General features: G+C 69.7%; 44 protein-coding genes and 1 riboswitch (2 of these 45 cut by a window edge). Of the genes, 13 read left to right on the top strand and 31 right to left on the bottom strand.

What is annotated here, in order from left to right:
- Positions 1-1,542: the 3' portion of a B12-binding domain-containing radical SAM protein gene (locus tag N7L95_RS17040; protein ID WP_301256455.1), read on the top strand. The gene continues 36 nt to the left of window position 1, outside the view; the window shows 1,542 of its 1,578 coding nt (coding positions 37-1,578); its start codon lies beyond the left edge, outside the window; the stop codon is at positions 1,540-1,542.
- 38 nt (positions 1,543-1,580) lie between these two features.
- Here the strand turns inward: N7L95_RS17040 and N7L95_RS17035 are convergent, their stop codons facing one another.
- From N7L95_RS17035 to N7L95_RS17020, 4 genes are all read right to left on the bottom strand, one after another.
- Positions 1,581-2,414 (bottom strand): PhzF family phenazine biosynthesis protein, encoded by an 834-nt coding sequence (locus N7L95_RS17035; protein WP_363324845.1) that lies wholly within the window; start codon positions 2,412-2,414, stop codon positions 1,581-1,583.
- A 91-nt stretch (positions 2,415-2,505) separates the two neighbouring features.
- Positions 2,506-3,717: an aminotransferase-like domain-containing protein gene (locus N7L95_RS17030; protein ID WP_301256453.1), complete on the bottom strand. Its 1,212-nt coding sequence runs from the start codon at positions 3,715-3,717 to the stop codon at positions 2,506-2,508.
- On the bottom strand, positions 3,714-4,037 hold the full coding sequence (locus N7L95_RS17025) for a cupin domain-containing protein (protein ID WP_301256452.1): 324 nt from the start codon (positions 4,035-4,037) through the stop codon (positions 3,714-3,716). Before N7L95_RS17025 ends, N7L95_RS17030 begins: the two co-directional genes overlap by 4 nt.
- Positions 4,034-4,969 (bottom strand): DMT family transporter, encoded by a 936-nt coding sequence (locus N7L95_RS17020; protein WP_301256451.1) that lies wholly within the window; start codon positions 4,967-4,969, stop codon positions 4,034-4,036. Before N7L95_RS17020 ends, N7L95_RS17025 begins: the two co-directional genes overlap by 4 nt.
- 337 nt (positions 4,970-5,306) lie before the next feature.
- On the opposite strand from N7L95_RS17020, the gene N7L95_RS17015 reads away from it, so the two are divergent.
- Both N7L95_RS17015 and N7L95_RS17010 read left to right on the top strand, forming a co-directional pair.
- Positions 5,307-6,755 carry an aminotransferase-like domain-containing protein gene (locus N7L95_RS17015; protein ID WP_301256450.1) on the top strand — a complete coding sequence of 483 codons (1,449 nt, stop codon included), beginning with the start codon at positions 5,307-5,309 and terminating at the stop codon, positions 6,753-6,755.
- A 161-nt stretch (positions 6,756-6,916) separates the two neighbouring features.
- Positions 6,917-7,711: a hypothetical protein gene (locus tag N7L95_RS17010; RefSeq protein WP_301256449.1), complete on the top strand. Its 795-nt coding sequence runs from the start codon at positions 6,917-6,919 to the stop codon at positions 7,709-7,711.
- 90 nt (positions 7,712-7,801) lie between these two features.
- Here N7L95_RS17010 and N7L95_RS17005 read toward each other — a convergent pair whose 3' ends face one another.
- The 8 genes from N7L95_RS17005 to N7L95_RS16970 form a co-directional block, all read right to left on the bottom strand.
- On the bottom strand, positions 7,802-9,682 hold the full coding sequence (locus N7L95_RS17005) for an ATP-binding cassette domain-containing protein (protein ID WP_301256448.1): 1,881 nt from the start codon (positions 9,680-9,682) through the stop codon (positions 7,802-7,804).
- Between the two features lie 112 nt (positions 9,683-9,794).
- Positions 9,795-10,625 carry an arylamine N-acetyltransferase family protein gene (locus N7L95_RS17000; protein ID WP_301256447.1) on the bottom strand — a complete coding sequence of 277 codons (831 nt, stop codon included), beginning with the start codon at positions 10,623-10,625 and terminating at the stop codon, positions 9,795-9,797.
- A gap of 27 nt (positions 10,626-10,652) precedes the next feature.
- Positions 10,653-11,606 carry a glutathione synthase gene (gene gshB, locus N7L95_RS16995; protein WP_301256446.1) on the bottom strand — a complete coding sequence of 318 codons (954 nt, stop codon included), beginning with the start codon at positions 11,604-11,606 and terminating at the stop codon, positions 10,653-10,655.
- Positions 11,603-12,790, bottom strand: a complete 1,188-nt coding sequence (locus N7L95_RS16990; RefSeq protein ID WP_301256445.1) for a benzoate/H(+) symporter BenE family transporter — start codon at positions 12,788-12,790, stop codon at positions 11,603-11,605. The genes gshB and N7L95_RS16990 overlap by 4 nt, the downstream gene beginning before the upstream one ends.
- 82 nt (positions 12,791-12,872) lie before the next feature.
- Entirely contained in the window at positions 12,873-14,723 is a 1,851-nt protein-coding gene (locus tag N7L95_RS16985) for a potassium transporter Kup (protein ID WP_494516329.1), read from the bottom strand.
- Positions 14,724-14,877: 154 nt separating this feature from the next.
- Positions 14,878-16,173, bottom strand: coding sequence for a glutamate--cysteine ligase (gene gshA / locus N7L95_RS16980; RefSeq protein WP_301256443.1), 1,296 nt, complete (start codon positions 16,171-16,173; stop codon positions 14,878-14,880).
- Positions 16,174-16,347: 174 nt separating this feature from the next.
- The gene (locus tag N7L95_RS16975) at positions 16,348-17,724 is read right to left on the bottom strand and encodes an ammonium transporter (RefSeq protein ID WP_301260172.1); all 1,377 of its coding nucleotides are present in this window, start codon (positions 17,722-17,724) and stop codon (positions 16,348-16,350) included.
- A 30-nt stretch (positions 17,725-17,754) separates the two neighbouring features.
- Positions 17,755-18,093 (bottom strand): P-II family nitrogen regulator, encoded by a 339-nt coding sequence (locus tag N7L95_RS16970; RefSeq protein WP_301256442.1) that lies wholly within the window; start codon positions 18,091-18,093, stop codon positions 17,755-17,757.
- A 431-nt stretch (positions 18,094-18,524) separates the two neighbouring features.
- Between N7L95_RS16970 and N7L95_RS16965 the strand changes: the two genes are divergently transcribed.
- From N7L95_RS16965 to N7L95_RS16950, 4 genes are all read left to right on the top strand, one after another.
- Positions 18,525-20,066, top strand: coding sequence for a YifB family Mg chelatase-like AAA ATPase (locus N7L95_RS16965; protein ID WP_301256441.1), 1,542 nt, complete (start codon positions 18,525-18,527; stop codon positions 20,064-20,066).
- Positions 20,067-20,470: 404 nt separating this feature from the next.
- Entirely contained in the window at positions 20,471-21,613 is a 1,143-nt protein-coding gene (locus tag N7L95_RS16960; RefSeq protein ID WP_301260171.1) for a serine hydrolase domain-containing protein, read from the top strand.
- Between the two features lie 290 nt (positions 21,614-21,903).
- Positions 21,904-22,428, top strand: a complete 525-nt coding sequence (locus tag N7L95_RS16955) for a hypothetical protein (RefSeq protein ID WP_301256440.1) — start codon at positions 21,904-21,906, stop codon at positions 22,426-22,428.
- A 21-nt stretch (positions 22,429-22,449) separates the two neighbouring features.
- Positions 22,450-22,917 carry a hypothetical protein gene (locus N7L95_RS16950; RefSeq protein ID WP_301256439.1) on the top strand — a complete coding sequence of 156 codons (468 nt, stop codon included), beginning with the start codon at positions 22,450-22,452 and terminating at the stop codon, positions 22,915-22,917.
- Positions 22,918-23,137: 220 nt separating this feature from the next.
- Here the strand turns inward: N7L95_RS16950 and N7L95_RS16945 are convergent, their stop codons facing one another.
- Positions 23,138-23,992, bottom strand: a complete 855-nt coding sequence (locus N7L95_RS16945; protein ID WP_301256438.1) for a sigma-70 family RNA polymerase sigma factor — start codon at positions 23,990-23,992, stop codon at positions 23,138-23,140.
- An 89-nt stretch (positions 23,993-24,081) separates the two neighbouring features.
- Between N7L95_RS16945 and N7L95_RS16940 the strand changes: the two genes are divergently transcribed.
- Complete coding sequence (locus N7L95_RS16940) at positions 24,082-24,678, top strand: ATP-dependent Clp protease proteolytic subunit (protein WP_301256437.1); 597 nt, start codon at positions 24,082-24,084, stop codon at positions 24,676-24,678.
- 27 nt (positions 24,679-24,705) lie between these two features.
- Here the strand turns inward: N7L95_RS16940 and N7L95_RS16935 are convergent, their stop codons facing one another.
- On the bottom strand, positions 24,706-26,355 hold the full coding sequence (locus N7L95_RS16935) for a hypothetical protein (RefSeq protein ID WP_301256436.1): 1,650 nt from the start codon (positions 26,353-26,355) through the stop codon (positions 24,706-24,708).
- A gap of 250 nt (positions 26,356-26,605) precedes the next feature.
- Here N7L95_RS16935 and N7L95_RS16930 point away from each other — a divergent pair, with 250 nt between their 5' ends.
- On the top strand, positions 26,606-27,862 hold the full coding sequence (locus N7L95_RS16930) for an ABC transporter substrate-binding protein (protein WP_301256435.1): 1,257 nt from the start codon (positions 26,606-26,608) through the stop codon (positions 27,860-27,862).
- A gap of 266 nt (positions 27,863-28,128) precedes the next feature.
- On the opposite strand, the gene N7L95_RS16925 is transcribed toward N7L95_RS16930, so the two are convergent.
- On the bottom strand, positions 28,129-30,672 hold the full coding sequence (locus tag N7L95_RS16925) for a cellulose binding domain-containing protein (RefSeq protein ID WP_301256434.1): 2,544 nt from the start codon (positions 30,670-30,672) through the stop codon (positions 28,129-28,131).
- Positions 30,673-30,970: 298 nt separating this feature from the next.
- On the opposite strand from N7L95_RS16925, the gene N7L95_RS16920 reads away from it, so the two are divergent.
- Positions 30,971-32,146 carry an MFS transporter gene (locus tag N7L95_RS16920; protein WP_301256433.1) on the top strand — a complete coding sequence of 392 codons (1,176 nt, stop codon included), beginning with the start codon at positions 30,971-30,973 and terminating at the stop codon, positions 32,144-32,146.
- 175 nt (positions 32,147-32,321) lie between these two features.
- Here the strand turns inward: N7L95_RS16920 and N7L95_RS16915 are convergent, their stop codons facing one another.
- From N7L95_RS16915 to N7L95_RS16890, 6 genes are all read right to left on the bottom strand, one after another.
- The gene (locus tag N7L95_RS16915; RefSeq protein WP_301256432.1) at positions 32,322-33,011 is read right to left on the bottom strand and encodes a hypothetical protein; all 690 of its coding nucleotides are present in this window, start codon (positions 33,009-33,011) and stop codon (positions 32,322-32,324) included.
- Positions 33,012-33,101: 90 nt separating this feature from the next.
- Positions 33,102-33,656, bottom strand: a complete 555-nt coding sequence (locus N7L95_RS16910; protein WP_301256431.1) for a GNAT family N-acetyltransferase — start codon at positions 33,654-33,656, stop codon at positions 33,102-33,104.
- Positions 33,657-33,856: 200 nt separating this feature from the next.
- The gene (locus N7L95_RS16905) at positions 33,857-34,750 is read right to left on the bottom strand and encodes a 2OG-Fe(II) oxygenase (RefSeq protein WP_301256430.1); all 894 of its coding nucleotides are present in this window, start codon (positions 34,748-34,750) and stop codon (positions 33,857-33,859) included.
- 378 nt (positions 34,751-35,128) lie between these two features.
- Positions 35,129-36,556, bottom strand: a complete 1,428-nt coding sequence (locus N7L95_RS16900) for an efflux transporter outer membrane subunit (RefSeq protein WP_301256429.1) — start codon at positions 36,554-36,556, stop codon at positions 35,129-35,131.
- Complete coding sequence (locus N7L95_RS16895) at positions 36,553-39,696, bottom strand: efflux RND transporter permease subunit (protein WP_301256428.1); 3,144 nt, start codon at positions 39,694-39,696, stop codon at positions 36,553-36,555. Before N7L95_RS16895 ends, N7L95_RS16900 begins: the two co-directional genes overlap by 4 nt.
- Positions 39,697-39,707: 11 nt before the next feature.
- Entirely contained in the window at positions 39,708-40,949 is a 1,242-nt protein-coding gene (locus tag N7L95_RS16890; RefSeq protein WP_301256427.1) for an efflux RND transporter periplasmic adaptor subunit, read from the bottom strand.
- 145 nt (positions 40,950-41,094) lie between these two features.
- On the opposite strand from N7L95_RS16890, the gene N7L95_RS16885 reads away from it, so the two are divergent.
- Positions 41,095-41,724, top strand: a complete 630-nt coding sequence (locus N7L95_RS16885) for a TetR family transcriptional regulator (RefSeq protein WP_301256426.1) — start codon at positions 41,095-41,097, stop codon at positions 41,722-41,724.
- Positions 41,725-41,893: 169 nt separating this feature from the next.
- Here the strand turns inward: N7L95_RS16885 and N7L95_RS16880 are convergent, their stop codons facing one another.
- From N7L95_RS16880 to metH, 3 genes are all read right to left on the bottom strand, one after another.
- Entirely contained in the window at positions 41,894-43,435 is a 1,542-nt protein-coding gene (locus N7L95_RS16880; protein ID WP_301256425.1) for a DUF1501 domain-containing protein, read from the bottom strand.
- A gap of 14 nt (positions 43,436-43,449) precedes the next feature.
- Positions 43,450-45,234, bottom strand: coding sequence for a DUF1800 domain-containing protein (locus N7L95_RS16875; RefSeq protein ID WP_301256424.1), 1,785 nt, complete (start codon positions 45,232-45,234; stop codon positions 43,450-43,452).
- Positions 45,235-45,508: 274 nt separating this feature from the next.
- Positions 45,509-48,262, bottom strand: a complete 2,754-nt coding sequence (gene metH, locus N7L95_RS16870; protein WP_301256423.1) for a methionine synthase — start codon at positions 48,260-48,262, stop codon at positions 45,509-45,511.
- 41 nt (positions 48,263-48,303) lie between these two features.
- A riboswitch (S-adenosyl-L-homocysteine riboswitch) is annotated at positions 48,304-48,383 on the bottom strand.
- Positions 48,384-48,673: 290 nt separating this feature from the next.
- On the opposite strand from metH, the gene N7L95_RS16865 reads away from it, so the two are divergent.
- Together N7L95_RS16865 and N7L95_RS16860 are read left to right on the top strand one after the other, a co-directional pair.
- On the top strand, positions 48,674-49,345 hold the full coding sequence (locus N7L95_RS16865; RefSeq protein WP_301256422.1) for a YiaD family glycine zipper/OmpA-like lipoprotein: 672 nt from the start codon (positions 48,674-48,676) through the stop codon (positions 49,343-49,345).
- Positions 49,346-49,509: 164 nt separating this feature from the next.
- Positions 49,510-50,106, top strand: a complete 597-nt coding sequence (locus N7L95_RS16860; RefSeq protein WP_301256421.1) for an OmpA family protein — start codon at positions 49,510-49,512, stop codon at positions 50,104-50,106.
- 66 nt (positions 50,107-50,172) lie between these two features.
- Here N7L95_RS16860 and N7L95_RS16855 read toward each other — a convergent pair whose 3' ends face one another.
- From N7L95_RS16855 to N7L95_RS16825, 7 genes are all read right to left on the bottom strand, one after another.
- On the bottom strand, positions 50,173-51,222 hold the full coding sequence (locus tag N7L95_RS16855) for a homocysteine S-methyltransferase family protein (RefSeq protein ID WP_301256420.1): 1,050 nt from the start codon (positions 51,220-51,222) through the stop codon (positions 50,173-50,175).
- A 133-nt stretch (positions 51,223-51,355) separates the two neighbouring features.
- Positions 51,356-51,694, bottom strand: coding sequence for a 2Fe-2S iron-sulfur cluster-binding protein (locus tag N7L95_RS16850; protein ID WP_301256419.1), 339 nt, complete (start codon positions 51,692-51,694; stop codon positions 51,356-51,358).
- The gene (locus N7L95_RS16845) at positions 51,691-52,434 is read right to left on the bottom strand and encodes an iron-containing redox enzyme family protein (RefSeq protein ID WP_301256418.1); all 744 of its coding nucleotides are present in this window, start codon (positions 52,432-52,434) and stop codon (positions 51,691-51,693) included. The genes N7L95_RS16850 and N7L95_RS16845 overlap by 4 nt, the downstream gene beginning before the upstream one ends.
- A gap of 37 nt (positions 52,435-52,471) precedes the next feature.
- Positions 52,472-53,797 (bottom strand): ATP-grasp domain-containing protein, encoded by a 1,326-nt coding sequence (locus tag N7L95_RS16840; RefSeq protein WP_301256417.1) that lies wholly within the window; start codon positions 53,795-53,797, stop codon positions 52,472-52,474.
- A 15-nt stretch (positions 53,798-53,812) separates the two neighbouring features.
- Positions 53,813-55,054 (bottom strand): ATP-grasp domain-containing protein, encoded by a 1,242-nt coding sequence (locus N7L95_RS16835; RefSeq protein ID WP_301256416.1) that lies wholly within the window; start codon positions 55,052-55,054, stop codon positions 53,813-53,815.
- Complete coding sequence (gene hisC / locus N7L95_RS16830) at positions 55,051-56,184, bottom strand: histidinol-phosphate transaminase (protein ID WP_301260170.1); 1,134 nt, start codon at positions 56,182-56,184, stop codon at positions 55,051-55,053. Before hisC ends, N7L95_RS16835 begins: the two co-directional genes overlap by 4 nt.
- A gap of 22 nt (positions 56,185-56,206) precedes the next feature.
- Positions 56,207-56,675, bottom strand: partial view of a phytanoyl-CoA dioxygenase family protein gene (locus N7L95_RS16825; protein WP_301256415.1) — the 3' portion only. It continues 389 nt past the right edge of the window; 469 of the gene's 858 nt are visible here — the last part of the coding sequence; the start codon falls outside the window, past its right edge; the stop codon is at positions 56,207-56,209.

Below are 56,675 nucleotides of genomic sequence, written 5' to 3'. Positions count from 1 at the left end.
TACATCCATGCCTCGCTGGGCTTGCGCTGCCTGCGCGCCAACATGGGCGAGCTGCGCGAGCGCACCCGGCTGTGCGAATTCACGATCGCGCAGAAGCCGGTCGATATCGTCGAGCGGCTGCTGGCGCTGCAGCCCCGCATCGTCGGCTTCGGCGTGTACATCTGGAACGTCGTCGAGACGACCCAGGTAGTGCGCCTGCTGAAGGCGCTGCGGCCGCAGCTGGTGGTGGTGCTCGGCGGCCCGGAGGTCAGCCACGAGACGGACGGGCAGGAGATCTGCCGCCTGGCCGACCATGTCGTCACCGGCTGGGGCGATGTCAGCTTTCCGGAGCTGTGCCGGGCGCTGCTGCACGGGCCGCGGCCGCTGATGAAGGTGATCGCCGGCCGGCAGCCGCCGCTGCAGGACCTGGCCCTGCCCTACGACGAGTACACCGACGAGGACCTGGCGCACCGGCTGCTGTATGTCGAGGCCTCGCGGGGCTGCCCGTTCAAGTGCGAGTTCTGCCTCAGCTCGCTCGACAAGACCGCCTGGGCCTTCGAGCTGGATCGTTTCCTGGCCGCGATGGCGCGGCTGCACGAGCGCGGGGCGCGCAACTTCAAGTTCGTCGACCGCACCTTCAACCTGAAGATCGAGGCTTCGGCCCGCATCCTGGAGTTCTTCCTGGCGCGCCTGGACGAGCGCCTGTTCGTGCACTTCGAGGTGGTGCCCGACCACCTGCCGGAGCGGCTGAAGCAGCTGATCGCCCGCTTTCCGGCCGGCACGCTGCAGTTCGAGGTCGGTATCCAGAGCTTCGATGCCGAGGTGCAGGCCCGCATCTCGCGCCGGCAGGACAACGCGCGCACCGCCGAGAACCTGCAGTGGCTCGTGCAGCGCAGCCAGGCGCATGTGCATGCCGACCTGATCTTCGGCCTGCCGGGCGAGACGCTGGAGAGCTTCGCCGCCGGCTTCGACCGGCTGGCCGCGCTGGCACCACACGAGATCCAGGTGGGCGTGCTCAAGCGGCTGCGCGGCACCCCGATCGTGCGCCACACCGAGGCGCACGGCATGGTCTACGACCCCGTGCCGCCCTACGCCATCCTGCAGACCGGCACGGCCGATTTCGCCACCGTGCAACGGGTCTCGCGCTTTGCACGCTACTGGGACCTGGTGGCCAACGCCGGGCGCCTGCCGCGCACGCTGGCCTTGCTGCTGGGCGAGGCGCGGCACTTCGAGCGCTTCCTCGCCTTCTCCGACCACCTGTGGGCCAGCACCGGCAAGACGCACCAGATCGGCTTCGAGCCGCTGGTCGATGCCTTGCACGACTACCTGTGCGGCCCGCTGCGACTGCCGGCCGATGGCGTGCGGCAGGCAGTGGAGCAGGACTACCGGGCCAGCGGCGCACGGGGCAAGCCGCGCTGCCTGGCGGGCGCGAGCACGCTGCACGGGCCGGCCAGCCGGCACAGAGAAGCGGGCAAGCCGCTCGCCGAGCGGCAGGGGCGGCACCTCGCGGCGCAGCAAACCGTGCAGGCGGCGCCGGCGCATCAGGAGACGCTGGACAGTTGACGCGGCAGGGGCGGCCGCACAGCGTGCTCGTCGCCCGCTCACAGGCTCACGCTGCCCTCGATGCAGGTGCGGCTGGCACCCCCCACCCACACCGTCTCGCCGTCACGCTCGATGAACAGCCGCCCGGCCCGGCCCACACAGCGGCCTTGCGACACCTGGTAGGCCGCCGGCTGCTGCCCTTCAGCCGCCAGCCACTGCGCCAGTGCGGCATTGAGGCTGCCGGTGACCGGGTCTTCCGGCACGCCGGACGCCGCGGTGAAGGCCCGCACCTCAAAGCGGCAGTCGCTGCCGGCCGGATGCGGCCCGATGACACCGATCTCACCCACCGCGGCCACCGCCGCATGGTGGGGCGCCAGCGCCAGCACCTCCTCGGCGCTGCCCAGGCGCAGCGCCAGCCATTGCGGGCCGTTGCGCAGCCAGCGGGCCGCCAGCACCTGCCCGTCGCCCAGGCCCAGGGCAGCGGCCGCTGCAGCGAGCTCCTTCGGCGTGGCCTCGCGCTCGGTCATCGGCGGTGCAGCGAAGGCCAGGCGGCCGTCGCCCTGCCGGATGGTGATGCAGCCGGCCCCGCACTCCTGCACCACGCGGCCGGGCTGCCGTGGGCGGCCGCCCGCCTCCAGCCAGGCGTGGCAGCTGCCCAGCGTCGGATGGCCGGCGAAGGGCAGCTCGCTGCACTGCGTGAAGATGCGCACCCGGTAGTCGGCCGACGCATCGGTCGGCGGCAACAGGAAGGTGGTCTCCGAGAGCTGGGTCCAGCGGGCGAAGGCCTGCATCTGAGCGGTGTCCAGGCCGTCGCCGTCCAGCACCACGGCCAGCGGGTTGCCCTGCAGGGCGTGTGCGGAGAAGACGTCGATCTGCTTGAAGCGGCGGGTCATCACGGAGGGGCTGACGAGAAAGAGCAGGAAAGCCGGGACACCGCCGCAGCGGCTCCCGACGCGGCACGCCGGCCCTTGCGGGCCGGCCGGCTCAGCGCTGGGCGTCCACGGCCGCGCGCACCACCGCGGCGAGCTTCTCCACCGCGGTGGCGATCTGCTCCGGCGACAGCGTCACGAAGGACAGGCGCAGCGTGTTCGGCTGCGGGTCGCGGGCATAGAAAGCGGCCCCCGGGACGTAGGCCACGCCGGCCTCCACGGCCATCGGCAGCATCGCCATGGCGTCCAGGTCCTCGGGCAGGTCCATCCAGAAGAACATGCCGCCGGTCGGCGTGTTCCAGCGACAGCCGGCCGGCATGTGGCGCTCCAGCGCCGCCCGCATCGCGTCGCGGTTGGCCTTGTAGCGCGCCCGGATCTGCGGCACGTGCTGGTCGAGGAAGCCGTCCCGGATCACCTCGTGCACCACCCGCTGGTTGAACACCGGGGTGTGCAGGTCGGCCGCCTGCTTGGCCTGCAGCAGCTTGGGATAGAGGGCCGGCGGAGCCACCACGTAGCCCAGCCGCAGGCCGGGCGCCAGCACCTTGGAGAAGGAACCGAGGTAGATGACGCCTTCCGGATGGTGCGACGCCAGCGCTGGCGGCGACGGGGCATCGAACCACAGGTCGCCATAGGGGTTGTCCTCGAGCAGCGGCAGCCCCAGGCGCCGTGCCTCGGCCACCAGCGCCGCGCGGCGCGCCGCACTCATGCTGCGGCCGCTCGGGTTCTGGAAATTGGGCAGCAGGTAGAAGAAGCGCGCACCCTGGGCCAGGCCCGCCAGTGCCTCGGGCAGCGGGCCGTCGTCGTCGGACGGCACCGCATCCACTTCGGCCTCGTAGGGCGCAAAGGCCTGCAGCGCACCCAGGTAGGTGGGCGTCTCCACCAGGACGCGGCTGCCGCTGTCGATCAGCACCTTGGCACACAGGTCCAGGCCCTGCTGCGAGCCGGTGGTGATGAGCACCTGGCTCGCGTCGACCCGCATGCCTTGCGCGCCGAGGTGGGCCGCGACCCATTCACGCAGCGGTGCATAGCCTTCGCTGGCAGCGTATTGCAGCGCCTCGCGGCCCGCGGTCTGCAGGACCTTGACGCTGGCCTCGCGCATCGCGTCGATGGGGAAGCTGTCCGGCGAGGGCAGGCCGCCGGCCAGCGAGAGGATGCCGGGGCGCTCGGTGACCTTGAGGATCTCCCGGATGATGGACGGGTTCATGCGCTCGGCGCGTCGCGCCAGCGTCCAGAGGGTGTCGTTGCGGCCGGATGCCGTGGCAGTCATGCGGATTCTCCTCCTTGTGGGCCCCACAAGAGGGCCCAGGTGACAAAGTCGTCGGTGAACTGTTCAAAACGGTGATCATGCCGGGCCGGGACGAACAGGCAGTCACCGGGCCGGAAAGGGATGCGCTCGCCGCGGTGGCGGAACACGCCGCTGCCGCTCGCCACGCGGGACAACCCGTCCTGCGCCTGCGGCTGCAGGGTGTCGGTGCCGCAGGGCGCGTCGACCTCGACGCGCCTCGAGCGGTGCACCAGCACCTGGCGGTCGCGCTCGCCGCCCGTGCCTGGCAGCAGGGCCAAGGCCTGTGGCAGCCGGCCGTTCATGCGGGCCGCCTCGTGTCGGCCGGCATGCGCCTGCCGATGAAGACGGTGGCGACCACCGCCAGCCCGAAGGCCAGCGTGGTGGCGTCGAGGCGTTCGCCCAGCAGCGGCACGGCAAACAGCATCGACAGGAAGGGCTGCAGCAGCTGCACCTGGCTCACCCGGACGGCGCCACCGATGGCCAGCGCACGGTACCAGGCGAAAAAGCCGATCCACATCGAGAACAACCCGACGTAGACAAACCCGGCCCAGGCCGCCGGCGCCACCGCTTGCTGCGGCCAGGTCCACACGGCCGCCGGCAGCGTGACCGGCAGCGATGCCAGCAGCACCCAGCAGATGACGCGCTCGGCGCCAAGCGCAGGCGTCAGCCGCGCACCGCACACGTAGCTGAACGAGGCCGACAACACCGCCAGCACCAGCAGGCCATCGGCCCAATGGAAGCGCAGGCCGCCCTGCAGCGAGCTGCCGGCCTTCAGCAGCGCATAGGCCACCACCAGCCCGCTGCCGAGCGCCGCACAGGCCCAGAAGCCCCAGGCCGGTCGCTGCCGGTAGGCGAGCGCGGCCACCGCGGCCGTGCTCAGCGGCAGCAGGCCCATGATGACCGACGCATGCACGGCATCCACATGGCGCAAGCCGAGCGCGAGCAGCAGCGGGAAGCCCAGCACGTTGCCAGCCGCCGTCAACAGCAGCAGCCCCCACTGGCGACCACGCGGCCGCGGCCCGCCGAAGCAGCCCAGCCAGGCCAGCGACAGCAGCCCGGCCAGCGCCGCCCGACCGAAAGTGACGAAGGCCGGCGACAGCTGCGGCGCATCGGCGCCGCCGGTGGCCAGGCGCGTCATCGGCAAGGTCAGCGCGAAGATCGCGACACCCAGCACGCCGAGCCAGAGGCCGCGCGATGTCTGCCCCACGGGCGCCTGCAAGGTGGCTGCCGTCATCCTGGCTGCCTCGCCATCGCAGCCGCGCGGTGCGTTGACCGCAGTCGCTGGCCCGCAAGCGGCGCAGTGCTCGATGCGGCCACCGGGCCGGGCCGCGCGCCGCGGACGACCAGCAGACCCTGCGCCCGCAGCGCGGCCGACTCTCGATCCATCACGGCCGGCCTCCCATGATGTGGCCGGGCCTCGGCCCGGCGCAACGGGCGCTGCAACAAGGAGAAGACGGCACTGGAGGCTTCATGCAAGCCAGTCTATGATCAGACACCAATACAGCACCGATACAGCTCGCCGTCTCATCACATCGGCTGTACCGGTTCAATTGCCAGCACAGAGACGCACCATGCTCACCCGCTCCCCGTCAGAAACCCTGACCGACCAGCTTGCCAACCGCTATGCCCAGCGCATCCGCGACCGACTGCTGCCGCCGGGTGCCCGCCTGCCCTCGGTGCGCGAGTGCGCGCAGCGGCATGAAGTCAGCCCCTACACCGTGGTGGCTGCCTATGACCAGCTGCTGGCGCAGGGCCTCATCGAGGCACGCCGCAACCGCGGCTTCTACGTGCGGGAATCGCGGGGTGATCCGCGGGCGGAGGTGGCCGCCGGCGAGCGCCAGGCACGGCCGCCCGCCGGGCCGCGGGTGCAGCCGCCGGTGGACGCAGCCACCCTGATCCGCGGCATGTTCCGGCAGGTCGATGCGCATGGCGAGCAGATGAAGGGGGCGCCCGGCATGGGCGTGCTGCCGGCCGACTGGCTGGAAAGCCCGATCCTTGGGGCCGCCGTGCGGCGCGTCACGCACGCCGCCAACCTGCGCGCGCTGTCGCTGCAGTACGGCGAACCGGCCGGCGACCCGGCGCTGCGCCGGGCCCTGAGCCACAAGCTGCGCAGCATGGACATCGAGGCCGCGCCGGGCCAGATCGTCACCACGGTGGGCGCCACCCATGCGCTGGACGTGATCTGCCGCACCCTGCTCAAGGCAGGTGATGCCGTGATGGTGGACGAGCCGGGCTGGGCGGTGGAGTTCGCGCGGCTGACGCAGATGGGCATGCGCATCCTGCCCGTGCCGCGCCGCGAAGACGGCCCGGACCTCGACGTCATCGCCAACTACTGCGAGGCGCATGAGCCGCAACACCGGCCCAAGCTGTTCATCAGCGTCAGCGTGCTGCACAACCCCACCGGCCTGTGCCTGACGCCCAGCAACGCCCATCGCGTGCTGCGCCTGGCGCAGCAGCACGACTTCCTGGTGGTGGAGGACGACACCTACTCGCACCTGGCCACGCCGCACGCCACCCGCATGTGCGCCCTGGACGCGCTGCAGCGCACCATCTATGTCAGCGGCTTTGCCAAGATCCTGGCGCCGAACTGGCGCGTCGGCTACCTGGCGGCACCCCCGGCACTGGTGGAGCGTTTCATCGACACCAAGCTGCTCACCACGCTCACCACGCCGGCGCTGTTCGAGCAGGCCTTGGCGCACTGCCTGGAGCAGGGCCAGATTCGCCGCCATGCCGAGCGTGTGCGCGCCCGGCTGGACGGGGCCCGCTCACGCAGCGTGCAGCTGGCGCTGAAGGCCGGCTGCCGCTTCGTGAACGAGCCGGCCGGCCTGTTCGGATGGCTCGACACCGGGGTGGACACCGACCGCCTCGCGCAGGTGATGCTGGATGAGGGCTACCTGCTGGCGCCGGGCTCCCTCTTCCACGCGGTGCGGCAGCCGTCGACGCTGATGCGCATCAATTTCGCCAACACGCAGGACAGCCAGTTCTGGACCGACTTCAACCGGATCCGCGGCCGCTTGTGACTTCCGACCGGTCACAATCGTGGTATTTACCCTAATGCCGAGCTCGCCGCATTGTTTTCTGGCTGGAGGGCCCCCTTCCTCAAGTACAGTCACCAACACATACAAATGCAAGGCCTCGTTTCTGTTGAGACGGGCATTGTGGAGCTCCAGCGTCTCCACCAATGACGCTGCCAGGGCACCCCTTCCTGCTGATGAACGAAACCACCATCCCCTTCGGCGAACCCGAGTTGATGCGTGCCAGCGTCTTCCAGCGATATCTGGACGAGTTGGCACGCCAGCCTGGCGCGACCACCGCCCTGCCCCGCCTGACGGCGCTGAGCCCGTCGCTGCTGGCCGACCTGCAGCGCTTCGAGCACCGCCCCAGCGGCACCGAGGTGCTCGAGGTACTGGCCGCCTGCCTGCGCCACGCCCAGAGCGTGGTGGTGCACTGCGAAGCGGGCGGCTATGTGGTGCCGGTCACCGTGTTCCCGCGCGAGCGCCTGTTCCACTGCCCGGCCGAGCCCGACACCTACCTGCTGCAGCGCCTGGCCTTGTTGAAGGTGCTGCGCATCGAGCCGGCGGTGCTGCGCGCTCCCGGCAATGACGAAGCCTCGCTGGTGGCACCGCTGTCGTGCTACCACCCCATCGCACCGCTGTTGTGGGACCTGGCCATGCGGGGCAGCCGCACCGAGCTGCTGCCCGAGATCGCCGGCAATGCCTGCTACCGCACCACCCCCGGCCTGGACCTGCGCATGCTGCCGCTGACCGCCGCACAGCGCGCGGTGGTGCGCCACATGCGCACCCAGCCGGTGACGCTGCGCGAACTGTCCGACCTCATCGGCCAGGGCCGCGAGCATGCGGTGCGGCTGCTCAATGCGCTCTACCTGCAGTCGGGCCTGATCATCAGCCGGGCGCTGCCCAGCTCGTCCGCCGAGTCCTGGCTGGCCAACCTGGGCTTGCGCCGCCGCCACGGCTGAGGTGCGGCCGAGCGGCCGCGGCCGCCAGCGCGCTGCCGCGGCTGGCCAACGACGGGCCGGCGCCCGTCCGTTTGCCGCCGGCCTGACGCTTCAGCGCGAGCCGAGCGCCTCCCAGCGCTCGAGCGCCACCATCAACTCGTCCTCGATCCGTGCAAAGCGCGCCTGCAACTCGGTGAGTCGTTGCGGATCGCCCTGGTAGACCTCGGTGCCGGCGAGGAGGTCGCCGATCTGCTTCTGCTCGGCCTCGAGCGCCTCGATGCGCCCGGGCAGCTCGTCGAGCTCGCGTTGCTCCTTGTACGACAGCTTGCGCTGGGCGGCCGCCGCCGGCTTGGGCGCTGCCGCGGCCTTGGGCGCAGGCGCGGCGGCCGGCGTGGCGCGCTCCTGCAGTGCCCGGCTGCGCTGGCTCTGCACCTTCCAGTCTTCGTAGCCACCTTCGTACTCACGCCAGAAACCGGGCGTCTGCTCGCCCTCCCAGGCGATGGTGCTGGTCACCACGTTGTCGAGGAAACGGCGGTCATGGCTGACCAGGAAGACCGTGCCCTCGTAGCTCTGCAGCAATTCCTCGAGCAGCTCCAGCGTGTCGATGTCCAGGTCGTTGGTCGGCTCGTCCAGCACCAGCACGTTGGCCGGGCGGGCGAACAGGCGCGCCAGCAGCAGGCGGTTGCGCTCGCCGCCGCTGAGCGAGCGCACCGGCGAGTTGGCGCGCGCCGGCGAGAACAGGAAATCGCCGAGATAACTCATCACGTGCTTGCGCGCGTTGCCGATCTCGATCCACTCACTGCCCGGGCTGATGGTGTCGGCCAGGGTCGCATCGAGGTTGAGCGCCTCGCGCATCTGGTCGAAGTAGGCCACCTGCATCTTGGTGCCTTGCCGCACGCTGCCGCTGTCGGGCTCGATCTCGCCGAGGATGAGCTTGAGCAGGGTGGTCTTGCCCGCGCCGTTCGGCCCGATCAGGCCCACCTTGTCGCCACGCAGCAGGGTGGCCGAGAAATGGCTGACGATGGTCCGGCCCTCGTAGGACTTGCTGACATCGCGCAGCTCGGCCACCAGCTTGCCGCTGGAGACGCCGGCGTCGAGGTCCAGCCGGACGCGGCCCACCACGTCGCGGCGCTGCGCCCGGGTGGCGCGCAGCTGCTCCAGGCGCTTGACGCGGCTCACGCTGCGCGTGCGGCGGGCCTCCACGCCCTTGCGCACCCACACTTCTTCCTGGGCCAGCAGCTTGTCGGCGCGGGCGTTCAGCAGTGCCTCGTCGGCCAGTTGCTGCTCCTTGAGCACCCCGTAGGCGGTGAAGTTGCCGGGGTAGCTGCGCAGCACACCACGGTCCAGCTCCACGATGCGGGTGGTCACGCCGTCCAGGAAGGCCCGGTCGTGGGTGATCAGCACCACGCTGCCGCGGAAGCCGTTCAGCAGTTCCTCGAGCCAGCCGATGGACGCCAGGTCGAGGTGGTTGGTCGGCTCGTCGAGCAGCAGGACATCGGGCTGGGCCACCAGGGCCTGGGCCAGGGCCACCCGCTTCTTGGTGCCGCCGGACAGCCGCTCCACCGGCGCGTCGCGTTCCAGGCGCAGGCGGGCCAGGGTTTCCTCCACCCGCTGCTCCCAGGTCCAGCCGTCGAGGGCTTCGATGCGGGTCTGCAAGGCGTCGAGGTCCTCGCTGCCGTCGTGCGCCTCGTAGCGGGCGCGCAGGTCGCGCACCTCGGCCAGGCCCACGCTCACCGCGTCGAAGACGGCGATGCCGGGCGCGAATTGCGGCTCCTGCGGCACGTAGGCGATGCGCAGGCCCTGCTGCAGCTGCAGCAGGCCGTCATCGGGCTTCTCCAGCCCGGCCAGGATCTTTAGCAGCGAGGACTTGCCGGTGCCGTTGCGGCCGATCAGGCCGACCCGCTCTCCCGGCTCCAGCGAAAAGGCGGTGTTGTCGAGCAGCGGCACATGCCCGTAGGCAAGCTTGGCATTGGTGAGGGTGAGCAGGGCCATGATGGGAGAGTAGACGGCAGCGCGGCCGCAGGCGGCGAAAACCGCCGATTATCCGCCCCCACCCTGCCGGCCGGATCATGCCGCGCCCAGGCGGCCGCCGGCGTGCCCGGCCTCAGGCGGGCAGGGCCGCCAGCCGCTCCAGCAGCGCATCCAGCTCCGGCAGGTCGGGCAGCGCGATCAGCAGGTCAGTCTCCAGCACCGCGCGCAGCTCCGCGGCCGTGCCGAGCGTGCGGCGCTGCGCGTCGCCGCCCAGCCGGTGCACGCTGAGCTGGTTGTTGCGCAGGGCCACCCGGCCGCCGGGCGCCGCGCGGGCGGCCATCAGTCCCTGCAGGAAGTGGGAGTCGGGATGGTGGCAGAGGTACCAGCTGCTCACTTCGTAGTCGATGCGCTCCTGCGGCTGCAGGTCGAAGCGGTACAGCGACTTCCACTCGCTGCCCAGCTGGGCCTGCATCAGGTAGCTGCCATGCTCGGCCGGCAGCAGGCGGAAGCGCTCATGCGGCGTGTCCTGCTCGACCTCGGCCTGCAGGTCCAGCACGCCGGTCAGCGTGAGGCCGCCGAAGCCGACGTCGACGATGCGGCTGCGGCCTTCCAGCTCGACCCGCAGCAGCATGTGGCTGCGCGGCGTGATGGTGTCGTCGCCGCGCCCCCACACCACGCGCGCCGCCAGGCCGCCAACCTCGAAGCCGATGGCCCGCAGCACCTCGGCGAACAGCAGGTTGTGCTCGTAGCAGTAGCCGCCGCGGCCCCCCTCCACCAGCTTGCGCTGCAGCGCGCCGACATCGAGCTCCACCGGCTGGCCCAGCAGCGGGCTCAGGTTCTCGAACGGAAGGGTCTGGGCGTGGCAGCCCACCAGCCCGCGCAAGGTCGCCAGTGTCGGCGTGCGCGGGCCGTCGTAGCCGATGTGCTGCAGGTAGGCGTCCAGGTCGAGGCGGTGGTCGTCCATCACGGTGCTCCCGGTGCGAGGCAGTGTTCAGCGCGCCGCGGCCGCGGCGCGCTCCAGGGCGTCGATGAAGCATCGCGCCACATCGAAGCCGGTCTGCTGCTGGATCTCCTGGAAGCAGGTCGGGCTGGTCACGTTGATCTCGGTGACCCGGTCGCCGATGATGTCCAGACCGATCAGCAGCAGCCCGCGCGGCGCCAGCACCCGGCCGATGACCTGTGCCGTCTCGCGGTCCACCGCGTCCAGCGGCTGGGCCACCCCCTTGCCGCCTGCGGCCAGGTTGCCGCGCACCTCGCTGCCCTGCGGAATGCGGGCCAGCACGAAGGGCACCGGCTCGCCGCCGACGATCAGCACCCGCTTGTCGCCGTGGACGATCTCCGGGATGAAGCGCTGCACCATCACCGTGCGGCTGCCGTGCTGGTTCAGCGTCTCGATGATGCTGCCGAGGTTGAGCCCGTCGGCGCCCACCCGGAAGATCCCCATGCCGCCCATGCCATCCAGCGGCTTGAGGATGATGTCGCGGTGCTCGGCATGGAAGCGGCGGATCTCGTCCGCATCGCGGCTCACCAGGGTGGGCGTGACGTGCTGCGGGAACTCCATCACCGCCAGCTTCTCGGGATGGTCGCGCAGCGAGCGCGGGCTGTTGAAGACGCGCGCCCCTTCGCGCTCGGCCTGCTCCAGCAGGTGGGTGGCGTAGAAGTACTCGCTGTCGAAGGGCGGGTCCTTGCGCATCAGCACCGCGTCGAACTCGGCCAGCGCCAGCGGCGCCGCCGGCTCGGCCCGCCACCAGCGCTCGGCCTCGCCGGTCAGCGTGATGGACTGGGCCAGCGCGGTAACGCGCCCGCCGCTGCGCCAGGACAGCTGCTGCGGCTCGCAGGCCCACAGCGTGTGCCCGCGGGCGGCCGCCTCGCGCATCATGGCGAAGGTGGTGTCCTTGTAGATCTTGAAGTGGTCGAGCGGATCGGCAATGAAAAGCAGCTTCATCGGAGGCCAGGTTCGGGTTGCACGGCACGGATCCGGTAGTGTTGCACCGCCAGCGCAATCGTGCCGGCGACCACGCCCCAGAACGCCGAGCCGATCCCCCAAAGAGAGACGCCCGACAGCGTGACGAGGAATGTGATAAGTGCGCTCTCGCGGTGCTGGTCGTCCTTGACTGCCGACGCCAGGCCGGCGCCGATGCTGCCCAGCAGCGCAAAGCCGGCGACCGCCATCACCAGTTCCCGCGGGAAGGCCGCGAGCAGTCCGACCACCGCTCCACCCACCAGGCCGATGGCAACGTAGAACACGCCGGCCATCACGGCCGCGGTGTAACGGCGGGCCGGGTCCTCGTGCGCCTCGCGGCCGAGGCAGATGGCGGCGGTGATGGCGGCCAGGTTCAGTGCATAGGCGCCGAAAGGCGCCAGCAGCAAGGTGGCCAGGCCGGTGGCGCCCACCAGCGGCGAGACCGGCGTGCGGTAGCCGGCGGCCCGGATGGCCGCCACGCCGGGCAGGTTCTGTGACGCCATGGTGACCACGAAGAGCGGCAGCGCCACCCCCACCGCGGCGCGCAGCGAGAACTGCGGCGAGGTCCAGACCGGCGAGGCCAGCTGCCACTGCACCTCGGCCAGGTGCAGCCGGCCCAGCAGCAGGGCCACCAGCATGCCGGCCAGCAAGACCCCCGGCACCGCGTAGCGCGGCCAGCAGCGGCGACCCAGCAGGTAGGCAGCGAACATCGCGCCCACCAGCAGGGGCTCGGTCTTGAATGACAGGAAGGCATCCATGCCAAAGCGCGCCAGCACGCCGGCCAGCAAGGCCGAGGCAAGCGCGATGGGAATGCGGTTCATCACCCGTGCGAACAGGCCGGTGACACCGCACAGCGTGATGAGCGCCGCCGCCACGATGAAGGCGCCCACCGCCTCGGGCAGCCCGACGCTGGCGGTGGCCAGCACGGCGGCGCCGGGGGTGGACCAGGCCACCAGCACCGGCTCGCGCCAGTACAGCGAGAGGGCGATGCTGGTGAGGCCCATGCCCAGGCCAAGCGCCCAGATCCAGGACGCGGTGACCGCCGGCGACGCGCCCACCGCTGCGGCGGCCTGGAACACCAGCACCACCGAACTGGTGAAGCCCACCAGCACGGCGACGAAGCCGGCCACCACGGCAGACAGCGAGAGGTCCCTGAAAAAGCGCATCGGCGTCACCCCGGCCCTTGTTGAAGATGTTCAGCAAAGGCGCAAGGTTAGCGAATGCCGGCCGACAGCGTGCGGCCGGCGCTCAGAACGGGATCTTGGTGCCCAGCTCCACCACCCGGTTGGCCGGCAGGTTGAGGAAGTCGGCCGCGGCTGCGGCATTGCGGTGCATGCCGGCAAACACCTTCTCGCGCCACGAGGACATGCCGGTCTTGATGCTGGAGGGCACCACCGTTTCGCGGGACAGCAGGTAGGAGGTCTCCATGTCGTCCATGTGCACCCCCCGGTTGCGCAGCAGCTTCAGCGCCTCCGGCACGTCGGGATCGTTCTTGAAACCGAAGTGCAGCACCACCAGCCAGCAGTCGCGCCCGAGCGGCTCGACCTCGACGCGGCGGTCAAAGCCGATCCAGGGCACCTCGTGGTGCCGTACGGTGACGAAGACGTTGGTCTCGTGCAGCACCCGGTTGTGCTTGAGGTTGTGCAGCAAGGCGTTCGGAGTGATGCCCTGTTCGGCGCTGAGGAAGACCGCGGTGCCCGGCACGCGCAGCGGCGGGCTGAGGAAGACCGAGTCGAGGAAGGTGCGCAGCTCGATCGATTCGTCGCGCAGGCGATCGCTGAGCAGCTGGCGGCCCTGCTTCCAGGTCATCATCAGCGTGAACATGACGGCACCGATCAGCAGCGGGAACCAGCCGCCGTCGAGCACCTTGGCCACGTTGGCGCCGAAGAACAGCAGGTCCACCACGAAAAAGGTGCCGGTGGCCGCCATGCACAGGGCCCAGGGGTAGTGCCAGGCATAGCGGATCACGAAGAAGGTCATCACGGTGGTGATCAGCATGTCCACCGTCACGGCGATGCCGTAGGCCGAGGCCAGCGCGCTGCTGGAGCCGAAGGACACCACCGCGATCACGATGCAGCCATACAGCGTCCAGTTGACGAAGGGCACGTAGATTTGGCCGGCCTCGCGCACCGAGGTGTGCGCCACCCGCAGCCGCGGCAGGTAGCCGAGCTGGATCACCTGCTTGGTGACCGAGAAGGCGGCCGAGATCAGCGCCTGGGAGGCGATCACCGTGGCGCAGGTCGCCAGCACCACCAGCGGATACAGCGCCCAGTGCGGCGCCATCTCGAAGAAGGGGTTGGTGACGTTCTCCGGATGGGCAAGCAGCATCGCCCCCTGGCCGAAATAGTTGAGCACCAGCGCGGGCATCGCCAGGCCGAACCAGGCCAGCCGGATCGGCCGCTTGCCGAAATGGCCCATGTCGGCATAGAGCGCCTCGGCCCCGGTGACGCACAGCACGATGGCGCCCAGCGCCACGAAGGCCACGCCCGGCTGGTTCAGGATGAAGTGGAGCGCATACAACGGACTCAAGGCCACCAGCACCGTCGGGTTGTCCACCAGGTGAGACAGCCCCAGCAAGGCCAGTACCGCGAACCAGGCCACCATGACCGGGCCAAACAGCTTGCCCACGCTGCCGGTGCCGTGCTTCTGCATGGCGAACAGCAGGGTCAGCACGATCAGCGTGGTCGGCACCACGTATTCCCCGAGCGCCGGCGCGGCGACCTTCAGCCCCTCCACTGCCGACAGCACCGAGATGGCCGGCGTGATGACACCGTCGCCAAAGAACACCGCGGTGCCGAAGATGCCGAGCACCAGCAGGTAGCTGCGCAGCACCGGGCGGTCCTTGACCGCCTGCGAGGCCAGGGCCAGCATGGCCACCAGCCCGCCTTCGCCGTTGTTGTCGGCCCGCAGGATCAGGCTGACGTACTTGAGCGAGACGATCACCGTGAGCGTCCAGAACACCAGGGACAGGATGCCCAGGATGTTCTCGGCGTTCACCGGCAGGTGTCCGTGGGTAAAGACCTCCTTCATGGCATACAGCGGGCTGGTGCCGATGTCGCCGTAGACGACGCCGATGGCGCCGAGGGTCAAGGAGGCCAGCTTGAGGCCGGAAGCGGAAGCAGTAGGGCTGGATTGCACAGCACAACGGACAGAGGCGAAGAGGACGCCATTGTGCTCCTAGCCGCCAGGAGTGCCAGCCCCGCCATGTTGCAGTGCAGCAACGCGACCTTTGCCGGCGCTGGCGGCCAGGGCCTCACTCGTAGGTTTCAGCGTCCGGGTCGGTGGCTTCCAGTTCGTAGCTCGCCGCCAGCATGGCCAGCCGGGCGATGACGCCATACATGTAGAAGCGGTTCGGGGCGCTGGCGCCCGGACGCGCGCCGGCCTTGGGCAGCTGGTTGGACTCGGCGAAGGCCAGCGGCACGAAGCTGGCGCCCGGGGCGTTGAGGTTCTCGTCGATGCCGCGCTCGGCATGCACGCGGTAGAAGCCGCCGACCACGTAGCGGTCGAGCATGTACACCACCGGCTCGGCCACCGCCTCGTTGATGCGCTCGTAGGTCGGCACGCCTTCCTGGATGATGACCTCGCTCACCTCCTGGCCGTCCTTGATGACCGACATCTTGTTGCGCGTCTTGCGGTTCAGCTCGGCCAGGTCCTTCGCGTCCCGCACCGTCATGATGCCCATGCCGTAGGTACCGGCATCGGCCTTCACGATGACGAAGGGCTTCTCCTGGATGCCGTACTCCTTGTACTTGCGCCGGATCTTGTTCAGCAGCGCATCGGCGTTGCTCTGCAGGCAGTCGATGTTGGTGCCGTCGGCGAAGTTGACCTGGCCGCACTTGGCGAACATCGGGTTGATCAGCCAAGGATCCATGCCCAGCAGCTTGGCGAACTTCTTCGCCACTTCTTCGTAGGCCTGGAAGTGGTTGGACTTTCGCCGCACCGCCCAGCCCGCATGCAGCGGCGGCAACAGGTACTGCTCGTGCAGGTTGTCCAGCACCTGGGGCAGGCCGGCCGAGAGGTCGTTGTTCAGCAGGATGGTGCAGGGGTCGAAATCCTTCAGGCCCAGGCGGCGCTTGGTGCGCACCAGCGGCTCGACAGTCAGCGTGCTGCCGTCGGGCAGCACCAGCTGCGTGGGCTCGGTGACGGTTTCGTCCAGCGAACCGAGGCGCACGTTCAGCCCGGCCTGGTGGAAGATCTGCACCAGGCGCTGCACATTGGTCAGGTAGAAGGTGTTGCGGGTGTGCTTCTCGGGAATCAGCAAGAGGTTCTTGGCCTCCGGACAGATCTTCTCGATGGCCGCCATCGCCGCCTGCACCGCCAGCGGCAGCATTTCCTCGGTCAGGTTGTTGAAGCCCCCGGGGAAGAGGTTGGTGTCCACCGGCGCCAGCTTGAAGCCGGCGTTGCGCACGTCCACCGAGGTGTAGAAGGGCGGCGTGTGCTCCATCCACTCCAGCCGGAACCAGCGCTCGATGGCGGGCATGGACTCCAGGATGCGTTGTTCGAGTTCATTGATCGGGCCGGTGAGCGCCGTGATGAGATGGGGGACCATGCGCAGTGCCTCTCGGGCTGTTCGAGTGGGTGTCGGGCAGACGATTCTAGGCAAATGGGGACGCCGCCGCCTTGACGCAAGAGGGGGACGTTGCGCAAGAAAAGAAAAAGGGCCTCCGCATCGCGGAGGCCCGGGCTGCATGCACCGTCCGCCCCTGCTGCGGGGCGGGGCATGTCACTTGTGATATGCAGTTTCGCCGTGCGAGGTGATGTCCAGCCCTTCGCGTTCGGCTTCCTCGGTGACACGCAGGCCGATCAGCAGGTCGACCGCCTTGTAGGCGACCACCGAGACGATGGCCGACCAGGCGATGGTGATCAGCACGCCCTTGGCCTGCACGAACAACTGGTGGGCGATCGAGAAGTCGGCGGCGCCGGTGCCGCCGAGGCTCGGCGAGGTGAACACGCCGGTGAGCAGCGCACCCACGATGCCGCCCAGGCCGTGCACGCCGAAGACATCCAGCGCGTCGTCGGCGCCCAGCATGCGCTTCAGGCCGTTCACGCCCCACAGGCAGACCACCCCCGCCAGCAGGCCCAGCACGATGGCGCCCATCGGGCCCACGGTGCCGCAGGCCGGCGTGATGGCCACCAGGCCGGCCACCGCGCCGGAGGCGGCACCCAGCATCGAGGCCTTGCCCTTGGCGAGCGATTCGCCGCCGATCCAGGACAGGGTGGCTGCGGCGGTGGCGAACAGCGTGTTGATCAGGGCCAGCGCGGCGCCCGAGTTGGCTTCCAGGTTGGAGCCGGCATTGAAGCCGAACCAGCCCACCCACAGCAGCGAGGCACCGACCATCGTCAGCGTCAGCGAATGCGGCGGCATCGCCTCCTTGCCGTAGCCGATGCGCTTGCCCACCAGGTAGGCGCCCATCAGGCCGGCGATGCCGGCATTGATGTGCACCACCGTGCCGCCGGCGAAGTCGATCGCGCCGTCCTTGAACAGGTAGCCTTCGGTGAACCACACCATGTGCGCGATCGGCAGGTAGCTGAAGGTGAACCACAGCACCGAGAACAGCAACACCGCCGAGAACTTGATGCGCTCGGCGAAGGAGCCGACGATCAGGCCGCAGGTGATGGCAGCGAAGGTGGACTGGAAGGCGATGAAGACGTACTCGGGAATCTGCACGCCCTTGGTGAAGGTGTCAGCCAGCGAGTCCTTGGTGACGCCGCTGAGGAACAGCTTGTCGAAGGTACCGATGAATTCGCCACCGCCGCCGAAGGCCAGCGTGTAGCCGTAGACCGCCCACAGCACGACGATCAGCGCGAACACCACGAACACCTGCATCAGCACCGACAGCATGTTCTTGGCCCGCACCAGGCCGCCGTAGAACAGCGCCAGGCCGGGGATGGTCATCAGGATGACCAGCAGCGTGGAGGTGAGCATCCACGCGACGTCGCCCTTGTTCACGGTAGAGGCGGCGGCAGGGACCGCAGCAGCGGCCGCCGAGGCGGCGTCCAGCACGGCGGCGGGCGCCGAGGCCGCTTCCTGCGCCACGGCCAGGTCGGCCAGGCCGAGGCCGGCGACGCCGAGCGCCAGAAGGGTGGAGAGTTTCTTCATCATGGATGTCTCACTCGCACGTTGGTCAACTCAGAGAGCGTCCTTGCCGGTTTCGCCGGTGCGGATGCGAACCACCTGCTCAAGGGTGGAGACGAAGATCTTCCCGTCGCCGATCTTGCCGGTGCGGGCCGCGGACTCGACCGCTTCGATGACCTGCTCGACCACGGCGTCGTCAACGGCCGCCTCGATCTTCACCTTGGGCAGGAAATCGACCACGTACTCGGCACCGCGGTACAGCTCGGTGTGGCCCTTCTGCCGGCCGAAGCCCTTCACTTCGGTCACCGTGATGCCCTGAACACCAATGTTGCTCAGGGCCTCACGCACTTCATCAAGCTTGAACGGCTTGACGATGGCGGTCACCATCTTCATGGGTTGCTCCTTGTGTCTAGAAAGTCAGGCGGCGTCTTCAGCGCCCTAGCGATGCGCTCGGGACCCTGAAGTGCACGATCTGTGCCATGACCTCCTGCAGTGCATGTGCCCCAGAAAGGCGCTGTATCGGCGGGTAACCACCGGCGAACTGCACCGGGAGTGTGCTTCGCAGGCGGGCGCACCAAATACGAGCGCGTCCCGGCCGCGGCCGCAGCGCCCCTTGCCGGCTGCGTCGCTGCGCCAGGCCCGCCGGATCCTGCGCGGGGCGGCGCCATGGGGCCGGGCAAAGGCACGCGCCGCTCGGCAAGCGGCGCCAGGAAGCCCGCGCCTCCACCGGGGGCGGGCGACCCCGCGGCGGCACACCCCCGCGAGAATCGCCGCAGCGCCAAGGGGCGCTCAGAACAACGAACCCGAAGCGGGAGGGCTCCTGGATGTCGCTTGCCGTCATACGCAGCCGTGCGCTGGCCGGGCTGTCGGCGCCCGAGGTCACGGTGGAAGTGCACCTGGCCAACGGGCTCCCCAGCTTCACCCTGGTGGGGCTGGCCGACACCGAGGTCAAGGAAGCCCGGGAACGGGTGCGGGCGGCCCTGCTCAACAGCGGGCTGGCCTTCCCCCACAACAAGCGCATCACGGTCAACCTGGCACCGGCCGACCTGCCCAAGGAATCTGGCCGCTTCGACCTGCCGATCGCCCTCGGCATCCTGGCCGCCAGCGGCCAGCTCGACGCCTCTCGCCTTGCCGCGCACGAGTTTGCCGGCGAGCTGTCGCTTGCCGGTGACCTGCGACCGGTGCGTGGCGCGCTGGCCATGTGCCTGGCGCTGCAACGCGCCGGCATGCCGCGTGCGATGGTGCTGCCGCAGGACAGCGCCCGCGAGGCAGCGCTGGTGCAACAGGCCGAGGTGTGGGGCGCCCGGCACCTGCTGGACGTGGTGCAGGCCATGCTGCCCCACCACGGCAGCGACGCCGGGAGCGACCCGGAGTCGCCCGGTTGGCAGCGCGTGTCGGAGGCGCCGCCTCCGGCCCGACCGCTGTATCCCGACCTGCGGGACGTGAAGGGTCAGGCACTCGCGAAGCGGGCGCTGGAGATTGCCGCCGCCGGCGGCCACAGTTTGCTGCTGGTCGGCGCCCCGGGCACCGGCAAGTCGATGCTGGCGCAACGCTTCGCCGGGCTGCTGCCGCCGCTGGACACCGAGGCGGCGCTGGAATCGGCCGCGGTGCTCAGCCTGGCTGGCGGCTTCGATCCACAACGCTGGCGGCAGCGGCCGTTCCGCGCGCCGCACCACAGCGTCTCCTCGGCTGCGCTGGTGGGTGGCGGCTCGCCGCCGCGGCCGGGCGAGATCTCGTTGGCCCACCATGGCGTGCTGTTCCTCGACGAATTGCCCGAGCTGCCACGCCCGGCCCTCGAAGCCCTGCGCGAACCGCTGGAGACCGGCCGCATCGTGATCTCGAGGGCGGCCCGGCAGTCGGAGTTTCCGGCGCGCTTCCAGTTGGTGGCGGCCATGAACCCCTGCCCGTGTGGCTACCTGGGGTCCAGCCTGCATGCCTGCCGCTGCAGCCCGGACGCGGTGGCCCGCTATGCGGGCAAGCTCAGCGGACCGCTGCTCGACCGGATCGACCTGCAAGTGGAGGTGGCGCCGCTGTCGGCCGAGGCGCTGCTGGCCGTGCCGGATGGCGAGACGAGTGAGTCGGTCGCACGGCGGGTGGCTGCAGCGCTCGACCGGCAGCAGGCCCGCCAGGGCCATCCGAATGCTGGGCTGACAGGGCCGGCCATCGACACGCACTGCGCACTGGAGCCGGCCGCCGCCGACCTGCTGCACACGGCCGCCGGCCGGCTGGGCTGGTCGGCGCGCAGCCTGCACCGGGTGCTCAAGGTGGCCCGCACGGTGGCCGACCTGCAGGGCCACCCTCGCCTTGGCCGGACGCACCTGGCTGAGGCGATGCAGCTGCGCCGGGCCTTGCAAGCCCAGCCGTGAACCCTCGCTGCGAGCCCCTGGGCGCGTGCGCGCCATTGCCTGCCCCGCCCGCCCCTCGGCTCGCTGCAGAGGCGGCGGTGATCATTGGCTACGATGGCAGGGTCGATGCGGCCGCCAGCCAGCCGGGCGAGGATCTTTCGCTCGAGCGCCGCTGATCGTGCCTCTGGGAGGAGGCCGTCAGAGGGGCGGTCGATCTTGCCTGCGCGACGGCTCCTGAATCCAGGATCCGGATCTGGCCCACCCATATCGCCGGGTTCCAGCACCGCAGGCCCTTTCAGAATCGAGCGCGATGTTCGATCCAGCCCTGGCGGCCTCGCGGCCTCGGCCCGCAGTGGCCAGTGGATGGATACCGTCCGCGCGCATGTAGACCGACCATGAGTTCAACAAGACGTTCATTGCTCAAAATGGGAACGGCGGGCCTGGTGCTTCCGCAGGCTTGCCTCGTGATGGCTAACGGCAGGCAGGCCCGCTTTGAAAAGTGGCGGCAGGCGTTCGAGGCCAGCGTGCCGGCACGCATGCGGGCCGCCAAGGTGGTGGGCGCCTCGGTGGCCATCACCGCCCGGGATACGGCGTCGCACTATGCGGCTTCCTTTGGTTTCGCGAATCTCCGGCGGCACAGGAGGCTGACGGTCGACACACCGATGCACCTCGCTTCAGTCAGCAAGCTGTTCACGGCTTGCGCGCTGGTGCAGCTGTTCGAGCGCCGCGGCGATGACCTGCATGCAGATGTCAACGACTTCATCGATGTCCGCATCAGGAATCCGCACCATCCCGCAACCCCGATCACGCCGCATCAGCTCCTGACGCACACCTCCAGCATTTCCGATGAAGGGTATGGCGACGTGTCCTTCCCGGGTGATCCGAAACAGAGCCTGTCCGATTTCCTGCAGGGCTATCTGGTGAAAGGCGGCGCCGCGTATTCGCCCGACGGCTCGTTCCTGAAGACGCAGCCTGGCGCCCAATGGAATTACAGCAATGTCGGTGTCGCGCTGGCCGGCCATATCGTGGAAAAGTCGAGCGGGCAGAGCTTTGCTTCCTATGTGGAGGAGAACCTGCTCCGGCCGCTCGGTATGGGCAACGCGCACTGGTATATCGGCGACTTCGCACCCGAGGTCCTGGCCAAGCCCTATCGGCTGCAGAACGGAAGGTTCGTCGAGCTGCCCCAGCAGGGATATCCCGATGTGCCCGCGGGCATGCTGCGTTGCTCGGTCAGCGACCTTGCAAAGGCGCTACGCGCGATGCTGGGGCAGGCGACGGGCGCCCAGGCCCTCTTGTCGCCGGGCGCCGTCAAGCAGATGCTGCGCCGCCAGGTGGACAGCCGGCTCCATGGCTATCAGGGCCTTGGCTGGACCCAAGAGGCAACGGCGAGCCATGCCGTCGTCGGGCACACCGGGAGCGACAACGGTGCGTCCAACATGGTGGCCTTGTCGCAGGATCAGGCCCAGGCGGTCGCCCTGCTGATGAACGTCGACGGCACCAAACAGACCGCCAGGTTCCGCGCCTCGGTGGTGGACGACCTGCTGGCCGGCGCGAAGCTGATGGCGTGAAGCCGGTGGCCCTGAAGCGCTGGCGCAGCATGGCGGGCCGCCCGCCCCGGTTGCCCAGCAGCGGTCCGGCCCGCGCCGCCCCATCGCGCTGCAGCGCCCCGGCGTGAAGCACGACCGGCGAACCCCCAATTGGCGGGGGGGCCAACCGAGCCGTTGGCTGCGATACTCCGGCCGGCACGCTGCCCGGGGTCGGGCCCGCTGGCGATCCGCGGACGCCGGCTCGACCGCAGGGCTCACGCGGCACGGAACCGCGGGGCAACCGTGATGCCCTCGCCCAGACACCTTCACCTATGCACCAGCAACTACAGAAACTGGCCCTGGTGGTGCTCTTTGCACTGCCCGGCGTGGCGGCAGCCTGCAAGTTCACCCCGATGCCGATCGAACCGGAGTTCGCCGACAAGCGCGAGACCTTCGTCGGTCGCCAAGGGGCAACGCTGGTGCGCTTCCATAACGAGCGCGCCGACGGCGAGGTCACCGTCTTTCCGGAGCCTCCCCTCGAAATCGAGGACACCCAGGCCCGCAGCAGCTGCACGATCGACGACGGCGGCGTCTGGGTCCGCCATTCGGTCCACCTCAGCGGCAACCGGCGGGTGCTCCTGACCGAGGAGTACAGCGGCTCGTCCACCCAGCTCAATTTCTACAGCACCTCGACCTGCAAGCGGCTGAGTTCCATCGACGTGTCCAACGCCAAGTGGGCGCTCGATGGCAGGTTCATCACGCTGACCCCGGTGGATGCCGGGCCGTCGAGCCCGAAACCGAAGCAGTACCGGCTCGAGGCGAACTGCTTGCCCAACCCCGGGGCCCGACCCCGTTGATGACAACCTGAGACCCTGACCATGGCTTCACTCGACCGCTGCATTATTGAGAAGTGCAAGGAAAGCTGGGACGAAGAGTTCCTGCCTGGCACCAAGAACGCCAACAATTGTTCCGGCTTTGTGAAAGCGGTAGCGCGCAAGCTGGGGATTCCGCTGGACGCGACGCTGAACGCCGATGGCATTTCAGACGCCGTGGCGGCTTCCTGGGAGAAGATCGATTCGGGCGAAGCAGCCGCGAAGAAGGCGGCCACCGGCTACTTCGTGCTGGCGGTGCTGAAGTCGAGCGATCATCGGCCGGCGCGGGCCAATGGGCACGTGGCAGTGGTCGTCGACGGTCCCTTGTACCGCAGCAAGTATCCGCTGGTGTGGGGCGGCAGCATCGGCTCAGCCCAGAGCCAGGGCAGCAAGTCGGTCGGTGAAGTGTGGAACCGCAGCGACCGCGATTCGGTGCAGTACTACAGCTTCTCCAGCCTCTCCTGTCGCCAGTGAGGCCGCCCCCGGCGGCATGCCATCATCTGCCGCCACCCGGTGGCTGAGGAAGAAGGCGGCTGCGGCATCGCGGCGGCTCGCCGACTCACCGGCCCGGCCTGCCCGGGTGCAGGCCGACGCACGGCGGCCTACCGCCGGGCCTGGCCGCCGCCAAAGCGCGCCTGCCGCACCGGCGGCGGGCCAGGCGCCCCACCTGCCGCGCCCGCGGCGGACGACGACGCTACCCTGCCTGTCCCACCGCTCGCGGCTCGAACGCCGAGTCGTCCCGGGCGGGGCCCGACGGTGCGTCGCCGCAAGGGCCGACCGGCAAGGTGCAGAGCAGCTGGCCGTCCAGCATCAGGGCCACGGCGAAGCGGCCGCCCAGTTGCACCATCGCAAAGTGGCTCGCCGGCGTGCCGCCACGGGGACAGGGCGGCGCCGCCGCTGCAGCACGGGCCGCCGGTGCGCCAGCCGGCAGCGCCAGCAAGCGGAACAGGGCGGCCGGGCTGCCGGTCTGCAGGGCCCGCCAGCACAGGCTGAACAGGGCATCCTCCGCGCCGTTGCCGTCCACCCGCGAAGGCCTGGGCGGCGTTGCGCCAAGCCGTCGCAGTGCGCGGTGCACCAGCTGGCGGCAGGCGGCCTCGCTGCGGCCGGCGCTGCGCGCGATCTCGGCATAGTCGGCCTCGAACACTTCGCGCAGCAGCACGGCGGCGGCTTCGACCCGATCCAGGCATTGCAGCAGCACGCGCAGCGCGACGGCGGCATCCAGGCTCAGCCGCGCGGTCTGCTCGGCCGCCGGGGCGCTCAGGTGCCGCAGCGCCACCGCGTCCTGCTGCCACTGGTGCAACGCCTCGCCTTCCCGGCGCCGGCGGCGCAGCCGGTCGATCGCCAGGTGGCGCACCACGGTCAGCAGCCAGGCCTCCGCACTGCGCGGTGGGGCGGCGGCCGCCGCCTGGCTGCGCAGGTAGGCGTCCTGCACGATGTCCTCGGCGTCCGCCTGGTTGCCGAGCAGCCCGCGGGCCACCTCCGTCAGGCGGCGCCGATGACGCTGGAACAGGGCCGGGTCCAGGAACAGGGGTGCACTGCGATCATCCATCCGCGCAGCTTGCCATGAAGCGGGCGGCCCGGTGTCACGAAGCCGCTGCCTCGTTCGTCTCACCCGTTCCACCCATTCATGGAGAACCGATGGACACCCCCGCTCCCCCCTCCGCCGTGCCGGCCAGCCCCGATGCCGGCGCCGCCTTCCTCGAGGAGAAGGCCTTCCAGTCGCGCATCGTGCTGGTCTTCGGGACCATCACCGACCAGCTGGCCGGCGAGGTCACCCGCCGGCTGATTGCCCTGGACGCGGCCTCGGCGGCCCCTATCCAGCTGCTGGTGTCCTCGCCGGGCGGGCACCTGGAATCGGGCGACGCGATCCACGACATCGTGCGCTTCATCGACGCGCCGGTGCACATGATCGGCACCGGCTGGGTCGGCAGCGCAGCGGCCCACCTCTACCTGTCGGTGCCGCGCGAGCGCCGCTTCTGCCTGCCACACACGCGCTTCCTGATCCACCAGCCGAGCGGCGGTGCCGGCGGGCCGGCCAGCGACATCGCGATCCAGGCGCGCGAGATCGTCAAGGCCCGGGAGCGCATCGCCCGCGTCATTGCGCGCGAGACCGGCCAGCCGCTGGACAAGGTGCAGGCCGACATCGAGCGGGACCACTGGATGTCGGCCGAGGAAGCGGTGGGCTACGGCCTGGTTTCACGCATCATCGAGCGGCGCCGCGACCTGCCGGATTGATCGGCCGGTCGGCGGCGAGCCGCCGGCTCAGCCCGCTCCGCCCTGCGGGAAGTGCTGCTGGTACTGCTGCGAGGTCAGGTACAGCTCGATCGCCGGGTCCGGCTGGCGCCGGCCCTGCATCTGCGAAACGCTGTCGAAGGCCTGCTTGAACGGCTGCACCGCGGCGTGCGCCTCGCCGCCGACATGCTGCCGCACCAGCCGGTAGAAGTCCTCGTACAGCCCCTCCTGCCGCTGCCCGACGTGCGGCACATACGCCTTCTGGTTCGCGGCCATGGCCATGCCGATGGGCAGTGTCTCCGCGAAGGTGTGGTAGGCGCCGAAGTTCATGAAGGCCGCGATGCCGACCGTCGCCGGCAGCACCTCCTGGGCATTGCCGTACAGCGACTGCCCGCTCATGCAGTGCAGCGCCAACAGGATGTCGCAGGTGCCGCCCGACTGGGCCCCGGCCGACGGGAAGCCCTTGCCGGCACTGTCGTCGGCGAAGGTGCCGTAGGGCTCCCACCGATTCACCCCGGTGCCGTGCTGCAGTTCATGCGCCTGCAGCGCCTGCCGCAGGCCGGCGTTCTCAAAGGGCGCCAACAGCGCGCCCAGTTCGGCTTCCGACAGCGTACCGGGGCGCCGGCCGTCCTGGATGGGCTGGCCCTCGCGGGGAATGCCGTTCACGCCGCCGTGCTGGTCCAGGGCCGCCTGCAAGGCTGCCGCCTGGGCCGGGTCCTGCACCCCGCCGGGCTGGATGACCTGGCCAAAGCCCAGCCCGTACCGGGCAGCGCTCTCGTACTGCCAGGTCTGCACCGGCTGGCCGTTCACGAGAGGCACCCGCTCCCGGCGTGCCCGCGCCACCGGGTCGTCGAAGGTCCCATTGCGCGTGCGGGACTGGAATTCGGTGAAGCGCTGGTTCAGGCCATCGACGGCGGACGAGCCGGCCGCCGCGAGTTGCGGGTTTGCCAAGGACATCAGCTCCGCCAGGGGCGCGGCATTGGCGCGGCGCAGCTCGGGCGTGCTCATCAGCTGCCACACCGTGGTGCCGAAGGCGCTGGTGGCCCGGATCTTGGTGAGCATGTCCTGGAAGCTGTAGCCTGGCAGCGTCTGGTGCTGCCCGTTGTCCACCGAAGCGGTGCTCAGCTTGCCCCTCAGCCAGGCCAGCCCGTCGGCCCGCATGAACTGCAGGTCGTTCATGCCGCTGGCCTGCATCGCGTCGCGCAGCGCCGGATCGGTGCAGCGGCCAATCTGGTCGGAGGTGGGCGACAGCGGCCTCAGCAAGGTCTCGGCAAAGACATCGGCCAGCGCCCGTTGCTGGCCCTGGAACTGCACCTGGCGCTGGCCCAGCGGCGATCCCTGCTGGAACAGGGCCCCGAGCAGGGTGTCGAGCTTGCGCGCCTGCCGGTCGAAGACCGCGCCCATCGCGCCCGGATGATCGAGCACCGCCAGCGCGGCACCGATCTCGAAGGCCTTGGCCTTGGCAATCTCGGTCTGCAGGGCCTGCTGCACCGCGACGCTGCGGGCGCTGTGGATGGCCTGCAGGCCGTCCCGGTTCTTCACCAGCACACGGGTCGGCAAGCCAGGCGGGCCGCCCCCTCCGGGCGCAGCGGGGCGTGGCGTTGCGGAGCCGGGCGTCGGGCCACCGTCGGCGGTGGGCGGGGTGGTCAAGGCCTGGGGCGGTATCGAGCCGATGGTCATCCGGACACTCCTTGCTGGGGTAGGCTGGCGACCACTGTGGGCCACCGCATGACGCGCCGGCCGTGGCGCCGCGAAGCGCCTGCACAGCACGCGAAGCCGCCACGTCCCCGGCAGGCCGCCGTCCCGAAAGTCGGCGTGCCGCCGCACCCCCGTACCGCCCCTGGTTGACGGCGCTGGCCCCCCGCCCTACATTCATGTCGCCTTCTTGAAAGCGCTTTCACAATGATTTTCGACTGAAAAGAGGAGACACATGAGACCGTCCCTGCTGAGCCCCTTGCTGCCGACCGCCCTCGCCCTGGCCTGCGCCGGCGCCGCCAGCGCCCAGACCACGACGCTGACCGTGGCGTCCTTCCCCAACTTCGACGAACACGTCAAGGCGGCCATCCCGCTGTTCAAGAAGGTGCGGCCCGACGTGGAGATCAAGCTCGTCTCGCTGCAGATCGCCGACCACCACAACGCGATGACCACCGCGCTGGCCACCGGCTCGAACCTGCCCGACGTGATGGGCATCGAGATTGGCTACCTCGGCAAGTTCGCCGAGTCCGGCGGGCTGGAAGACCTGGCCAAGCCACCGTACAACGCGCTGCAGTACCGCGACCAGTTCTACAAGTTCACCTACCCTCAGGCCATGAGCAAGGGCGGCTCGCTGTCGGCCATGCCGGCCGACGTGGGTCCCGGCGCGCTGTTCTACCGCAAGGACCTGATGGACAAGGCCGGCGTCACCGAAGCGCAGATGACGCAGTCGTGGGAAAGCTTCATCGATGCCGGCAAGACGGTGAAGGCCAAGACCGGGGCCTACATGCTGCCGCATGCGAACGCGCTGATGGGCATCTACATCCGCAGCAACCTGAAGGATGGCGAGGGCCTGTTCTTCGGCAAGAACAACCAGGTCCTGGTGAACACGCCGCGCTTCCAGAAGGCCTTCGAGCTGGCGAAGGCCGCCCGCACGGCCGGCATCGATGGCAAGGTGAACGCCTGGACCAACGAGTGGGCCGAAGGTTTCAAGCGCGGCGCGGTGGCCACCGAGATGATGGGCGGCTGGCTCGCCGGCCACCTGGCCTCGTGGCTGGCGCCCGACACCAAGGGCCAGTGGCGCTCGGCCAGCCTGCCCAACGGCGCCTTCGCGGCCTGGGGCGGCTCCTACTACGGCATTCCGAAGAAGAACAGCGAGGCGCAGAAGAAGCTGGCCTGGGAGTTCGTGCGCTTCATGACGCTGAACAAGGAAATGCAGATCGAGTCGCTGCGCAAGGCCGATTCCTTCCCGGCACTGATCGCCGCCACCAGCGACCCCTTCATCGACCAGCCGATCGAGTTCCTGGGGGGCCAGAAGGCACGGCAGCAGTGGCGCGCCGCGGCAGCCCGCATCCCGGCCCTGGAAGTCAACAAGCTCGACCCGATCGCCCAGGCCGCCGTGACGGCCGAGCTCGACAAGGTGCTCGACCAGAACAAGGACATCAAGAAGGCGCTGGCCGACGCCAAGCTGGCCATCGAGCGGCGCATCCGCTGAGGAGCGGGCCCGCTTTCCGGCCCAGGGCCGGGTCTGGCGCAAGGCCGGGCCCGGCCCTGCGTCCTGGTGGCGCCGGGCCGCACGGGCCCTCGCCTGCGCACCGCGGCCCTTCGTCCTGCCCTTCGTCCTTCCGTCCGGCCCAACGCCACGGTGAAGCGACGACCCAGCACTCGGGTCGACGCGGCACCGGCCGAGCCGTGGCAGGCCGCATGCGGCAACCCCGGGACCGCGCACCGCCGGGCCCGGGGTGGCCGCTCAGGCACCCACTACCTGTCCGCGCAGAAGCCCACCACCTGCGAGGCCTTGGGCGCCAGTGTGCTGTTCCAGCCCACGCCGGACAGCTGCAGCGTCGAGCCGGCTTGCGACCACTGCGCATTCCAGAGGTTGTTGACCTTGCCGCGCACCGTCACGCTCGCCTGCCACACCACCGGGGTCGCGGCCGGGTTGGCCAGCGTGACGCTCGCGCAATAGCCGCCGCCCCATTCGTTGTCGACCTTCAGGCTTGCAGTGACGTTGCTGCCGCCCTCCCCCGGCGGCGTACCGCCGCCGCCCGAGGCGGCGCCCGGCTCGCCGTAGACGATGCCGCGGCCGTTGGTGCCGACGTAGACCCGGCCGTAGACGCGCGGATCGCCGGTCAGTGCGTCGCCGATGTTGCCCCACTGGTGCTGGTCGTCATTGAGGCGGGTCCAGCTGGTGCCGCTGTCGTCCGAGCGGAACACGCCGCGCACGCCCTGGACCTTTGCAATGGCATACAGCGCCGGCTCATTGCGACCCGGCGCCGCCTTGCCGAAGCCCATGTTGCTCGCCTGCTCCACCGAGCCCAGCCGCTTGAAGCTGGTGCCGCCGTCGGTCGAGCGCCACAGGCCGGTGCCGTCGTGGGCGAGCCAGAGCTCGCCCTCGCGGCCAGGCGTGGCCTTGAAGCGCACCCGCCCGCCTTGCGGCAGCGCGGCCGGCGTCGCGGTGAAGCTGGCGCCTGCATCCTGGCTGACGTAGAAGCGGCCGCCGGCCCAGGCGTAGAAGCGGCGCGGGTTGACCCGGTCCGAACGCACCTGTGCCCCGGCCGGCAGGCCCTGGCTGGGCGTCCAGGACGCGCCGTAGGTCGTCGAGCGCTGGACCCCCACGCCTTCCGTGCTCCACACGATGGCATTGGCATCGGCTGACACCGCCACCATGCCGCCGCTCTTGGTGCCGGCCGGTTCCTGCCCGGCGTACCAGGAGGTGCCGCCATCGGTGGACACGCCGAGGTGCTGCCGCTCGGCATTGCCGACACGCACCACCACCTGCGGCTTGAGCTCGGCGTAGTCCATGCTCGTGGTCGACACCAGGAAGGGCGACTGGTACATCAGCGCCGGCACCTTGCCGAGGTCGTCGTGCCGGAAACCACCGATGTCGCCCAGGGCGGACAGCAGCGGCGCCCCCTGAGGCGGGCTGAGCAAGTCGAGCACCGCGGTCTCCTCGAGGCCCTTCACCATCGGCTTGATGGTGATGCGCTCGCCGCGGTCCCAGCTCTGCAGGTTCTCGCTGCCGTACAGCGTGGCGCCGGTGCCGTAGAGGAAGCGGTTGGCGTTGAAGGGGTCGATCTCCACCGCCTCGTTCATCCAGCCCAGCTTCGGGGTGGCTTCCGGTGGCTGCGGGTTCTGCCCGAAGCTCAGCCACGGCACTTCGCTGATGTCCATGGTGTAGCGCAGGTTGCGCGCAGGGTAGCCGGCGTACTCCCAGATGCGCGACCAGCTGGCGCCACCGTCGGTGCTGCGGAAGAACACCGTGTCGGGCCACCACGCCACCTGCGTGCTCACCATCAGCACCTTCGGGTTCTGCCGGTCGATGGTCAGCCCGCTGTAGCCGAAGAAGTTGTCGGCGCTGGTGGACGGCACCGGGCTGATACGGGTCCAGCTGCCGCTGGCGGTCTCGAATTTCCAGACGTCGCCCTTGCCGCCGTCGTAGGGGCCGCCGGTGTCGCTGGTGGCGATGTAGAGCACGCCGTTGACAGGATCGTGCACCCCCTTGTGCGCGATGTAGCCGACCGGCTGGCCCGGCACCCGCTCCCAGGTGGCACCCGCATCCCGCGAGCGGTAGACCGTGTTCTGCTTGTCGGCCACGCCAACGTAGATCGTCCGGCTGGCGGCGCCGCGGCTGCCACTCGCCTTGTCGAAGGTGACCCACACCACGCCCTGGTTGTCGTTCAGGTAGCCGTTGGGGTCGTTCGGATCCTGCGCATAGTTGCCGGGGTTGGGAAAGCTGGCCACCGGGGTCCAGGTGACACCGGCGTCCACGCTGTGCCACAGACCCTTGCCGCTGGGCGCGCCGAAGTAGAGCACGCTGTTGCGGTTGGGGTCGACCGCCAGGCGCTCGCCCATGCCGCGGCCCGGCATGTTGCCGCCGAGCTTGAACGGGAGCACGGTGGCCGACCAGGTGCGGCCCTGGTCGGCCGAGCGCAGGATGGCGCCGTTGTTCGGGTCCCAGCCGTTCGTGTACATGCCCACCGCCGCATAGACACGCCGCGGGTCGGCCGGATCGGTGGCGACGCTCACCACGCCGTTCCAGCCCCAGTTGTCCTGTCCCACCCAGTCCAGCAGCGGCAGCCAGCGCCGGCCAGCCTCCTCCCAGCGGTAGAGGCCGCCGATGTCGGTACGCGCATAGATGAGGTCCTTCTCGGCCGGGCTGAAGACGATGCCGGAGACGAAGCCGCCGCCATCGATGCGGACGTTCTTCCACACATACGGCGGTGTGGCCGCGCCGGCACCGCTGGCTCCCAGGCCGATCCACAAGGCCAGGCACAGCGGTGCCGGACGCAAACGCGCGAAATTCATGGTGACGGGTCTCCTCATGTAAGACGGGTAGGACGCGGGACAGGACCACGCCGCGGCCATGCACAGCCGCGGCAAGAGGCAGCCAGGCAGTCCCCTGCCAGTGGCCGCCCCCGACCCATATGAAAGCGCTTTCATCTCTTCATTCGAGCACCTGTGCAACCAGGAAGTATGTGTCAGCACTTACAGGGAGGGCCTTCAGCTCCGACGGTGAGGACCAGGCACCGCACTGCCCGCCTGTCGCGCTGCGTCGCAGCGCTCGCGCAGGTCGGTTAGGCTTCAGGCCCTTCGAGGCACCTGCATGTCGAACACCACTGTCCGCACCATCCTCCCCTTGTCCATCGTCACCTGCACCAGCATGCTGGCCATGGACCTGTTCCTGCCCGCCGTGCCGGTGCTGCAGGCCGCGCTCGGCATCGGCGTCAGCCTGGCGCAGGCCACCGTGGCGGTGTTCCTGGCCGGCCTGGCGGCCTCCCAGCTGCTGTGGGCCGAGGCGCTGCACCGCTGGGGTCCGCGGCGCACCGTGCAGGCCGGTGTCTGCCTGCTGGTGGCAGCCGGGCTCGGCTGTGCCCTGGCGCCCGGCATCGAGGTGCTGCTGGCGATGCGGCTGCTGCAAGGCATCGCCGCCGGTGCCGCGACGGTCGTGGCGCCCAGCGTCGTGCGTGCCACGCTGTCAGATGCCGATGCGGTGCGTGGCATTGCCACCATCGCCATGATCGAGTCGGCCATCCCCGCGGCCGGGCCGGTGCTGGGAGCGGCGCTGCTCACCGTGACCGACTGGCGGGGCACCTTCTGGGTGCTGGCCGTGCTGACGCTGCTGGTGCTGCCGTTTGTCGTGCGTGTCACCCCGCGGGAGCTGCCCGGCCTCGACCGCAGCGTCGATGCCCGCTACAGCAGCATCCTGCGCAACCACCGCTATTTGCGACTCACCCTCTCGCATGCATTGAGCTTCGGTGCGCTACTGACCTTCGTCGCCAGCGGCCCGCAGCTGGTGGTCAATGCGCTGGCCCTGCCCGCCTCGGCGTTCGCGGCTCTGCAGGTCATCGGCGTGTCCGGCTTCATGGTGGTCGCCAGCCAGGCGGGCCGCCTCAGCGCGTCCCTGGGGGCGCCGCGCATCGTGCAACTGGGCGCCTGGCTGCAGGCGGGCCTGTGCGGTCTGCTGCTGCTGGCCGGTCTCGTGACGCGGCTGCCCTTCGCCGCGGTGGCGGTGTTCTGGTTCTGCTTCTGTGCCTCGCTGGCGGTCCGCGGGCCGGCCGCCTTCAGCGAGGCGCTGACCCTGCCGCCGGCACAGATGGGACGGGCCTCGGCCATGATGGTGCTGGCCCTGCTGCTGGCCGGCGCCCTGGGCACCCAGTCCGTCGCACCCTTCATGGGCGGCACATCGGTGGTGCCGCTGGCGGCCGGCATGCTCGCCCTCTGCCTGGCCAGCCTGGCCCTGGTGCTGCGCTATCCGCAAGCACCGCAACAGCCGGCCTGAAACGCGCCTAGCCCACAGCTTGTGCGCTGCACCGACCGGCCCGAATACTGAAGCCGGCCCGCCGCGGCTGCGGCCATCGCCTCGATGCCCGACGACTCCAAGCCGCTGCCGGCCGACAAGTCGTTGCCGGCCCATCCGTTCCGGCGCAAGTAGGCCGGCGCACCGGCAAGGCGGGTCAGTCGCCGACCAGCTGAACCGCGTCGATCTGCTTGTAGCCGCGCTCCAGGTTGTTGGCGATCGTCACCTTCACGCCCTTCACTGGGTACGGCGTCTTCTCGAAGCTGCGAACGAACCAGGTGCGGCGGCCCCGCTGGTCGGCCTTCACGTCGCTGATGCCGGACCAGACGCTGTGCAGCTTGCCGTCGGTATCGATCAGCTCGACCTTGCTGACCGCTTCCACCCCATCGCCGAGGAAGACCACCCGCACCTCGGTGGCAGCCACTGGCTTGTCGTAGCCCAGTTCCAGCCAGTCCATGCCCATGTCCTGGTGGTTGTTGGTCCATTCCTTTCCGTCAGGCTGGCCGGTGGCCCGCCAGGCCTTGCTTTCGCTTGGCGAGGCCGGCGGGGTCTCCTCGCTGAAGCTGGAGCTGGCCTTGGCCGAGGTGGCCCACTGGCCGCGCGCGTCACCGAGATAGCCGTCCTCCATCGAGGCGTAGGCCATCAGGGCCTCCTTCTCCTTGCGCTCCTTCTGCGCCTTGTCATCGACCGCGGGCTCGGCCGCAGGGGCGGGCGCCGGGGCGGGTGCGGGCGCCTGAGCGGCAGCCGGCGCAGGCTCCGGCGCCTGGCTTTCCTGCTGGGGTGGCTTCTTGCCACAGGCCACCAGGGCCAGCGAGCACACGAGGGCGGAGAAGGTGATCTTCTTCATGACTTTGTTCACAAGTTAGACAAGGCGGCCAGGATGAGGGGCACATTGGAGCCCTTGCAGGGTCGCTCGCCTACCCCCCAAAAGCGGGCCTCAGAGCTCGATGCGATATCGCAGTCGCTGGGCGCCGCCGTACTGCTGCGGCTTGTGAAAGCGCTCCACCAGCTGGCCGCCATTGGCCGCGATGACCTTCTGTGAAGCGACGTTGTCGGGGTCGCAGGTCAGATCGACGTAGTGCAGGCCCTCGGCACGGGCAGCTGGCAGCATCAGCTCCAGCGCCCGGGTGGCATAGCCCCGGCCGGACTTCCACGGCACCACCGAGAAGCCGATGTGCCCGCAGGCCCAGTCCGGCAGCGCCGAGGTGCCGGGCTTCCAGCGCAGGCCGATGCTGCCGCAGAAGCTGCCGTCCCAGAGCCAGCGGCGGTACCCGGGCAGCCGTGGCACAGGGCGATGGTCCGGCAACTCCAGTGGCGGGCCCTTGGCCTCACGGTCAACCAGCGAGGCGAGGAAGGACACCGGGTCGCGCTCGATCTGTTCGAGCTCGCGTCGCGCGGTCACGGCGCCGCGAAGGTTGTCCGGCGACCAGCCGCGCTGCAGGGCGGACCGGTAGTCGGGCAGATGGTGTTTGCTGGGCCAGACAAGCTCCATGAGGGTGGGCTCCGCAGACACGCAGCGTCACGGCCGGCGCGAGCGGCCGCGATGCTGCTTTCGATGTGAACCGTCGCCCGGCAGGAGGCCGGGCACCGCGCATCACGAGATTGAAGCGGCCGGCCCGCGCCGTGCCCATCCCTAGAAAGGGGGCCGGGGCCCGCCACCGTGAACAGGGCCGACGGCCAGCGCCGCAGGCGTCAGCCGCCGGACAGGCGCTTCAGCGCACTCCAGATGATGGGCGGGGTGGCGAGCCGGGCGGCCGCCTTGACGCGCTCCATCGGCTCGCTGAAGAGGAACAGCGAGCTGTGCCGCCGCTCGCGTTCACGCCGGGCATGGCTGTAGGAGTAGTAGTAGCAGGCGACCGAGCGCCGCGTGACGCCGTCCGGTGCCTGCAGGGGATGGGGGTGGCCGTGGTAGCTGATGTCGCAATGCCGCAGCAGCACGGTGCGGCCAAAGTCGGGCCAGATCTGGCGCACGCAGCTCTTGGCGTCGCTGTCCCACAGCTCCAGCGCGCCGCCCCATTGCCGGTCCCAGCCTTCGTTGAGGTAGGTGATCAACACCATCTCGTTGTCCAGCCCGGTGGAGGGATGCCGGTTGAAGTCGCGATGGATGCCGAAGCGCCCGCCGTTGCGGGTCTCGTGCAGTCCACCGCCGTACAGCTTGGGATCGGTGATGAGGTCTTCCACCCCCGTCACGGTGGACAGCAGCTCGACGAACTGCGGTGAATTCACCAGGCTGAAGTAGAGCCGAGAGGCCGGGCCGAGCCGCGCATCGGGCGTGGAGCGGTGGGTGGTTTCGTGCCGGCTTTGCACCACCCGCCAGCCGCCTTCGCCGCAATCGTCGAATTCCTCGGCGATGAGGCGCAGCAGCTCGGGGTTGAACAGGCCGTCGATCACGAAGTGCGGGAAAGGCTGGGCCTGTTGGGTCTGCTGGGCCAGTTGTTGCTGCCAGCCGGCCTGCAGGGCCTGCGGGTTGAGCAGCTCGTCGAAGGCAAGCCTGCGGCCGCGGATGCTGACGTAGGTCGCTTCCGGGACGACGGACGGCTCGAAAGCCGCTTCAGGCAGCGGCAAGGCCGCGGCGGGCAAACTCATGGCGCGGACCACAGACAGATTGGCACAGCCGCGATGGTGACATGTGTGATGAGATGTCAGACGCCCGAACGTCGCTTCCTGGCATCCACACGTCGGCCTCCCCCCAGGTTGAGGGGGCCCTGCCCCCGGGAGAACCCGCGGGCCGTCCCTCGGCGAACGCGGCGAGATCCAGTGCTGGCAGGGCGCGGGCGAGGTATCGGCCGCTCCCGCCCGGTTCAGCGCGAACAAGAGGAGGTGGTGAGGGCGCGGCCCGCCACCGAGCCGAGACCCGCGCGGTGAGCGGTTACTTTGCAGAACACTTTTGTCCGGCGGGAGTCGCCGCCGAAGGGAGGGCGGGAAGCCGGCAGGCCGCCGCAGCGGCCTGCCGGGCGGCACGCCTCAGCGCGCTTCGGTGGCAGCCGGGTCGGTCCAGCCGCCGCCAAGGGCCTTGAACAGCTGCACCGTGGCGCTCAGCTGCGCCTGCCGGTTGGCCACCGTCTGCAGGCGGGTGGCGTTGGCACTGCGCTGAGCGTCCAGCAGCTCCAGGTAGGCGGAATAGCCGGCGTCGTAGCGCTGCTGGGCCACCTTCAGCGCGTTCAGGGTCGCGCGTTCGCTGGCTTCGGCATCCGCCTGCGACTCGCGTGCGGCGCGCAGATTGACCAGCGCGTCGGCCACGTCCTTGAAGGCGGACTGCACCGCCCCCTGGTAGGCCGCCACCGCCTCGCGCTGGCGCGCCTCTGCCTGGGTGGTCTGCGCCGAGCGGCGGCCGGCGTCGAAGATGGGCAGGCTCAGGCCAAAGCCGAGCGACCAGATGCGGGAGCCGCTCTTGAACACGTCGGACAGCTCCGCGCTTTCGCCACCGGCCAGACCGGTCAGGGACAGCGAGGGGAACATGGCAGCCTTGGCCACCCCGATCCGCGCGTTCGCGGACACCAGCAGTTGCTCGGCCTGCCGCACGTCGGGCCGCCGCGCGAGCAGCTCCGACGGCAGGCCGGCCGGCGGCACCGGCGGCAAGGGGGCGGCCTGCAGGGGCGCATCCGCCACGGCCAGCCCGGCCTGGGCCGTCAGCAGCCCCAGCTGCGACTGGGCCAGCGCCCGCTGGCGCTCCAGTTCGCGCAGCTGCAGCGCCGCATCGGCCCGCAAGGCCTCGGCCTGGTCGAGGTCCAGGCGGCCACTGGCGCCGCCCTTCAGGCGGATGCCGAGGATGCGCACGCCCTCTTCCCGGGTCTTGAGGGTCTCGCGCGTCAGGACGACCTGCTGGTCCAGCGCGCGCAGCGAGAAGTAGCTTTGCGCCACCAGGCCGGCCACCGTCTGGCGCACCACCTCGCCGGCATAGCGGGTGGCGAGCGCCTCGGCTCGCGCCGCTTCCGAGGCACGCCTGAGCTTGCCCCAGAAGTCCAGCTCGAAGGCGGTGGACAGGGCGGCGCGGAAGTCGTTGCCGGTGCCGCCGCCACCGGGCTGGCCGGTGGTGGCGCTGGAACGCGAGCGGGTGGCGTTGGCGCCGAGGTCGACGCTCGGCCACTGGGCCGCACGCGCCTGCTGCTCCAGCGCCTCGGCCTGCTCGACGCGGGCGACGGCCTGCTGCAGGTCGGTGTTGCGGGCCAGGGCCGTATCCACCAGCGCGTCGAGCTGCGGGTCGCCGAACAGCTTCCACCAGTCCGGCGCCACCGCCTGCGGCTGGCCAGCCGCAGGCACTGCGGCCGCATCGGCCGGGTAGGCCGCCGGCAAGGCCGCCTCGGGGCGGCGGTAGTCGGGGCCCAGGGCGCAACCGGCCAGCACGGCGGCGGCCAGCACGGCCAGGGCCAGCGGGGTCAGTCGGGGGGTCATACCGGGATCTCCTGCGTTGCGCCAGGCGTGTGGGAGTGCTGCGGCCGCGGCTTGCGGGCCAGCAAGGTGAAGAACAGCGGGACGAAGATCGGCGCCACGAAGGTGGCGACCAGCATGCCGCCCACCACGCCGGTGCCCATCGACTGCCGCGCCGCCGCGCCGGCACCGGTGGCGAACATCAGCGGCAGCACGCCGAACACGAAGGCCAGCGAGGTCATCACGATGGGGCGGAACCGCAGGCGTGCCGCCTCGCGCGCCGCTTCCACCGCACTCTTGCCCTGCTCCATGCCCTGCATCGCGAACTCGGCAATCAGGATCGCGTTCTTCGCCGCCAGGCCGATCAGCACCACCAAGCCGATCTGGAAGTAGATGTCGTTCTCCATGCCGCGCAACAAGACCATCAGCAGCGCGCCGGTCAGTGCGAACGGCACCGCCAGCACCACCGCCATCGGCACGCCCCAGCGCTCGTACAGCGCGGCCAGGATCAGGTAGACCATCACCAGCGCAAAGCCGAAGGCGAAGATGGACGCACTGCCAGTGCGCTTTTCCTGGAAGGCCTGCGAGGTCCACTCGTAGCCGTAGCCGGGCGGCAGCGTCTCGCGCGCCACCTGCTCGACCGCGGCGATGGCATCGCCCGAGCTGTAGCCCGGCTTGGCGCTGCCCATCACCTTGGCGGCCAGGTAGGCGTTGTAGCGTTCCAGCTGCTCGGCGCCGATCACGTTGTCGACGCGGATCAGCGCCTTCAGCGGAACCATGTTGCCGGTGGTCGTGGACCGCACGTAGAGGCGCCCCAGGTCTTCCGGCTTCGAGCGGAACGGCGCATCGGCCTGCATGGTGACGCGATAGGTGCGGCCGGAACGGTTGAAGTCGTTCACATACAGCGAGCCCATCTGCGCCTGCAGCGCCGCGAACACCTCATTGACCGGCACACCGAGCGCCAGCGCCTTCTCGCGGTCCACCTCCACCTTCAGCTGCGGCACGGTGGGCCGGTAGAAGGTGTTCAGGCCGGTGAGGGCCGGGTGCTTGCCGAGCGCGGCCATGAAGTCCTGCGTCACCTGCGCCAGGCGCTGGGGATCGGACTCGGTGCGGCCCTGCACGTAAACCTCGAAACCACCGGCCTGGCCCAGGCCCTGGATGGCCGGCGGGTTGAACGCGAAGGCCATGCCGTCCTGCAGCGCGAAGCCCATGCCGCTGACCTGCTGGGCCAGCTCCTGCGCGGTCTGCTTGCGGTCTTCCCAGGGCCGCATCGGCACGAAGAAGGTGGCCGCATTGCTCTTGCTGCCGCCGCTGATGAGGTCGAAGCCGTTGACGATGAAGAAGTGCTCGATCGCCTCGTTCTTGCTGTTCATCAGGCGCAGCTGCTCGGTGGTGCGCCCGGTGCGCTCCAGCGTGGCGCCGTCGGGCAGCACCGCGATGCCAAGGATGTAGCCCTGGTCTTCCGGCGGCACGAAGCTGCTCGGCACCTTGTACAGCAGCCAGCCGGCGCCCGCCATCATCAGCGCGAAGGCCAGCACCGCCAGGATGCGCTGCTTGAGCACGCCGTTGACGCCGCCCAGGTAGCGGTGGGTGATCCAGTCGAAGGCACGGTTGAAGGGCGCGAAGAAGCGCTCGCCGCGCGTCACGCCGTCATGGTGCGGCTTGAGCAGCAGCGCGCACAGCGCCGGCGTCAGCGTCAGCGCGACCACGCCGGACAGCACCACCGAGATCGCCACCGTGACGGCGAACTGCCGGTAGAGCTGGCCCGCGATGCCGCCCATGAAGGCCACCGGGATGAACACCGCGCACAGCACAAGCACGATGCCCACCACCGCGCCGGAGACCTCGCGCATGGCCTCCACCGAGGCGGCGAACGGGCTCATCTTCTCCTCGCGCATCAGCCGCTCGACGTTCTCGAGCACGACGATGGCGTCGTCCACCACGATACCGATGGCCAGCACCATGGCAAACAGCGTCAGCGTGTTGATGGTGAAGCCGAACAGCCACAGGCCGGCGAAGGTGCCGATCAGCGACACCGGCACCGCCAGCATCGGGATCAGCGTGGCGCGCCAGGTCTGCAGGAAGACGAAGACGACGATCAGCACGATGACGGCTGCCTCGACCACCGTCTGCACCACCTCGCTGATCGACGCCGAGACGAAGCGGGTGGTGTCATACGGGATGACGTAGTCCACGTCTTCCGGGAACACGTCCTTCTTCAGCTCGACCATGCGCTGCTTGACGGCATCGCCGACGTCCAGTGCATTGGCGCCGGACTGCAGGAACACCGCCAGCGCAATGGCCGGCTGGCCGTTGACGCTGTTGGAGGCGTCGTAGCTTTGCGCACCCAGCTCGATGCGGGCCACATCCTTCAGCCGCAACACCCCGCCCGGGCCGCTGGCCCGCACGATGATCTCGCCGAACTCCTCGGGTGCCACCAGCCGGCCCTGGGCCGTCACGGTGTAGACCAGGTCCTGGCCTTTCGGTGCGGGCTCCGCACCGATCTTGCCGGCGGCGTACTGGGCGTTCTGCGCGTTCACCGCGGCCGCAATGTCGGCCGTGGTCACGCCCAGCCGGGCCATGCGGTCCGGCTGCAGCCACAGGCGCATCGAGTAGTCGCGGGCACCGAAGATCTGCACGTCGGCCGCGCCGGGGATGCGCTTGAGCTCGTCCACCACATTCTGCGTGGCGTAGTTGGACAGGAACAGCGAGTCGTAGCTGCCCTTGGGCGAGTTCAGGCCGATGACCAGCAGGAAGTTGTTGGAGCGCTTGGCCACCATCACGCCGTTGCGGCGTACCTCGTCAGGCAGGCGTGGCGTGGCCAGCTGCACCCGGTTGTTGACGTTGAAGGTGGCCTTGTCGACGTCGGTGCCGACCTCGAAGGTGGCAGTGATGACGGTCTGGCCGTTGGACGACGAGGTGGAGCTGAAGTACAGCAGGTTCTCGACGCCGGAGAGCTGCTCCTCGATGGGCGCGGCCACCGTCTTGGCCAGCGTCTCGGCCGAGGCGCCTGGGTAGTTGGCGGTGATGGTCACCGTCGGCGGCGCGATCTCGGGGTACTGCGAGATCGGCAGCACCTTCAGCGAGACCAGGCCCGCCAGCACGATGATGATGGACAGGACGGCCGCGAAGATCGGCCGTTCGATGAAAAACTTGGACGACATGCTCGCTCCCGTCACTGCCCCGCGGAAGCAGCCGACGCCGCTGCCGGGGCGCTGGCCGCCGAGGCCGGGGCCGCGCCAGGCGCCGCACCGGCCGCCTGCGGCTTGACCGGCGCGCCGGGGCGCAGCTTCATCAGGTTGTCGACGATGACCTGGTCACCTTCGTTCAGGCCCTTGCGGACCACCCAGTCGCCGCCGACCCAGTTGCCGACCTCGACCGGCGCGGGCGTGGCCTTGCCGTCGCGCACCGTCCACACCAGGGTGCCCTTGTCGGTCTGCATCACCGCCGCCTTGGGTACCAGGAAGCCCTGCACCTGGCCGGCCACGACCTGGGCCCGCACGAACTGCCCGGGCAGCACCGCCAGGTCGGCGTTCGGGAACTCGGCGCGCAACTGCACCGTGCCCACGCGGGCATCGACGGTGGAGCCGGCGAAGTTGAGCCGGCCTTGGGCGGCCAGCGGCTTGCCATTGGCGTCCAGCAGGCGCACCTGCGCCTGACGCGCGTCACGCAGCTGCGACTGCTCGGCTTCCGAGAACGCAAAGCGAACCCAGATCGGGTCGGTCTGGGTCACCGTGGTCAGCAGGCTGTCGGTGCCGGGAGACACCAGGCTGCCTTGCGACTTCTGCGAGCGGCCGCTGATGCCGGCGATGGGCGCCGTCACCGAGGTGTAGGACAGGTTCAGCTCGGCCTCGCGCACTTGCGCCTGGGCCGCCGCGACTGCGGCCTCGGCCAGGCGCAGGCCGGAGGTGGCGTCGTCGTATTCGCGCTGGCTCACCGCTTGCTGCTCGGCCAGCGGCTTCAGCCGCTGCGCCTCGCGACGGGCCTGCTCCAGCTGGGCCGTCTGCTGGCCCAGGTTGGCGCGTGCCTGCTGCAGCGCGATCTCGAAGGGCGCACGCTCGATCTGGTACAGCGGCGCACCCGCCTTGACCCGCTCGCCTTCCTGGTACAGCTGGCGCTCGATCAGGCCGCTCACCCGGGCGCGCACCTCCACTTCCTTGGAGCCCTCGGCCTGCCCCACCGCCTCCAGCGTGAGCGGCACCGACTCCAGCTTGACGCTGCGCACGCTCACCGGCATGGGTGGCATGGCGCCGCCAGGGGCGCCGCCATGGCCGTCACCTTCCTGCTGCTTCGCACCACAAGCCGCCAGCAGCACCGCAGCGGCCAGGGTCGAGATCAGGAGGGGCAAGCGCAGCCGGGGAGCGGAGACCGCTTGGACAGCAGCGGCCCGTGCTGGGGAAGCAGGGAGAGAAGCCATGAATGAGTCCAGATAAGGAAGCGCCCTCTTGCGCTGGGGCAAGAAGGTCGGGGGACTGAGGAAAACGCCAGGGAACCAATGGCGAGATACGACTATCATACATACATTCTTGTATGTATGTATGAAGACGAGGTGAAGTACCGCCATGGTGCGCCGGACCAAAGAGGAAGCTGAACAGACTCGCCGCCAGATCCTAGACGCCGCCCGTGCGACCTTCCACCTGCGTGGCGTCGGCAACACCAGCCTGGAGCATATCGCCCAGGCAGCGGGCCTGACACGTGGCGCCATCTATTGGCATTTCGCCAACAAGGAAGAGCTGTTCAAGGCGATGTGCGACGAGGTCACGATCGCACTGGTGGACCGGATGGACTATGCCCTGCTGCTCGACCCCGAGGCCGACCCACTGGAGCGCGTGCGCAACTTCCTGCAGCAGTTGGTCGACGCGCTCAGCGAAGACGGCGGCCTGCGCTGCACGATGGAGATCCTGAACTTCAAGTGTGAATTTGTCGGCGAGATGCAGCGCGACCTGGCCGACTACATCGAGCACAGCGAGGAGTGCCTCGCCAAGCTGCAGCAAGCCTACCAGGCGGCGCAGCGCGACGGCCAGCTGCGGGCCGGGCTGGCACCCCGGCGGGCCGCCCTCGAGACCTTGATCTTCCTGACCGGCTTGCTGCGGCTGCGCCTGCTGGGCATGCCGGTGCTGCAGAAGGGCAGCGAGTTGAAGGGCGTCATCGGCGCCCATGTGGACGGCATGCGGGTGGCGGCGACCGCCTGAGGCCGCTGGCGCCCCAGCCCAGCCCAGCCCAGCCCAGCCCGGGGCCGGCAGTGCGGTGTGCGGGCCGGCACCGGTGCGACGCCGCCGGGCGCCTGTGCCCGCCGGAACGCCGGACGCCCTCTTCAGGCCCGGCCAGCAGGCGGCCCGCCGTGCAGCGGGCCGGCCTGGCTCAGGCGCGCATGAAGCCCAGGTTGCGCTGCGAGGCGTCGAAGTTGCGCAGATTGGGCAGGACCTCCAGCAGCTGAGAGGCGCTCAGGCCGAACCACTGGCCCATCGTGGCGGCGTACTGGTCCACCGAGATCTCCGGCAACAGCGCGCCGTTGCTGCCGATCTGGTTGGGGCTCGTGAAATCGCCCTTGCCGGTGCTCTGGCCGTAGGCGGGGAAGCGGCCATAGAGGTCGCCGCCGCGCACGGCGCCACCCATCACGAAATGATGGCCGCCCCAGCCGTGATCGGTGCCGTCGCCATTGCTGGTGAAGGTGCGCCCGAAGTCGGAGGCGGTGAAGGTGGTGACCTTGTCCTGCGCGCCGATGGCGCTCAGCACGGTGTCGAAATAGCCCAGCGCATGCGACAGCCGGGCCATGGCATCGGCATGGTTGCGGTTCTGGAAGTCGTGGGTGTCGAAGCCCCCCAGGCCGACGAAGAACACCTGGCGGCGCACGCCCAGCGAGCCGGCGGCCGCCACCATGCGGGCCACCACCTGCAGCTGCTGGGCCAGGCCGTTGAAGCCCTTGGCGCCCGTCACCGGGCTGTCGTATTGCAGCAGCGGATCGTTCTGCGGATTGGTGACGCCGGCGCTGCCGAAGGGCGGCGCCAGGCTGCCCAGCGCGCTGCCCAACGCACGCTCGGCCTCGATCGACCGGCGGGTGGTCTCGACATAGGCCGCCTCCAGCAGGTTGCCGGAGCGCGCGGTGGCGGCAATGCGCTCCATCGAGGCCGCGACGGTGGACGAGCCAAACAGCCGGCGCTGGCTGTCGACCCCCAACAGGATGGCGCCGTTGCTGCCCACCTGGTACTGCTCCACCTGCTCGCCCGACAGCCACACCGCATTGCCATAGGCCGAAATGCTGCTGAACAGGGTGTTGCTGCCATTGCCGGAGCGCAGCAGGTCGGCCATGCGGCCGCCCCAGCCGGCCTTGGCCCCCTCCGGCGCAAAGGCCTGCCAGGTGGACTGCTGGTCGTTGTGCGAATACAGCTTGGGCGGCTTGGGATGGCTGGACGTCGCGTACTGCGCCTTGGTGGTGGGCGCCAGCAGCGGGCCGACGTTGGCCACCACGGCCAGGCGCTTGTGGGTATTGAACAGGCCCTGCATGCCCCCCAGCAGGGGATGCAGGGCGAAGCTGCGGCCGGCCTGGGCCGTGGCCGGGTTGAGCGGCAGCACGCCGCCCAGCCGGGCGGGCGACGCGGCCGCGGCTGCCGCATCGGCAGCAACCCCGGGCGCCAGCAGCGCGATGGCGTCGGCCCCGCCCTGGCGCACCTGGCGGTAGTTCTCCCAGGACGCGGCGTCGGTGGCCAGCACCGTGTTGTAGGTGTCGTTGCCACCAAACAGGAACAGGCAGACCAGGGCCTTGTAGTCGCTCGGCGCCGACTGTGCGGCTGCCGCACCGATCGTCGCGAGATTGAGGGCGAACGGCGCGGCCGAGGTGCCGAGCAGCGACAGCGCGCCAGCGCGGCGCAGGAACTCCCGGCGGGAAGCGTGTGAGTGCGTCATGCGGGACCTCGGCTTTACTTCTGGACGATGAACTCGGGCGACAGCAGCGTCAGGTAGACCGCCGTGTACAGGCGGTTGGCCTTGGCCTGCTCGATGGTGCTGTCGTTGCTGCCGTTGGGCTTGCGCGCCGGAATGACGATGCTGTCGACCGCCGTGCGCAACTCGCTGCGCAGCGCTGTGGACATCTGCCCGTTCAGCAGCCGCTGGTTCATGCGCTCCACCAGTTGCTCGGGCTGCTCCACCAGGGCCCGCTCGCCGCTGTAGTCCAGCTGCAGGTCGCGCTCCTTCGCGGTGTAGTCGACCCCGTTCTGGCCCACGCCGCGCACCACCGCCTCGCGGATGTAGTTGGCATAGCCGGCCACCGTGGTCTCGTGGGTGATCTGCATCTCCGGGGCCACCAGGCCGGCCGTGGCGAGCGCGGTGTTCGGCGGCACATAGCCGGGACGGTAGAAGTTGAACACCGAGGGCGAGCGCATCGGCGTCTGCCCCAGCGACCGGCCAGGATCGTCGGTGCTGCCCACCAGGTAGCTGCCGCTGGCGGAACGGGCGCCGAAGGCGCGCAGGAAGGCCGACAGGCGCAGCACCGGCTCACGCAGCTTGCCATAGCCGGGCGCCTTGGCCCGCTCGGCGTCGCGCGCCTCGGGGTCGAGCAGGATGGCGCGGATCACCGCGCGCATGTCGCCCCGCACGCCGGCGCCATTGTTGTTGAAAGCGGCCGAGACGCGGGCCACGTACTGCGGGCTGGGGTTGCTGGTGACCAGCCGCTGGATCAGCTGCTTGCCGATGAAGGGCCCGACATTGGGGTGCATGAAGAGCGCGTCGAGCGCGGCGTCCAGGCTCTCCTCGGGACCGGTGCCCTTGGGCACCGTGCGGCCGAGGAACTTCTTCTCCTGCGACGAGTGGAACTTGGCATAGCCGCTCATGGGCCGCCAGAAGCGATCAGGGTCGAGGCATTGCGACCAGCCGTAGAAGCAGGCGTCGGCGCTGCCGGTGCTGTACCAGCTGAAGCCGGTGAAGACATGCGACAGGCCGACGATGTCGTCGGCACCGTAGCTCTCCAGCGGCTGGCCGCGGCCGTCCAGCTTCACGCTGCCATCGGGGTTGAGCTGGTTCAGGCCGATCGAGAACAGCTGCATCACCTCGCGGGCGAAATTCTGGTCGGGCACGCGCCCGGTGGCAGGGTCTTCCTTCTGGTTGCGCAGGTGCGACAGGTACACACCCATCATCGGGTGGCGCGCCACGGCTTCGAGCAGGTCGCGGTAGTTGCCGAAGGCATGGTCGGCCAGCGTGTCCATGTAGCCGGCCACGCCGCGAGGGCGGTCGCTCACATTGCCGTCGGCCATCGAGATCACGAAGATCTGGGACAGCGCATACGCGACCCGCTGGCGCAGCTGGTCGTCGCCCGCCACCGCGCTGCGCCAGAAGGTGTCCAGCACCTCGCGCTGCCCGGCATTGCGTTGCGGGTCACCCGCCTTGATCGCGGCGTCGGCCGCGTCCCAGTAGGCCCGGTGCACCGAGCCGCCGCCACGCTGGAACTGCTGGTCGATCCAGCGGCTGTAGCTGGTCGCCATCAGGGCATCGACCTCCCGCTCGGTCGGCCCGAAGGTGGCCTGCGTCAGGAAGCGGGCGGCATCGGTGCGGGTGGCCGGCCGGGCGGCTGCGGGGACGGCGGTGTCCCCTTGGCTGTCGTTGTCGTCGCTGCTGCCGCCGCCGCAGGCAGCCAGCAGCAGGGCCAGGGTGGCGGCAGACAACAGGCGCGCAGGGCGCAGCGCCGGCCAGGCGGAGCGGTACGGTCTCAAGGGGATCCTCCAGCAGTTCTTGTCGTGGACGCGCGAGGCGCGGGAGGAAAAAAGCAGCTTCCAGGCCACACGGCGGAAGCGGCAATACCGCACGAAAGAACCCGCCGCAGGCAGGAAAAGCGCCACAGCGGCCAAAGCCTGTCACTCCGCGCGCGCCGGAGCCGGTCCTTGTGAGGGCCGGCTTCGGTCGCGTTAGCGTGAAATTTTGTCGCTTATGTAACCAAATCCATGTTCAGCCCCACGCCGGCCGCCGGCTCGCCCCGGTGCGCTGGGCTCAGAGCAGCGGGGCCAGGCTGCGTTCGGCTTCTTGCTGCGACTGGCCGCAGCGTGCCGCCCAGTCGGCGAGCTGGTCGCTGCCGATCTTGCCGACATTGAAATAGGTGGCCTCGGGGTGCGCGAGGTAGAAACCGCTGACGCTGGCCGCGGGCGTCATGGCCAGGCTCTCGGTCAGTCCCATGTCGATCTCCTCGCAGCCCAGCACGCGGAACATCTCGCGCTTGACGGTGTGGTCGGGGCAGGCCGGATAGCCGGGCGCCGGCCGGATGCCACGGTACTTCTCGGCAATCAGCGCCTCGTTGGAGAGCTGTTCGTCGGCCGCATAGCCCCACAGCTCGGTGCGCACACGCTGGTGCATGCGCTCGGCGAGCGCCTCGGCGAGGCGGTCGGCCAGGGCCTTGAGCATGATGGCGGAATAGTCGTCCAGGTCGTCGATGAAGGCCTGCTCCTTCTTCTCGACGCCCAGGCCGGCGGTGACCGCGAACAGCCCGACATAGTCGTTGCCCAGCGGCGAGACGAAGTCGGCCAGGCAGCGGTTGGGCCGCTTCACGCCATCGACCACCGGCCGCTCGCTCTGCATGCGCAGGCCATGCCAGGTCATCAGCCGCTGGGTGCGCGCCTCGTCGGCATAGATCTCGATGTCGTCGTCGTTCACCTGGCGCGCCGGGTAGAGCCCGATGACGGCACTGGCGCTCAGCCAGCGACCCTCGATCAGCCGCTTGAGCATGCGCTGGCCGTCACTGTAGACGCGGCGGGCCGACTCGCCGACGATCTCGTCGGTCAGGATGGCCGGGAAGGGGCCCGCCAGGTCCCAGGTCTGGAAGAAGGGGCCCCAGTCGATGCACTGGGCGATCTCGGCCAAGTCGTAGTTGCGGAACAGGCGGCGGCCCAGCACCTTGGGCCGCGGCGGCGTGTAGGCCGCCCAGTCGAGCGGCGTCTTGTTGGCGCGCGCCTCGGCCAGGCTCACCAGCGGGGTGGCCTTCTTGTTGGCGTGCTGCTGGCGCACCTTTTCATAGTCGGACTTGAGCTCGTCGATGTAGCGGCTGGCTTTCTCGTCGCTCAGCAGCTCGCTGCAGACGCCCACGCTGCGCGAGGCGTCGGGCACGTAGACCACCGGGCCTTCGTACTTCGGCGCGATCTTCACCGCGGTGTGCACCCGGCTGGTGGTAGCGCCGCCGATCAGCAAGGGGATCTTCTTCACGCGGAAGTAGTCGTCGCGCTGCATCTCGCTGGCGACATGCTGCATTTCCTCGAGGCTGGGCGTGATCAGGCCCGACAGGCCGATGATGTCGGCGCCTTCCACCTTGGCCTTCGCGAGGATGTCCTGGCAGGGCACCATCACCCCCATGTTGACGACCTCGAAGTTGTTGCACTGCAGGACCACCGTGACGATGTTCTTGCCGATGTCGTGCACGTCGCCCTTCACGGTGGCGATGACGATCTTGCCCTTGGCCCGCACATCGCCGCCAGCGGCCGCCAGGCGGCGCTTCTCCTCCTCGATGTAGGGCACCAGGTGGGCCACCGCCTGCTTCATCACGCGGGCCGACTTCACCACCTGGGGCAGGAACATCTTGCCGGCGCCGAACAGGTCGCCCACCACGTTCATGCCGGCCATCAGCGGCCCCTCGATGACGTGCAGCGGCCGCCCGCCGGCGGCGCTGATCTTCTGCCAGACCTCCTCGGTGTCGGCCACGATGAAGTCGGTGATGCCGTGGATCAGCGCATGGCTGAGTCGCTCCTCGACCGGGGCGTTGCGCCAGGCGAGCTTGGCGCTGTCGTCCTTGGCGGCGCCCTTGACCTGCTCGGCAATCTCCAGCAGCCGCTCGGTGGCGTCCTCGCGGCGGTTCATCACGACGTCCTCGACACGCTCGCGCAGCTCGGCGTCGAGGTCGTCGTAGACGCCCACCATGCCGGCGTTGACGATGCCCATGTCCATGCCGGCCTGGATCGCGTGGTACAGGAAGACGGTATGGATGGCCTCACGCACCGGCTCGTTGCCACGGAAGCTGAAGCTGACGTTGCTGACGCCGCCGCTGACCTTGGCGCCCGGCAGGTTCTGCTTGATCCAGCGGGTCGCCTCGATGAAGTCGACCGCGTAGTTGTTGTGTTCCTCGATGCCGGTGGCGATGGCGAAGATGTTGGGGTCGAAGATGATGTCTTCCGGCGGGAAGTCGAGTTCGTCCACCAGCATGCGGTAGGCCCGTTCGCAGATCTCGATCTTGCGCTGGTAGGTGTCGGCCTGGCCCTGCTCGTCGAAGGCCATGACCACGGTGGCCGCGCCGTAGCGGCGGATCAGCCGGGCCTGGCGCTTGAACTCCTCGACGCCTTCCTTCAGCGAGATCGAGTTGACGATGCCCTTGCCCTGGATGCACTTCAGCCCGGCTTCGATGACGCTCCACTTGGAGGAGTCGATCATGATGGGCACCCGGGCAATCTCCGGCTCGCCGGCGATCAGGTTCAGGAAGCGCACCATCGCCGCCTGGCTGTCCAGCATCGCCTCGTCCATGTTGATGTCGATCACCTGGGCGCCATTCTCGACTTGCTGGCGCGCCACGCTGAGGGCATCCTCGAACTGGCCGTTCAGGATCATCCGGGCGAAGGCCTTGGAGCCGGTGACATTGGTGCGTTCGCCGATGTTGACGAACAGGCTGCCTTCGCCGATGGAGACCGGCTCCAGCCCCGAGAGGCGCATGGGAGCGACGCGGGCGGGTTCGGCGGCGGGGGAGGCGGCGGAAGCAGTGGTGTCGTTCATGGCGCAGCGGCTAGGTTGGGCCGGCCACGGCTCACCCGTGGCGCGGGTGAGCGTCGTTGCGATGTGAAGTTCCAAGCCTGACGCGCCGGATTGCGGCCGCGCTGCAACGCTCCTTGGAACTGCCGATTTTATGCCAGCCCTGTCCCGACAGCATCAGGGAATGAGCGGCGGTGACGCAGGAACTTCCGCACCGCTGCGGCAGTCTTTCCATGCAGGCAGGCGCGTGATCAGGACGGCGCCGGAGCGGTCGCAAGCCGCACGGACACCCCGGAGTGCGCGCCCACACTCGACAGACGACAGCACACCGAGCAGCCCCGGCGCCCTGTTACAGGTTTCACTCGGCCGGCGTTGCCCCCTGCGGGCGCATCGATTGCAATGCGGGCAGCTGTCCAACAGAAGAAGGAGCCCAACGTGAAACGTACCATCCTCTCGCTCTGCGCCATCGCCGTCCTCGCCAGCGGCTGCGCCAACATGTCCGAGACGCAGAGCAACACGGCCAAGGGCGCCGGCATCGGCGCGGCTGCCGGCGCGGTGCTCGGTGCCGTCACTGCCGGCGGCAACAAGGGCAAGAGCGCGGCCACCGGCGCGGCTGCCGGTGCGGCGGTCGGGGCGCTCGGCGGCTACATCTGGTCCAAGCGCATGGAAGAGCAGAAGGCCAAGATGGACCAGGCCACCGCCGGCACCGGCATCGATGTGGCCCGCACCAGCGACAACCAGATCAAGGTCCAGATCCCGAGCGACGCGGGCTTCGACACCGGCCGCGCGGCGGTGAAGCCGCAACTGTCCACCGTGCTCGACAAGTTCGCCACCAGCATGCGCGAGAACAGCGCGACCGAGATCCGCATCATCGGCCACACCGACAACACCGGCAACGACAGCATCAACAACCGCCTGTCGATGGAGCGCGCAGCCAGCACGCGCGACTACCTGGTGGCCCGCGGCGTGCCCTTCGCCCGCATCGCCATCGACGGCCGCGGCAGCCACGAGCCGGTGGCCAGCAACGACAGCGACAATGGCCGCTCCCAGAACCGCCGGGTCGAGATCTACGTGGCCGAGCGCGAGCAGGTCGCCCAGACCCGTTGAACCCCTCGCCCGCGGGGCCCCCATTCTTGAGGGACCCGCAATGGGCGGCGCAATGTGAAAATGCGGTGTGCCGGAGACGCAAGACGGGCTCCGGCACATTGCTTTTCACGGGCGCCGCCGGCCTGCAAGGGGTGCGGCGCGCGCGCCATTCAAGGAGTACTGGAATGAATGCAATCTCGCGTCGCGGCGCAGCCCTGTGCGTGCTGCCCCTGCTGGTCCTGGCTGCCGGCTGTGCCACCGAACCGGCGCCGGCGCCCAGCGCCCCGGCCAGCTCGCCCAGCAAGCCGGCCGCCTCGGCGGCCCAGCCCGCCCAGCCGGCATGGAGCCCGGCTCTGGCCGCGGTGTTCGAAGCCGCCCAGCGCGCGGCGCAAGGGCGCGGTGTCGAGATCACCCGCACGCCCGCCAACGAACTGCTGGTGCGCGCCACCGGCGACGCCGCCTTCGACTCCGGCCGCACCACGATCAACGCGCGCTTCCGCCAGTTCCTCGACAGCGTGGCCGAACCGCTGGCCCGGGTGCCGGGCGTGAAGGTGCATGTGGTGGGCCACACCGACAACGTCGGCTCCAACGCGGTCAACGACCGCATTTCGCTGGAGCGCGCCACCTCGGCCAAGGACTACCTGGCCGCCAAGGGCGTGGCCGCCGAGCGCATCAGCGCCGAAGGCCGCGGCGAGCGCGAGCCGGTGGCCGGCAACGACAGTGCCGAAGGCCGCGCGAGCAACCGCCGCGTCGAGCTGCTGATCTCCCAGGGCGCGCGCTGAGCGCCCAAGGCGCCGCGCCCGCGGCGCCTTGGTCAGCGCCGCCTTGCGGCGCTGCCGCTGCCGGCCTCAGGTGGGCAGCAACTGGCTGAACATCTCGTGCTGGCGGCAGCGTGGCCGGTAGGCCGACACGCGCCGGGCGATCTCGGCGATGTGGTCGGGCGTGGTGCCGCAGCAGCCGCCGACGATGTTCAGGAACCCGGCCTTCGCGAAGTCCTCCATCAGGCCGCCGGTGATCTCCGGCGTCTCGTCGAAGCCGGTGTCGCTCATCGGGTTGGGCAGGCCGGCATTCGGGTAGCAGCTGATGAAGGTGTCGCCGGCGAGCTTGGACAATTCCTCGACATACGGCCGCATCAGCGCCGCACCGAGCGCGCAGTTGAGGCCGATGGCCAGCGGCCGCGCATGGCGCACCGAATGCCAGAAGGCGCCCACCGTCTGGCCCGAGAGGATGCGGCCGGAGGCGTCGGTCACGGTGCCGGAGATGATGACCGGCAGGCGCTCGCCGGTGTCCTCGAACAGCTGGTCGATCGCGAAGATCGCCGCCTTGGCGTTCAGGGTGTCGAAGATGGTCTCCACCAGGAACAGGTCGGCACCGCCTTCCAGCAGGCCCTGGCCCTGCTCGTAGTAGGCGTCGCGCAGCTGGTCGAAGCTGACGTTGCGGGCGCCGGGGTCGTTCACGTCCGGGCTGATGCTGGCGGTGCGCGGCGTCGGGCCGAAGGCGCCGGCCACGAAGCGCGGCTTCTCGGGCGTGCTGAAGGCCTGGCAGGCGGCCTTGGCGATGCGGGCCGCCTCCACGTTCATCTCGCGCGCCAGCTCGGGCAGGTCGTAGTCTTCCTGAGCGATGCGGGTGGCGCCGAAGGTGTTGGTCTCGACCAGGTCGGCACCGGCGCGCAGATAGCCTTCGTGGATCTCGCGGATGACGTCGGGGCGGGTGAACTGCAGCAGTTCGTTGTTGCCCTTCAAGTCCTTGCCGTGCGCGGCGAAGCGCTCGCCGCGGTAGTCGGCCTCGCCCAGCTTGTAGCGCTGGATCATGGTGCCCATGGCACCGTCGAGCACGACGATGCGTTGCTTGAGGATCTCTGGCAGCTCGGCCGCGCGGGTGTAGGGACGGGAGGTCATGCGCCGATTGTAGGCACCGGCTGCTGACCGCGCGGCGCGTGGGGGCGGGCGCGCGGCGCCAAACCGGGGCAAGTTCCGCAGCTGGCGCCCGCAGGTGCGGCGGCGGCACCGAAGGCCGCCGCCGGGTACCGCCTCAACATTGGCGGATCTCGATATCGCCGCGCAGCTGGCACTGGCAGGCCAGCCGCACCGAATCGGGCGAGTAGCCGAGCGAGGCGACGAAGCTGCGCTCGCCGTCCTGCTGGCGGGAGACGTTGTGGCCGCCGGACACGATCTCGATCGTGCAGATGCCGCAGGCACCGGCCCGGCAGCCGAAGATCAGCCCCGCCAGCTCCAGCTCGGCGGCGTCGGACAGGTAGGCCCCGTCCGGCAGCGTGAACTGCTCGCCGGTCCCGGGGATGCGCACCGTGTGCATGCGCACCCCCGAGGGTGCGAGGGCGGCGGCCTCCTGCAGCGCGCCCTCCTCCGTCATGCCGCCGCCTTCTCGGCCACCGTGGCTTCGTACAGCTCGCGGAAGTACATGGCCAGGATGGTCTGGATGTCATCGAAGTAGCGCAGCACTTTCTCGACATCGGCTTCGCTGTGGATCAGGTAGCGCAGGATGCGCCACATCTCGCCGGCATGGTCGTCGCCCATGTCGGTGTTGATGTGGGCCAGCTGGCCCTTGATCTTGTCGGTGCCGACCGACTCCTTCAGCGCCGTGATCTGCTTGGGCGTGAGCTTGGCGGTGGTGTACTCGACCAGGTAGCTGGACGCCACCACGCCGATCGGGCTCTCGTGCTCGCAGACGAAGTAGAAGAAGCCCTGCAGCAGCCGCGTGGCCAGGAAGGGCTCGGTGCGCAGCAGTTCCTCCTGCGTCACGCCCATGGCCTTGCAGTCCTGCATGAACAGCGTGTCGTGGTTCATCTCCTCGGCCTGGTACTCGGCATAGAGCTGGGCGGCCTCGGGCGAGATCTTGGTGATGGCGTGCAGCGCCTTGCAGTGGGCCGCGCGGCTCAGGCGGATGCGCCAGACATGCTCGATGGTGTGGCGGCGGTACCAGGCGCTGTTGAGGTCCTTGCTCTCCAGGTGGTTGGCATAGGGCACGGTGGCGGCCCATTCGGCCATCTTCTGGTCCAGGTAGCGGTCCAGGCGCTCGCGCACCTTGGCGCCATCCGCCAGCGAATAGAACGGTGCGGGACGCTCGATGCCGCACTGGCTGACTCGGTTCATTTCTCTCTTCTCCTTGGGTAAAGCAGACACAACAAGGTCATTCGCTCGGGGCGTATCGCACGATCAGGCTTTCATCGAGCATCGCGGGCAGCGTCTGCAGCTCCTCGGCGATGCGGGCGATGTCGACCTTCCACAGTGCGTTCAACAGGAAGATGCCCCGCTCGGAATCGGGCAGGCGGGCGCCCTCCCGCACGGGGATGTCGTAGATATCGGGCTGGCGCGGCACCGCTTCGAGCGAGATGCGCTCCAGCACGCGGTTGCGCTCGCCGTAGCGGCTGAGGAACACGGTGCCGTGCTGCAGGCGGCCTTCGCGGCGGCGGGTGCTCTCGCGCAGCCAGGCCAGCTGTGCCTGCAGCGTCTCGCGCTGCGCCGGGCTGCGGGCACAGACGGTCTGCACCCACAGCTGCAGCATCGACAGGCCACCGGTGAAGACGCCCACGCTCTGGTTGATCAGCGCGCCGCCCATGCGGGCGTTGATCTCGATGATGTCCCAGTGCCGGGTGGCGGCGTCGTAGCGGGTCTCGATGTGGTAGCAGCCTTCGCGCAGGCCGAGCGCCGCCAGGCAGCGGTCGATGTAGCGCTCGCCGGCCGCCTGGGCGTCGTCCGGCAGGCGCGGCGCGGGCAGGGAATTGCTGGTCTCCAGCGTGGTGCCGCCTGAGTCGTCGAGGTACTTGGCATGCACCCCGATCACGTAGCTCTCGCCGTCGACCACCAGCACCTCGAAGCTGTATTCGTCGCCGGGCAGCCAGTCTTCCGCAATGAAGTCGAACTGGCCGGCGAAGATCGCGTTGAAGGCCCGGTCGCGCTGCATCTGCGCCTGCAGCTCGGCGAGCTTGCCGGCGTCGAAGCTCGCGTCGAGCCGGAAGCAGGCAAAGGAGCCCGCACCGCGCCGTGGCTTGATGAACAGCTTGCCCGGCTCGCGGTGCAGCGCCTCGATGCCATCCGCCTCCACCAGCCGGGCGCGAGCCCGGCTCAGGCCGGCCTCGTGCAGCAGGTTGCGGCAGGTGAACTTGTCCATGCAGTGGCGCAGCGCCTGCACGTCGGCGTCGGTGGCGCCGATGCGGCGGTTGGCTTGCGCCATCAGCAGGCGCAGGCCCTCGAAGCTGGCCAGCGCCGCGATGACCTCGTAGCCTTCGGCGCGCGCTTCCTGCAGCACCGGGTCGAGGTGCTCCTCGGCGAGGTGATCCTCCGGCACATGCCACAGGCGCGCACAGTGCCGGCCGGTCTGCTCCAGGTCGCGCGCATCGAGCGGGCGGGAGCTGAGCACCAGGCAGGCCAGCCCCATCTGGTCGAGGTACTGCTGGATCATCGCGACATAGGAGCGCGCCTGGTGGACCAGCAGCAGCAATGATTGTTTAGCCATGTCGATGCCTGAAGCTCAGGGTTGTTCGGTGCTCAGCGAGAACTCGCGCAGCACGGTCTCGATGTCGCGCTCGATCGGCTCGGGCCGCTCGGCCTCGAACAGGAAACGGCCCGCCTGCATGGAGGCATAGCCCGAGTCCGGCTGCAGCAGCTCACCCACCGGCGGCACCAGCTGTCGCCACACCGTGGGCAGCCGGCCGGCAAAGGTGGTGACGCCGGTCACGCGCAGCGGCAGGCCGGCCGGCCGGGGGAACATGAGCCAGCCGCCCACCGAGGTGGCCCGGGCCGAGAGGCGGCCGCTGCCACCCATGGCCATTGCCACCCATTCGGCGAACAGGTTGACGCCGGTGCTGCGATGGATCATGTACGGCACGTCGGCCCCGGCGACGCGGGCCCCCACCTCCAGGAAGACCAGCTCGTCGCGCTGGCTGTGGAACAGCTCCAGGTGGAAGGGGCAGGCCTTCAGGCCGATGGCTTCGATGCAGGCCGTGGTGAATTGGCAGACGCGCTCGTGCAGCTCGCTGCCGGGCGCCAGCATCACCGAGCCGAGCGGCGCGCCGCGGGTGAAGTCGAGGCAGTTGTTGACGTAGCGCGACGGCACGATGAAGGTGACCTTCCCGTCCACGTCCACCAGCCCGTCGATGTGGAAGAGCCGGCCGTCGATGAACTCTTCCAGGTCCCATTCGCCCGGCGGCAACGCGGCCACGGCAGCGCGCAGGGCGGCTTCGTCCTGCAGGGTCTGCACGCCGGCGCTGGAGGCGCCGTCGACCGGCTTGAGGATGAGCGGAAAGCCGTTGTCGCGGGCGAAGGCCAGCGCCTTGTCCACCTCGCCGGCGGCCACGCCGGTGTAGTGCGGCACGCGCAGGCCGGCCCCACCGACCTTGTGCTTCATCAGCAGCTTGTCGCGGCCCAGGCGGTTGTCGGCCGGGCGGTTGCCGGGAATGCCCAGCTCCTCACGCAGCTCGGCCGCGATGTCGAGCAGGAATTCCGAGAACACGATGAGCCGGTCGACCGGCCCGCGCTCGCGGATCACGCCTTGCAGCACGCTGCGCCAGGCGGCGATGTCGTCCAGCGCCTCCAGCTCGTGCAGCGTGTAGCTGCCGGCCGGCGCGGTGATGGCGCTGCGGCCCTTGCGGTTGGCAAGGTAGGTGACCTGGTGGGCGGTGTGGTCGATGAAGTCCTCGTAGCGCACCAGTTCGAAGTCCCAGCGGGCCGTGCCGGGAAAGCGGGCGAAGTTGCTGACGATGACGATGTTCATGCCTCGCTCCGCTGCAGCTTCTCGGCCCGGCCGGTGGGCTGCTGCAGCAGCTCGCGCACCGCTTCCACCAGCCGTGCCACTTCATGCGGCGCGCCGATGGAGATGCGCAGCTGCTGCGGCAGGCCGTAGGCCTCCATTGCACGGGTGATCAGGCCCTGGGCCAGCAAGCCCTCGTAGACGCGCCGGCCGTTGTCGCCAAAGTCGGCCAGCACGAAGTTGCCCTCGTTGGCCAGCACCTTCACGCCCAGCTCGCGCAGGCCCGTCGCCAGCTGCTCGCGCCCACGCCGGGCCGCCTGCACCACGCCTTGCAGGTGGGTGGTGTCGTCCAGCGCCGCCAATGCGCCGGCCATCGCCACCCGCCCCACCGGAAACGGCGGGCGCAGGCGCTGCACCCAGCTGGCCAGGTCGGGATCGGCGATGGCATAGCCGACGCGCATGCCCGCCAGGCCGTAGGCCTTGGAGAAGGTGCGCGCCACGATGACGTTGGGGAAGGCCAGCGGCAGGGCGGCGGTGTGGGTCGGATCGATGTCGGCGAACTCGATGTAGGCCTCGTCCAGCAGCAGGATCACCCGCGGCGGCAGCGCATGCACCAGGCGGTCCAGCTCGGCCAGGGCCAGGCTGGCACCGGCCAGGTTGCTCGGGCTGTCGACGATCACCATGCGGGTGTTGTCGTCGATGCTGGCCAGGATGCGGTCCACCTGGTGGCCGAAGCCACCGCTGGAGGCCGCCACCCGCACCTCCCCGCCCTGCGCGGTGACCAGCGGGGGATAGGCGCAGTAGCCGTACTCCGACAGCACCACATTGCAGCCCGGCGCGACGAAGGTGCGCACCACCGATTCGATCAGGTCGATCGAGCCGTTGCCCAGCATCAGGCCCTGCGCCGGCACCTGCAGCTTGGCCGACAGCCGTTCCAGCAGCGCATGCGCGTCGGGATAGCGGTTGGCCTTGCGCAGCGCCTCGGCCATGGCCGCCGCGATGGCGGGCGACGGCTCCACCGGCGTCTCGTTGCTGGAGAACTTGAAGATGCGCGACAGCCCGCGTTCGCGCTGCAGGCGCTCCTCGGTGATGCCAGGCCGGTACGGGCGCAGCTGCCGGATCCCCGGCGCCACCAGACGTCCCCAATCGATCATGTTCACACCCCCGCTTCGGATCTCAGACGGCGTAGCCGGCGGTCTTCATCTCCGCCAGGTCCTTGGTGAGGTGCGAGCCTTCCTGCACCTCGTAGATGGAGCCGAACTCGCGCTCGGCCAGCGGCAGCGGATGCACGCCCGCCTCGACCCGCGCGGTGCGGGCCCGCTTGCCGCGCAGCAGCTCGATGCCCGGCTCGTTGTGGGCGGCATGCGGGCCGAAATAGATGGGGAAGGCATCGGCCGCCCGGTAGGCCGGCAGGAAGGTGCGGCGCGGCTGGTCCGACTCGTTGCGGGCCGAGGCGTGCAGCGTCAGGCAGTGCAGGAAGAGCACGCCGCCGGCCGGCACTTCCACCGACACCGCCTGGCTCTCGTCGATGTTGCTGACCTTGCCGCGGAAGTAGCCGCCAACATCGTGCGAGACCAGGCCCTTCTTGTGCGAGCCGGGAATCACCCGCAGGCAGCCGTTCTCCTTCGTGGCGTCATCGAAGAAG

The organism is Eleftheria terrae, from assembly GCF_030419005.1.
Lineage (GTDB): Bacteria > Pseudomonadota > Gammaproteobacteria > Burkholderiales > Burkholderiaceae_C > Caldimonas > Caldimonas terrae.
Note: the sequence above shows the minus strand (reverse complement) of the source record. Positions and strands in the feature narration are given on the sequence as shown.

Bases quoted from the DNA above. Each gene is read 5' to 3' on its own strand.
- N7L95_RS17035 (WP_363324845.1), bottom strand. From the start codon at position 2,414: ATGACCCGCCGCTTCAAGCAGATCGACGTCTTCTCCGCACACGCCCTG.
- N7L95_RS17030 (WP_301256453.1), bottom strand. From the start codon at position 3,717: ATGACTGCCACGGCATCCGGCCGCAACGACACCCTCTGGACGCTGGCG.
- N7L95_RS17025 (WP_301256452.1), bottom strand. From the start codon at position 4,037: ATGAACGGCCGGCTGCCACAGGCCTTGGCCCTGCTGCCAGGCACGGGC.
- N7L95_RS17020 (WP_301256451.1), bottom strand. From the start codon at position 4,969: ATGACGGCAGCCACCTTGCAGGCGCCCGTGGGGCAGACATCGCGCGGC.
- N7L95_RS17015 (WP_301256450.1), top strand. From the start codon at position 5,307: ATGCTCACCCGCTCCCCGTCAGAAACCCTGACCGACCAGCTTGCCAAC.
- N7L95_RS17010 (WP_301256449.1), top strand. From the start codon at position 6,917: ATGACGCTGCCAGGGCACCCCTTCCTGCTGATGAACGAAACCACCATC.
- N7L95_RS17005 (WP_301256448.1), bottom strand. From the start codon at position 9,682: ATGGCCCTGCTCACCCTCACCAATGCCAAGCTTGCCTACGGGCATGTG.
- N7L95_RS17000 (WP_301256447.1), bottom strand. From the start codon at position 10,625: ATGGACGACCACCGCCTCGACCTGGACGCCTACCTGCAGCACATCGGC.
- gshB (WP_301256446.1), bottom strand. From the start codon at position 11,606: ATGAAGCTGCTTTTCATTGCCGATCCGCTCGACCACTTCAAGATCTAC.
- N7L95_RS16990 (WP_301256445.1), bottom strand. From the start codon at position 12,790: ATGCGCTTTTTCAGGGACCTCTCGCTGTCTGCCGTGGTGGCCGGCTTC.
- gshA (WP_301256443.1), bottom strand. From the start codon at position 16,173: ATGGTCCCCCATCTCATCACGGCGCTCACCGGCCCGATCAATGAACTC.
- N7L95_RS16975 (WP_301260172.1), bottom strand. From the start codon at position 17,724: ATGAAGAAACTCTCCACCCTTCTGGCGCTCGGCGTCGCCGGCCTCGGC.
- N7L95_RS16970 (WP_301256442.1), bottom strand. From the start codon at position 18,093: ATGAAGATGGTGACCGCCATCGTCAAGCCGTTCAAGCTTGATGAAGTG.
- N7L95_RS16965 (WP_301256441.1), top strand. From the start codon at position 18,525: ATGTCGCTTGCCGTCATACGCAGCCGTGCGCTGGCCGGGCTGTCGGCG.
- N7L95_RS16960 (WP_301260171.1), top strand. From the start codon at position 20,471: ATGGGAACGGCGGGCCTGGTGCTTCCGCAGGCTTGCCTCGTGATGGCT.
- N7L95_RS16955 (WP_301256440.1), top strand. From the start codon at position 21,904: ATGCACCAGCAACTACAGAAACTGGCCCTGGTGGTGCTCTTTGCACTG.
- N7L95_RS16950 (WP_301256439.1), top strand. From the start codon at position 22,450: ATGGCTTCACTCGACCGCTGCATTATTGAGAAGTGCAAGGAAAGCTGG.
- N7L95_RS16945 (WP_301256438.1), bottom strand. From the start codon at position 23,992: ATGGATGATCGCAGTGCACCCCTGTTCCTGGACCCGGCCCTGTTCCAG.
- N7L95_RS16940 (WP_301256437.1), top strand. From the start codon at position 24,082: ATGGACACCCCCGCTCCCCCCTCCGCCGTGCCGGCCAGCCCCGATGCC.
- N7L95_RS16935 (WP_301256436.1), bottom strand. From the start codon at position 26,355: ATGACCATCGGCTCGATACCGCCCCAGGCCTTGACCACCCCGCCCACC.
- N7L95_RS16930 (WP_301256435.1), top strand. From the start codon at position 26,606: ATGAGACCGTCCCTGCTGAGCCCCTTGCTGCCGACCGCCCTCGCCCTG.
- N7L95_RS16925 (WP_301256434.1), bottom strand. From the start codon at position 30,672: ATGAATTTCGCGCGTTTGCGTCCGGCACCGCTGTGCCTGGCCTTGTGG.
- N7L95_RS16920 (WP_301256433.1), top strand. From the start codon at position 30,971: ATGTCGAACACCACTGTCCGCACCATCCTCCCCTTGTCCATCGTCACC.
- N7L95_RS16915 (WP_301256432.1), bottom strand. From the start codon at position 33,011: ATGAAGAAGATCACCTTCTCCGCCCTCGTGTGCTCGCTGGCCCTGGTG.
- N7L95_RS16910 (WP_301256431.1), bottom strand. From the start codon at position 33,656: ATGGAGCTTGTCTGGCCCAGCAAACACCATCTGCCCGACTACCGGTCC.
- N7L95_RS16905 (WP_301256430.1), bottom strand. From the start codon at position 34,750: ATGAGTTTGCCCGCCGCGGCCTTGCCGCTGCCTGAAGCGGCTTTCGAG.
- N7L95_RS16900 (WP_301256429.1), bottom strand. From the start codon at position 36,556: ATGACCCCCCGACTGACCCCGCTGGCCCTGGCCGTGCTGGCCGCCGCC.
- N7L95_RS16895 (WP_301256428.1), bottom strand. From the start codon at position 39,696: ATGTCGTCCAAGTTTTTCATCGAACGGCCGATCTTCGCGGCCGTCCTG.
- N7L95_RS16890 (WP_301256427.1), bottom strand. From the start codon at position 40,949: ATGGCTTCTCTCCCTGCTTCCCCAGCACGGGCCGCTGCTGTCCAAGCG.
- N7L95_RS16885 (WP_301256426.1), top strand. From the start codon at position 41,095: ATGGTGCGCCGGACCAAAGAGGAAGCTGAACAGACTCGCCGCCAGATC.
- N7L95_RS16880 (WP_301256425.1), bottom strand. From the start codon at position 43,435: ATGACGCACTCACACGCTTCCCGCCGGGAGTTCCTGCGCCGCGCTGGC.
- metH (WP_301256423.1), bottom strand. From the start codon at position 48,262: ATGAACGACACCACTGCTTCCGCCGCCTCCCCCGCCGCCGAACCCGCC.
- N7L95_RS16860 (WP_301256421.1), top strand. From the start codon at position 49,510: ATGAATGCAATCTCGCGTCGCGGCGCAGCCCTGTGCGTGCTGCCCCTG.
- N7L95_RS16855 (WP_301256420.1), bottom strand. From the start codon at position 51,222: ATGACCTCCCGTCCCTACACCCGCGCGGCCGAGCTGCCAGAGATCCTC.
- N7L95_RS16850 (WP_301256419.1), bottom strand. From the start codon at position 51,694: ATGACGGAGGAGGGCGCGCTGCAGGAGGCCGCCGCCCTCGCACCCTCG.
- N7L95_RS16845 (WP_301256418.1), bottom strand. From the start codon at position 52,434: ATGAACCGAGTCAGCCAGTGCGGCATCGAGCGTCCCGCACCGTTCTAT.
- N7L95_RS16840 (WP_301256417.1), bottom strand. From the start codon at position 53,797: ATGGCTAAACAATCATTGCTGCTGCTGGTCCACCAGGCGCGCTCCTAT.
- N7L95_RS16835 (WP_301256416.1), bottom strand. From the start codon at position 55,054: ATGAACATCGTCATCGTCAGCAACTTCGCCCGCTTTCCCGGCACGGCC.
- hisC (WP_301260170.1), bottom strand. From the start codon at position 56,184: ATGATCGATTGGGGACGTCTGGTGGCGCCGGGGATCCGGCAGCTGCGC.